Origin of the sequence: Nocardia violaceofusca NBRC 14427, from assembly GCF_963869435.1 — a bacterium.
GTDB lineage: Bacteria > Actinomycetota > Actinomycetes > Mycobacteriales > Mycobacteriaceae > Nocardia > Nocardia aobensis.
Genome location: NZ_CAWMPM010000049.1, coordinates 1 through 54,231 on the forward strand (window position 1 = coordinate 1; position 54,231 = coordinate 54,231).

Annotated in this window: 56 protein-coding genes, 1 tRNA gene and 1 pseudogene; 30 read left to right on the forward strand and 28 right to left on the reverse strand. The window is 69.1% G+C overall.

Annotated elements, in window-relative coordinates:
• The 4 genes and pseudogenes from AC5592_RS32520 to AC5592_RS32535 all read left to right on the forward strand — a co-directional run.
• A pseudogene (locus AC5592_RS32520) lies at positions 1–1,103 on the forward strand (hypothetical protein); the annotation flags it as partial.
• Between the two features lie 40 nt (positions 1,104–1,143).
• Entirely contained in the window at positions 1,144–2,013 is an 870-nt protein-coding gene (locus AC5592_RS32525; RefSeq protein ID WP_232329656.1) for a serine hydrolase, read from the forward strand.
• A 163-nt stretch (positions 2,014–2,176) separates the two neighbouring features.
• Positions 2,177–3,052, forward strand: coding sequence for a serine hydrolase (locus AC5592_RS32530; RefSeq protein ID WP_063066387.1), 876 nt, complete (start codon positions 2,177–2,179; stop codon positions 3,050–3,052).
• A gap of 132 nt (positions 3,053–3,184) precedes the next feature.
• Complete coding sequence (locus tag AC5592_RS32535; RefSeq protein ID WP_063066388.1) at positions 3,185–4,216, forward strand: ATP-dependent 6-phosphofructokinase; 1,032 nt, start codon at positions 3,185–3,187, stop codon at positions 4,214–4,216.
• Between the two features lie 36 nt (positions 4,217–4,252).
• On the opposite strand, the gene AC5592_RS32540 is transcribed toward AC5592_RS32535, so the two are convergent.
• The 4 genes from AC5592_RS32540 to AC5592_RS32555 are packed head-to-tail and all read right to left on the reverse strand — an operon-like array spanning position 4,253 to position 9,021.
• A complete protein-coding gene (locus tag AC5592_RS32540; RefSeq protein ID WP_063066389.1) occupies positions 4,253–6,076 on the reverse strand; it encodes a serine/threonine-protein kinase in 1,824 nt (607 codons plus the stop codon).
• 51 nt (positions 6,077–6,127) lie between these two features.
• A complete protein-coding gene (locus tag AC5592_RS32545) occupies positions 6,128–6,787 on the reverse strand; it encodes a response regulator (RefSeq protein WP_063066390.1) in 660 nt (219 codons plus the stop codon).
• A 7-nt stretch (positions 6,788–6,794) separates the two neighbouring features.
• Entirely contained in the window at positions 6,795–7,745 is a 951-nt protein-coding gene (locus AC5592_RS32550; protein WP_063066391.1) for an undecaprenyl-diphosphate phosphatase, read from the reverse strand.
• 28 nt (positions 7,746–7,773) lie between these two features.
• The gene (locus AC5592_RS32555) at positions 7,774–9,021 is read right to left on the reverse strand and encodes a sensor histidine kinase (RefSeq protein ID WP_084507546.1); all 1,248 of its coding nucleotides are present in this window, start codon (positions 9,019–9,021) and stop codon (positions 7,774–7,776) included.
• Between the two features lie 167 nt (positions 9,022–9,188).
• On the opposite strand from AC5592_RS32555, the gene AC5592_RS32560 reads away from it, so the two are divergent.
• Together AC5592_RS32560 and AC5592_RS32565 are read left to right on the forward strand one after the other, a co-directional pair.
• Positions 9,189–11,795: an alpha/beta-hydrolase family protein gene (locus AC5592_RS32560; protein WP_232329657.1), complete on the forward strand. Its 2,607-nt coding sequence runs from the start codon at positions 9,189–9,191 to the stop codon at positions 11,793–11,795.
• Positions 11,796–11,924: 129 nt separating this feature from the next.
• A complete protein-coding gene (locus tag AC5592_RS32565) occupies positions 11,925–12,374 on the forward strand; it encodes a MarR family winged helix-turn-helix transcriptional regulator (RefSeq protein WP_036503940.1) in 450 nt (149 codons plus the stop codon).
• A 79-nt stretch (positions 12,375–12,453) separates the two neighbouring features.
• Here the strand turns inward: AC5592_RS32565 and gatA are convergent, their stop codons facing one another.
• Positions 12,454–13,926, reverse strand: a complete 1,473-nt coding sequence (gene gatA, locus AC5592_RS32570) for an Asp-tRNA(Asn)/Glu-tRNA(Gln) amidotransferase subunit GatA (protein WP_063066392.1) — start codon at positions 13,924–13,926, stop codon at positions 12,454–12,456.
• The gene (gene gatC / locus AC5592_RS32575) at positions 13,926–14,222 is read right to left on the reverse strand and encodes an Asp-tRNA(Asn)/Glu-tRNA(Gln) amidotransferase subunit GatC (protein ID WP_036503944.1); all 297 of its coding nucleotides are present in this window, start codon (positions 14,220–14,222) and stop codon (positions 13,926–13,928) included. The genes gatA and gatC overlap by 1 nt, the downstream gene beginning before the upstream one ends.
• Before the next feature lie 396 nt (positions 14,223–14,618).
• Here gatC and AC5592_RS32580 point away from each other — a divergent pair, with 396 nt between their 5' ends.
• Positions 14,619–15,272 carry an ACT domain-containing protein gene (locus AC5592_RS32580; RefSeq protein WP_036503946.1) on the forward strand — a complete coding sequence of 218 codons (654 nt, stop codon included), beginning with the start codon at positions 14,619–14,621 and terminating at the stop codon, positions 15,270–15,272.
• A 75-nt stretch (positions 15,273–15,347) separates the two neighbouring features.
• Here the strand turns inward: AC5592_RS32580 and AC5592_RS32585 are convergent, their stop codons facing one another.
• From AC5592_RS32585 to AC5592_RS32600, 4 genes are all read right to left on the reverse strand, one after another.
• Complete coding sequence (locus tag AC5592_RS32585) at positions 15,348–15,863, reverse strand: GNAT family N-acetyltransferase (protein WP_063066393.1); 516 nt, start codon at positions 15,861–15,863, stop codon at positions 15,348–15,350.
• 2 nt (positions 15,864–15,865) lie between these two features.
• Positions 15,866–18,004, reverse strand: coding sequence for an NAD-dependent DNA ligase LigA (ligA, locus tag AC5592_RS32590; RefSeq protein WP_232329658.1), 2,139 nt, complete (start codon positions 18,002–18,004; stop codon positions 15,866–15,868).
• 58 nt (positions 18,005–18,062) lie between these two features.
• Positions 18,063–18,740, reverse strand: coding sequence for a hypothetical protein (locus AC5592_RS32595; RefSeq protein ID WP_063920438.1), 678 nt, complete (start codon positions 18,738–18,740; stop codon positions 18,063–18,065).
• A gap of 226 nt (positions 18,741–18,966) precedes the next feature.
• Entirely contained in the window at positions 18,967–19,503 is a 537-nt protein-coding gene (locus AC5592_RS32600; protein WP_063066394.1) for a hypothetical protein, read from the reverse strand.
• A 221-nt stretch (positions 19,504–19,724) separates the two neighbouring features.
• Here AC5592_RS32600 and AC5592_RS32605 point away from each other — a divergent pair, with 221 nt between their 5' ends.
• The 8 genes from AC5592_RS32605 to AC5592_RS32640 all read left to right on the forward strand — a co-directional run bounded on the left by AC5592_RS32605 (position 19,725) and on the right by AC5592_RS32640 (position 25,164).
• Positions 19,725–20,249, forward strand: a complete 525-nt coding sequence (locus AC5592_RS32605) for an RNA polymerase sigma factor (protein WP_063066395.1) — start codon at positions 19,725–19,727, stop codon at positions 20,247–20,249.
• Complete coding sequence (locus AC5592_RS32610) at positions 20,246–20,938, forward strand: Rieske (2Fe-2S) protein (RefSeq protein ID WP_063066396.1); 693 nt, start codon at positions 20,246–20,248, stop codon at positions 20,936–20,938. Before AC5592_RS32605 ends, AC5592_RS32610 begins: the two co-directional genes overlap by 4 nt.
• 88 nt (positions 20,939–21,026) lie before the next feature.
• On the forward strand, positions 21,027–21,599 hold the full coding sequence (locus AC5592_RS32615) for an RNA polymerase sigma factor (RefSeq protein ID WP_051024819.1): 573 nt from the start codon (positions 21,027–21,029) through the stop codon (positions 21,597–21,599).
• A 206-nt stretch (positions 21,600–21,805) separates the two neighbouring features.
• Positions 21,806–22,135 (forward strand): cupredoxin domain-containing protein, encoded by a 330-nt coding sequence (locus tag AC5592_RS32620; RefSeq protein WP_371507561.1) that lies wholly within the window; start codon positions 21,806–21,808, stop codon positions 22,133–22,135.
• A 44-nt stretch (positions 22,136–22,179) separates the two neighbouring features.
• Entirely contained in the window at positions 22,180–23,082 is a 903-nt protein-coding gene (locus AC5592_RS32625) for a metallophosphoesterase family protein (protein WP_063008079.1), read from the forward strand.
• Positions 23,079–23,468: a hypothetical protein gene (locus AC5592_RS32630; protein ID WP_063066397.1), complete on the forward strand. Its 390-nt coding sequence runs from the start codon at positions 23,079–23,081 to the stop codon at positions 23,466–23,468. Before AC5592_RS32625 ends, AC5592_RS32630 begins: the two co-directional genes overlap by 4 nt.
• Positions 23,469–23,506: 38 nt before the next feature.
• Entirely contained in the window at positions 23,507–24,754 is a 1,248-nt protein-coding gene (locus tag AC5592_RS32635; protein ID WP_036503972.1) for an AAA family ATPase, read from the forward strand.
• A 56-nt stretch (positions 24,755–24,810) separates the two neighbouring features.
• The gene (locus tag AC5592_RS32640; RefSeq protein ID WP_063066398.1) at positions 24,811–25,164 is read left to right on the forward strand and encodes a hypothetical protein; all 354 of its coding nucleotides are present in this window, start codon (positions 24,811–24,813) and stop codon (positions 25,162–25,164) included.
• Positions 25,165–25,279: 115 nt separating this feature from the next.
• Here the strand turns inward: AC5592_RS32640 and AC5592_RS32645 are convergent, their stop codons facing one another.
• The 3 genes from AC5592_RS32645 to AC5592_RS32655 form a co-directional block, all read right to left on the reverse strand.
• Positions 25,280–26,329 (reverse strand): methionine synthase, encoded by a 1,050-nt coding sequence (locus AC5592_RS32645; protein WP_232329660.1) that lies wholly within the window; start codon positions 26,327–26,329, stop codon positions 25,280–25,282.
• A 181-nt stretch (positions 26,330–26,510) separates the two neighbouring features.
• The gene (mnmA, locus tag AC5592_RS32650) at positions 26,511–27,632 is read right to left on the reverse strand and encodes a tRNA 2-thiouridine(34) synthase MnmA (protein WP_063066399.1); all 1,122 of its coding nucleotides are present in this window, start codon (positions 27,630–27,632) and stop codon (positions 26,511–26,513) included.
• The gene (locus AC5592_RS32655; protein WP_036508787.1) at positions 27,629–28,858 is read right to left on the reverse strand and encodes a cysteine desulfurase family protein; all 1,230 of its coding nucleotides are present in this window, start codon (positions 28,856–28,858) and stop codon (positions 27,629–27,631) included. Before AC5592_RS32655 ends, mnmA begins: the two co-directional genes overlap by 4 nt.
• 498 nt (positions 28,859–29,356) lie before the next feature.
• On the opposite strand from AC5592_RS32655, the gene AC5592_RS32660 reads away from it, so the two are divergent.
• Positions 29,357–29,758, forward strand: coding sequence for a hypothetical protein (locus AC5592_RS32660; RefSeq protein ID WP_036508790.1), 402 nt, complete (start codon positions 29,357–29,359; stop codon positions 29,756–29,758).
• 6 nt (positions 29,759–29,764) lie between these two features.
• Here AC5592_RS32660 and AC5592_RS32665 read toward each other — a convergent pair whose 3' ends face one another.
• On the reverse strand, positions 29,765–30,685 hold the full coding sequence (locus tag AC5592_RS32665; RefSeq protein ID WP_084507555.1) for a TIGR03564 family F420-dependent LLM class oxidoreductase: 921 nt from the start codon (positions 30,683–30,685) through the stop codon (positions 29,765–29,767).
• A 221-nt stretch (positions 30,686–30,906) separates the two neighbouring features.
• Between AC5592_RS32665 and AC5592_RS32670 the strand changes: the two genes are divergently transcribed.
• The 5 genes from AC5592_RS32670 (at position 30,907) to AC5592_RS32690 (ending at position 34,723) form a co-directional block, all read left to right on the forward strand.
• Complete coding sequence (locus tag AC5592_RS32670) at positions 30,907–31,722, forward strand: acyl-CoA thioesterase domain-containing protein (RefSeq protein WP_036508793.1); 816 nt, start codon at positions 30,907–30,909, stop codon at positions 31,720–31,722.
• Between the two features lie 197 nt (positions 31,723–31,919).
• A complete protein-coding gene (locus AC5592_RS32675; RefSeq protein ID WP_036508795.1) occupies positions 31,920–32,129 on the forward strand; it encodes a TOBE domain-containing protein in 210 nt (69 codons plus the stop codon).
• A gap of 98 nt (positions 32,130–32,227) precedes the next feature.
• Positions 32,228–33,604: a mycofactocin biosynthesis glycosyltransferase MftF gene (mftF, locus tag AC5592_RS32680; protein WP_063066400.1), complete on the forward strand. Its 1,377-nt coding sequence runs from the start codon at positions 32,228–32,230 to the stop codon at positions 33,602–33,604.
• On the forward strand, positions 33,591–34,274 hold the full coding sequence (mftE, locus tag AC5592_RS32685; protein ID WP_036508798.1) for a mycofactocin biosynthesis peptidyl-dipeptidase MftE: 684 nt from the start codon (positions 33,591–33,593) through the stop codon (positions 34,272–34,274). Before mftF ends, mftE begins: the two co-directional genes overlap by 14 nt.
• 74 nt (positions 34,275–34,348) lie before the next feature.
• Positions 34,349–34,723: a DUF2255 family protein gene (locus AC5592_RS32690; protein ID WP_063066401.1), complete on the forward strand. Its 375-nt coding sequence runs from the start codon at positions 34,349–34,351 to the stop codon at positions 34,721–34,723.
• A 105-nt stretch (positions 34,724–34,828) separates the two neighbouring features.
• On the opposite strand, the gene AC5592_RS32695 is transcribed toward AC5592_RS32690, so the two are convergent.
• The 3 genes from AC5592_RS32695 to AC5592_RS32705 form a co-directional block, all read right to left on the reverse strand.
• The gene (locus AC5592_RS32695) at positions 34,829–35,731 is read right to left on the reverse strand and encodes an SDR family oxidoreductase (protein WP_036508802.1); all 903 of its coding nucleotides are present in this window, start codon (positions 35,729–35,731) and stop codon (positions 34,829–34,831) included.
• 84 nt (positions 35,732–35,815) lie between these two features.
• Positions 35,816–36,040: a GNAT family protein gene (locus AC5592_RS32700; RefSeq protein ID WP_063066402.1), complete on the reverse strand. Its 225-nt coding sequence runs from the start codon at positions 36,038–36,040 to the stop codon at positions 35,816–35,818.
• A 6-nt stretch (positions 36,041–36,046) separates the two neighbouring features.
• Entirely contained in the window at positions 36,047–36,682 is a 636-nt protein-coding gene (locus AC5592_RS32705) for a TetR/AcrR family transcriptional regulator (RefSeq protein ID WP_036508805.1), read from the reverse strand.
• Between the two features lie 175 nt (positions 36,683–36,857).
• Here AC5592_RS32705 and AC5592_RS32710 point away from each other — a divergent pair, with 175 nt between their 5' ends.
• Positions 36,858–37,409, forward strand: coding sequence for a nucleotidyltransferase family protein (locus AC5592_RS32710; protein ID WP_036508807.1), 552 nt, complete (start codon positions 36,858–36,860; stop codon positions 37,407–37,409).
• Between the two features lie 10 nt (positions 37,410–37,419).
• On the opposite strand, the gene AC5592_RS32715 is transcribed toward AC5592_RS32710, so the two are convergent.
• From AC5592_RS32715 to AC5592_RS32730, 4 genes are read right to left on the reverse strand one after another with little or no spacing between them, the layout of a single operon-like run.
• Positions 37,420–38,091: an SRPBCC family protein gene (locus AC5592_RS32715; protein WP_063066403.1), complete on the reverse strand. Its 672-nt coding sequence runs from the start codon at positions 38,089–38,091 to the stop codon at positions 37,420–37,422.
• 16 nt (positions 38,092–38,107) lie between these two features.
• A complete protein-coding gene (locus AC5592_RS32720) occupies positions 38,108–38,644 on the reverse strand; it encodes a (2Fe-2S)-binding protein (RefSeq protein WP_063066404.1) in 537 nt (178 codons plus the stop codon).
• The gene (locus tag AC5592_RS32725; protein ID WP_063066405.1) at positions 38,637–39,512 is read right to left on the reverse strand and encodes an FAD binding domain-containing protein; all 876 of its coding nucleotides are present in this window, start codon (positions 39,510–39,512) and stop codon (positions 38,637–38,639) included. The genes AC5592_RS32720 and AC5592_RS32725 overlap by 8 nt, the downstream gene beginning before the upstream one ends.
• On the reverse strand, positions 39,509–41,860 hold the full coding sequence (locus tag AC5592_RS32730; RefSeq protein WP_063066406.1) for a xanthine dehydrogenase family protein molybdopterin-binding subunit: 2,352 nt from the start codon (positions 41,858–41,860) through the stop codon (positions 39,509–39,511). Before AC5592_RS32730 ends, AC5592_RS32725 begins: the two co-directional genes overlap by 4 nt.
• A 124-nt stretch (positions 41,861–41,984) precedes the next feature.
• Here AC5592_RS32730 and AC5592_RS32735 point away from each other — a divergent pair, with 124 nt between their 5' ends.
• A complete protein-coding gene (locus tag AC5592_RS32735) occupies positions 41,985–43,076 on the forward strand; it encodes an XdhC family protein (protein WP_157122382.1) in 1,092 nt (363 codons plus the stop codon).
• 42 nt (positions 43,077–43,118) lie between these two features.
• Entirely contained in the window at positions 43,119–43,550 is a 432-nt protein-coding gene (locus tag AC5592_RS32740; protein ID WP_036508815.1) for a type II toxin-antitoxin system Rv0910 family toxin, read from the forward strand.
• A gap of 9 nt (positions 43,551–43,559) precedes the next feature.
• On the opposite strand, the gene AC5592_RS32745 is transcribed toward AC5592_RS32740, so the two are convergent.
• Positions 43,560–43,772: a nitroreductase/quinone reductase family protein gene (locus tag AC5592_RS32745; RefSeq protein ID WP_063066407.1), complete on the reverse strand. Its 213-nt coding sequence runs from the start codon at positions 43,770–43,772 to the stop codon at positions 43,560–43,562.
• Between the two features lie 92 nt (positions 43,773–43,864).
• Between AC5592_RS32745 and AC5592_RS32750 the strand changes: the two genes are divergently transcribed.
• The 5 genes from AC5592_RS32750 (at position 43,865) to AC5592_RS32770 (ending at position 48,010) form a co-directional block, all read left to right on the forward strand.
• The gene (locus tag AC5592_RS32750) at positions 43,865–44,266 is read left to right on the forward strand and encodes a TOBE domain-containing protein (protein WP_036508843.1); all 402 of its coding nucleotides are present in this window, start codon (positions 43,865–43,867) and stop codon (positions 44,264–44,266) included.
• A 5-nt stretch (positions 44,267–44,271) separates the two neighbouring features.
• Positions 44,272–45,057, forward strand: coding sequence for a molybdate ABC transporter substrate-binding protein (modA, locus tag AC5592_RS32755; RefSeq protein WP_063066419.1), 786 nt, complete (start codon positions 44,272–44,274; stop codon positions 45,055–45,057).
• Positions 45,054–45,869, forward strand: coding sequence for a molybdate ABC transporter permease subunit (gene modB, locus AC5592_RS32760; RefSeq protein WP_036508820.1), 816 nt, complete (start codon positions 45,054–45,056; stop codon positions 45,867–45,869). Before modA ends, modB begins: the two co-directional genes overlap by 4 nt.
• On the forward strand, positions 45,866–46,915 hold the full coding sequence (locus AC5592_RS32765) for an ABC transporter ATP-binding protein (RefSeq protein ID WP_063066408.1): 1,050 nt from the start codon (positions 45,866–45,868) through the stop codon (positions 46,913–46,915). The genes modB and AC5592_RS32765 overlap by 4 nt, the downstream gene beginning before the upstream one ends.
• Positions 46,916–47,038: 123 nt before the next feature.
• Complete coding sequence (locus tag AC5592_RS32770) at positions 47,039–48,010, forward strand: MspA family porin (RefSeq protein WP_063066409.1); 972 nt, start codon at positions 47,039–47,041, stop codon at positions 48,008–48,010.
• Positions 48,011–48,087: 77 nt separating this feature from the next.
• Here AC5592_RS32770 and AC5592_RS32775 read toward each other — a convergent pair whose 3' ends face one another.
• From AC5592_RS32775 to AC5592_RS32795, 5 genes are all read right to left on the reverse strand, one after another.
• Entirely contained in the window at positions 48,088–48,276 is a 189-nt protein-coding gene (locus AC5592_RS32775) for a DUF2795 domain-containing protein (protein ID WP_030512889.1), read from the reverse strand.
• A 280-nt stretch (positions 48,277–48,556) separates the two neighbouring features.
• The gene (locus tag AC5592_RS32780; protein ID WP_036508846.1) at positions 48,557–49,768 is read right to left on the reverse strand and encodes a glycosyltransferase; all 1,212 of its coding nucleotides are present in this window, start codon (positions 49,766–49,768) and stop codon (positions 48,557–48,559) included.
• A gap of 188 nt (positions 49,769–49,956) precedes the next feature.
• Positions 49,957–50,373, reverse strand: a complete 417-nt coding sequence (locus tag AC5592_RS32785; RefSeq protein WP_063066410.1) for a ChaB family protein — start codon at positions 50,371–50,373, stop codon at positions 49,957–49,959.
• A 93-nt stretch (positions 50,374–50,466) separates the two neighbouring features.
• Positions 50,467–52,536 (reverse strand): catalase, encoded by a 2,070-nt coding sequence (locus AC5592_RS32790; protein WP_063066411.1) that lies wholly within the window; start codon positions 52,534–52,536, stop codon positions 50,467–50,469.
• Between the two features lie 228 nt (positions 52,537–52,764).
• Positions 52,765–53,010: a hypothetical protein gene (locus AC5592_RS32795; protein WP_036508828.1), complete on the reverse strand. Its 246-nt coding sequence runs from the start codon at positions 53,008–53,010 to the stop codon at positions 52,765–52,767.
• Between the two features lie 168 nt (positions 53,011–53,178).
• Here AC5592_RS32795 and AC5592_RS32800 point away from each other — a divergent pair, with 168 nt between their 5' ends.
• The gene (locus tag AC5592_RS32800) at positions 53,179–53,847 is read left to right on the forward strand and encodes a trypsin-like serine protease (protein ID WP_051025420.1); all 669 of its coding nucleotides are present in this window, start codon (positions 53,179–53,181) and stop codon (positions 53,845–53,847) included.
• Between the two features lie 71 nt (positions 53,848–53,918).
• Here the strand turns inward: AC5592_RS32800 and AC5592_RS32805 are convergent.
• A tRNA-Asn gene (locus tag AC5592_RS32805) sits at positions 53,919–53,991 on the reverse strand.
• Positions 53,992–54,231: the final 240 nt, after the last annotated feature.

The window sequence follows — 54,231 nt, forward strand, 5'->3', positions numbered from 1 at the left end:
CCGCCGAACCGCCCCGCCGGCCCGCGGCCGAACCGACCCGCGCGTACGGCGCGATCGGCAGTGCGGAGACTCACACCGAACAGCCTGTGGCCGAGCAGGATTCGACACCGGGTTCCGACTACCGCACCCAACTGCTCGACCCGGCGCAGTTCGGCGACGGTCCCGACGTGACGGCGCGATCCGGTGCCGACACCGCCCTCGGATCGGACACGGATCTGCAGCCCGGTGAGAAGACCGAACTGATCGACGTCTCCCAGTTCCGAACCGGCGGCGCCGATCGCACGCCCGGCGCCGAGGACAACACCCGTTTCCTCGACGTTTCGCAGTTCGGCACCGTCGCGCAGGCAGCGGGCGATACCCAGTTCCTCGACGTCGGCCGGCCGGACGACGAGGACTACGGCGACGACACCCGCTACGCCGACGATCTGCGCTACCGCGACGACGCTCGCTACGACGAGGACGACCGATACGACGACGACCGATACGACGAAGCCCGGTACGAGGACGACGACCGCTACGCCGACGACTACTCCGATGACGAATATGCCTTCGCGGCAACGGGTTCGGAAGACGCGCGACCCGCGAAGCGCTCGCGATCGGTCGCGGTTCCGGTCGTTCTCGGCGTCCTGAGTGCGGCGGTCCTGGCCGGCCTCGGCGTCGTCGGCTGGCAGGTCTTCGGCTCGTCGGGCGGCAACGATCACCCGGCCACCGCGGCGGGGCCGGCCGCCCCGGCGGTGACCGCCCAGCAACCGGCGACCAGCTCCGCGCCGACCACGACCGCGGCGCCGACCACGACCGGCACATCGGCCAACCTTCCGGTCGGCGCGACGCCGTGCTCGCAGACATCGACGTCGCAGGGCTCGTTCGGCAAGACCGCGACCGGATCCGAGGTGACCTCCTGCGGTTTCGCGGAAGCGGTGCGCAAGGCGTACGCCCAGGCGGCCGAATCACGCGGCGCGACCAGCGCGGCCACCGCCGAGGCCAGCACCTCGATCATCGCGGTGAGTCCGGTGACGGGCCGGTCCTATCCGATGACCTGCACCAGCTCGGGAAAGGTCGTCACCTGTACGGGCGGTGACAACGCGGTGGTCTATGTCTACTGACCCGACGCCCACCGGGCGCCAGGGTCGGCGGCGGTTGTTCTTGGCAGTTGTCACACTTCTCGTTTCGGCGTGCGCGGCACACGGTGCCGCGGTCAGCACCGGCCCGGGCCTGGCCCGGCCGGCCACCGACATGGTGCGCCCGGCGCCCGCTCCCCACTCGTCGCTCACCCTGCCCAGCGGTCTGGTGGCCGGTTTCGCCAACCTGCGCGCGCAACTACCGGGTCGTATGGGCCTGGCGGTGATGGCCGTGGGCGGCGACCACGTGATCACCCTCGGCGACTGGACCACCGGCGTCGCCTGGTCGACGATCAAGGTGCCTCTCGCCCTCGCGGCGCTGCGCCGGGATCCGGTCGGGCTGGCCGATGTCGCCCAGGCCGCCATCACCGCCTCGGACAACGATGCGGCGCAAGCACTCTGGATCGCGCTGGGCGGCGGCGAACCCGCGGCCGAAGCGGTCGAGGCGGTGCTGCGCGAGGCCGGCGACACCACCACCGATGTCGCCGACCGGCACAATCCGGATGCGCGCCAATCCATCGACGACCCGATGGTTTTCGGCGCCACCCAGTGGAGTCTGGTCGATCAGTTACGCTTCGCCGCCCGGCTGCCGTGCCTGCACAACGCCTCACGGGTGGTGGATCTGATGCAGCAGATCACCGACAGCCAGAGCTGGGGCCTGGGTTCGTTCGTCGGCGCCGAGTACAAGGGCGGCTGGGGGCCCGACGACGACACCGGAGCCTATCTGGTCCGCCAGTTCGGCCTGGTGCCCACCTGGTCCGGCCAGCTCGCGGTAGCCCTTGCGGCACAACCGGATTCGGGATCCTATGATGACGCGGTCGAAATGATGGACCGGATGTCGGCGCTGCTGTCCGAACACGTGCACGAACTGCACGGCGGCGAATGCGAGCGGTGATTGCGCAGTCGTCTCATATGCGCCGCCGACGGTCCGCGCATTTGACCCGCGGGCCGCGACCGCACACAATTCCTCGTCTGACGGATGGTGCCGTGCGGGGCCGTCCGCACGATGTGGAGGTGAACGGGTGCACGCACCACTCCGGCCGAGCACGAAGCGGGCCATGGCTTTTCGAGTGTGCCGCTGCGCGGCAGCGCTGCTCGGGGCGAGCCTGTTACTGAGCCCCGCGGCCTGCTCGAACGCCACCGACACCCCCGCCGCGACCACGACGACCCGGGCGAGCACCTCGTCCGCTCCCGTCACGATGTTCGCGCTGCCGGGTTCACTGGCAGCCGATTTCACCGCGCTGCGACCGAGTCTGGACGGACGCGCCGGTATGGCGATCATGCCGGTCGGCGGCCAGCGCACCGCACAGATGGGCGATTGGACCACCGGGCCGTCCTGGTCGACGATGAAAGTTCCGCTGACCCTTGCCGTTCTGCGCACCAACGGCAACACCAGCACGTATCAGATGTCGGCGGCCATCACCGAATCCGACAACTCCGCGGCCGACGGGCTGTGGCAGGCGCTGGGCGCACCCGAGGCCGCGGCCAAGGCGGTGCAGTCGGTGCTGCGCGAAGGGGGCGACACCACCACGACCGTCCCCGCGACCCGCTCGCGTGCCGAGTACTCCGCGTTCGGGCAGGCCGACTGGTCACTGGCCGACCAGGTGCGCTGGGCGTCGCGGCTACCCTGCCTGCCCGATGCCGACACCGTGACCGCGCTGATGGGCAAGGTGGTCTGGGGCCAGCAGTGGGGCCTCGGGCATCTGGACAACACCCGTTTCAAAGGTGGCTGGGGACCGGATCCGAGCGGCAACTACCTGGTCCGCCAGTTCGGCCTGCTGACCACACCCAACGGCGACGTCGCCATTTCCCTTGCCGCCCAGGCGACCTCGGGCACCTTCGACGACGGCACCCAGATTCTCAACAAGATGGCGGGCCTGATCACCAAACATCTCGACGACCTTCCGGCCGGACACTGCGCACCCGCGCAATAGCACCACTGCGCACCCGCGCAGTAGCATCAGCGCACCCGCGCAATGACTCCTTGCTGTGGTAGCCGGTTGCTGTAACCGCCGGTTAACGGGGGCGGGGCTGCGCCGCGCGCCCGGGCGCGGCAAGATAGCGGCATGCGCATCGGAGTCTTGACCGGAGGCGGGGACTGCCCAGGCTTGAACGCGGTCATCCGAGCTGTCGTTCGCACTGCGAACGGCCGCTACGGTGACGCGATCGTCGGCTTCCAGGACGGTTGGCGCGGGTTACTGGAGGATCGCAAGATCCACATCCACAACGACGACCGCACCGACCGGCTGCTCACCAAGGGCGGCACCATGCTCGGCACCGCCCGCACCAATCCCGACGTGCTGCTCGAGGGACTGGGCCGCATCAAACGCACCCTCGACGACAACGGCATCGACGCCCTCATCCCGATCGGCGGCGAGGGCACCCTCACCGCCGCGCACTGGCTCTCCGACGAAGGTGTGCCGGTGGTCGGCGTGCCGAAGACCATCGACAACGACATCGACTGCACCGACACCACTTTCGGCCACGACACCGCCGTCAGCATCGCCACCGACGCCATCGACCGGCTGCACACCACCGCGGAATCACATCAGCGCGTCATGCTGGTGGAGGTGATGGGCCGCCACGCCGGCTGGATCGCGATGAATTCCGGCATCGCCTCCGGCGCCCACCTCACCCTCGTCCCCGAGGTGCCCTTCGACGTCGACGAGGTGTGCACGATGATCAAACGCCGCTTCCAGCGCGGTGATTCGCATTTCATCTGCGTGGTCGCCGAGGGCGCCAAACCCGCCGAGGGCTCGTTCCACCTGCGCGAGGGCGGGGTCGACGAATACGGCCACGAGCGGTTCACCGGTGTCGCCCACCAATTGGGCGTGGAGATCGAGCGCCGCATCGGCAAGGAGGTCCGCACCACGGTGCTGGGCCACGTACAACGCGGCGGCAAACCCACCGCCTACGACCGGGTTCTCGCCACCCGTTTCGGCCTGCACGCCGCCGAAGCGGTCCACGCCGGTCAGTTCGGCCAGATGGTGGCGTTGCACGGCACCGAGATCGGCCTGGTATCGCTGGCGGAGGCGACGAAGCAGCTCAAGCTGGTGCCCAACGATCGGCACGGGGAAGCCGCCGCCTTCTTCGGGTGAGCGAGGTCCGCCGGCCGCCCCGGCGGCCCAGCTTGCCTAGGCCATGGGCATCTCGTTGCACCAGGTGTCGAACTCCTGGTACGTCTTGCCCTCCTCCAAGCTGGGCCAGTACTGGTTGTGCGCGACGATCAGATACCGCGACCGCGTCGAATCCCGGAAGGCGATGACCTTCCAGAATTCGTTCGGGATCGCGGAGTCGGCCGTCTTCCACATGTAGCTGTCGTATTCGACGTCGCCACCCGTGACGCCCGCTCCCTTCCGGTTCGCGGGCAACCCCGCGATCACGCGTTGCGCATCCGATGACGAGTCGTAGGACAGGACGGCGTATTCGGGCTTGTCCACCGCTCCCCAGCAGTCCCAGGCCGCGGTCCACGAACCCAGACGGAGATCGGCGGCGTCGCCCGGCGTGCGCAGAGTCTTGCCGTCGGTCTCACGGAAACAGGACTGGCCGTCGTATCCGTCGCCGCTGCTCCCCGTCCCCGAGGGCTTCACCAACTGCGGGAAAGTCGACTTCATGGCGGCGAAATCGTTGCCCTTCGAATTCTTCTGCAGCACCACCACGACGATCGTGACGACGATGGCCACCACAACGAGCACGGCGACGATGATCGCCGCCACCATCGCGCCCGAGCGCTTCGGCGGCTGCGGCCGGTAGCCCGAGCCCGGGGCGGGCGGGTAACCGGGTGGCGGCGCCGAATACCCTGCGGGAGAGTGGGTCGCGGGCGGCATCGGCACCCGAGCGGACGCGGCATTCGCCGGGCCGGCGGTGTTCGCGGCCGGCGAATACTGCTGTCCCCCACTGGGAACCACGGTAGGCACGCGAGCACCGTTCGCAGGCGGGTACCCCTGCGTGTGGGTGCCGGAATGCGGTCCGGCGGGCACGCCTGCACCGTTCCCAGGGGGGAATCCCTGCGTGTGGTTACCGAGCTGCGGTCCGGCGGGCACTCGCGCCGAGTTCCGAACGGGCGACGCTCCGCCCGGCCGGACGAGTGTCGGGGCCGCACCACTCATCGTCGGCATCCCCGCCGGCGCGTTCAGCGCCGCGCGCGCCGCGGCGGCGAATTCCATACAGCTGCCGAATCTTTCGGACGCCCGCTTGGCCATGGCGCGGGCGATCACCCCGTCCATCGCCGGAGACAACCCGGCACGCCGCGCGCTGGCGGGCGGGACCGGCAGTTGCAGGTGGCCGCGGATCACCTCGGTGGGATGTTCGGAGTCGAACGGCCCGGTTCCGGTGAGCAGCCAGTACAGGGCGCACGCCAGCGAGTACTGATCGGAGCGGTGGTCGAGTTCGACACCGGTCATCTGTTCCGGTGAGGCGTAGGCCAGGGTGGCGGTGAACATGCCGGCCTGGGTGAGGTGCGTGGAATCCTCACGCAGACGGGCGATTCCGAAATCGGTGAGGAAGACCCGCTCCCCCTTACCGCTCACCGCCCGGGCCAGCAGGATGTTGGCGGGCTTCACATCTCGGTGCAGCACACCGTTGCCGTGCGCGTAATCCAGTGCGTCGGCGACACCTTCGACGATCTGCACCGCACGCTCCGGCGGCAGCGTCAGCGGATCGACCGTGGCGGCATCGACACCGTCCACGTATTGCATGCAGATCCACAGCTGATCGTCCTCGACGCCACGGTCGTAGACGGCGACGATGCCGGGATGGTCGAGTTGCGCGCACAGATCGGCCTCGCGTTCGAAGCGGGCGCGGATCTCGGCATCGGTGTAGAGCTCACGATTCAGCAGTTTCAGCGCGGTCAACCGGGGCAGACGCGGATGCCGCGCCAGATAGACCGATCCCATCCCTCCCTGACCGAGCAGTCGCTCCACGGTGAAGCCGGCGAACACGTCACCGTTGTTCAACACCTACGTTCCCCCTTCCGGCGACGTACCAGGTGGGGATCCTACCCGGATCGCTCAGCCCGGCGTGACCAGGCCGGATTCGTAGGCGATCACCACGGCTTGCGCGCGGTCACGCAGATCGAGTTTGGAAAACACCTTGGACACATGGGTTTTCACGGTCTGCTCGGCGACGAACAGCGCCTCGGCGATCTCGGTGTTGGACATGCCCTTGGCGATCAGCTCGAGGACTTCGCGTTCGCGCGGGGTCAATGCGTTCAGGGCCGGGGCGGGTCTGGGGCGGGCGCGGCGGCGAGTGACATCGGCGATCAACCGGCGGGTGACCGTCGGCGCGAGCAGCGCCTGCCCCTCGGCCACGACGCGCACCGCGCGCACCAGTTCGTCGGCGGGTGCGTCCTTGAGCAGAAAACCGCTGGCGCCCAGGCCCAATGCCTCGTACACGTAGTCGTCGATATCGAAGGTGGTCAGCATCAGTACCCGCACCGGCGGATCGAATCCGGCGGCCAGGATGGCGCGCGCCGCCTCGAGCCCGTTCATCTCGGGCATGCGCACATCCATCAGCACCACATCGGGTCGCAGCCGTTTGGCCTCGGCCACCGCGATCGCGCCGTTGGCGGCGTCGCCGATGACGCTGATATCGGGCTGGGCGGCCAGCAGCGCACCGAACCCCTGCCGGACCATCGCCTGATCGTCGGCGATCAATACGGTGATGGGCATACCCGCCTCAGAGGAATCTGATGATCGACAGCAGCCCCGCCACCAAGCAGTAGACCGCGAACGGCAGCAGCGTGCGGGACTTGAAGAACCGCTCCAGGAATCGCACCGCGAACCACGCCGCGAGGCCGGCGACGATCGCGCCGACCAGCGCCTGACCGTGGATTCCGGCGGCCTCCGGACCGGCCAGTTCCGGCAGTTTCAGCACACCGGCGGCCAGGATCACCGGGGTGGCGAGCAGGAAGGCGAATTTCGCGGTGTCCTCGTGGTCGAGTCCGCGCAGCAGACCACCGACCATCGTCAGGCCGGAGCGGCTGAATCCGGCCAGCAGCGCACCGGATTGGGCCAGGCCGATGCCGAGGGCATCCTTGACCGACAGCGCCGCGAGCCGCTCGTCGGAGGGGACCTCGAGATCCTCCTGGAGGGCCACGCCCCGCGCCTGCGCGTCGGCGCGGGCCTCGTCCGCGGCGAAGCGGCGACCGTATTCGGCCAGCGAGGGTGCGTTGCGCCGCCGCAGGCCCTCGCCGACGATCAGCACCACACCGTTGAGGGTGAGGAAGATGCTCGCGTAGATCGGCGTCGCGAACATCGTGCGCAGCGGATGTTCCAGCAGCAGCCCCAGCACACCCACGGGGATGGTCGCCAGCACGATCAGCCAGGCCAGCCGCTGCGACGAGGTCTCGATGCGCCGGGTGCGCAGCGTGGTCACGAAGCCGACGATGATGTCGCGCCAATCCCGCCAGTAATAGCCCAGCAGCGCGATGGCGGTCGCCACGTGCAAGGCGACCACGAAGGCCAGGTACGGGGTGCCGTTCTCGGAGTCGCCCTCGGTGACCAGTTTCTCCCAGCTGCCGCCCAGCCAGGCCGGCACCAGCACGGAATGGCCCAGGCTGGAGATGGGGAACAATTCGGTGACGCCCTGCAGCGCGCCGATCACGATGGCTTGGAAATAGGTGAGCATCGCCGCTAAGTCTTACACGACGGCCGGCTCAGTTCCGCGCGCCCGGCAGGGCGGTCGCGGCGGCCGCCTCGACGGTTCCTTCCTCGACGTGGATCGGTAACCGCGCATACACCTGGAAGCCACCTTCGGAGCGCGGGCCGGCGGCCAGCATGCCGCCGATGGATTCCGCCCGGGCCCGCATACCGGAGATGCCGCTGCCGTCCGAACTTCCCACCGGCGCCCCGCCCGTCCCCGCGTCGTTCGCCACCAGAACCTCCACCGCCTGCCCGGCCACCGTCACGGTCACGGTGACCGCCGCCCCCGGCGCATGCCGGGAGACATTCGACAGCGACTCCTGCACGATCCGGTACAGCGCGAGACCGACGGTATCGGGGACCGTGGCCAGCGGACCGTCGATGGTCCAGTCGATGTGCACACCCGCGCGGCGCACGCCGTCCAACATCGACACCACGTCGGCGGCGACCGGCTGCGGGGCGTGTTCGGGCAGCTGACCGTCGCTGCGCAGGACGCCGAGCATGCTGCGGATCTCGTTGAGCGCCTCCCGGGCGGACGCCCCGATGGAGTCGAATTCCGCACGGGCCGCCTCGGACACGTCCGGCACCCGGTAGGGCGCGGTCTGTGCCTGCACCACGACCATCGACATGTGGTGGGCGACCACGTCGTGCAGATCGCGCGCGATGCGGGCCTTCTCCTCGAGGATCGCGCGGCGGGCCCGTTCCAGTTCGTTCTGCTCCTCCTGCCGCACCAGCGCCTGCCGCGACAGCACCAGCCAGCGCACCAGCAGACCGAATCCGACCAGCCCGGTCATCGCCAGCGGCCAGCCGAACCCAGCCTCCGCGAACGAGCCGGTTCCGGCCATGGTGGTCGCGAACAGCAGTGACGACGCGATCCAGGCGATCAGCACGATCTGCATCGGCGCCCGCACCGCCACCGCGAACAGCAACGCGAACAACACCAGGATGTGGACGACCTGGAACGGCAGATCGTTGCCCGGCTGATGCGGGATGGCCAGCGCGATCAGCAAGGCCGCACCGGCGGAGATGGCCCAGCCCAGAGCCGGATTGACGCGGATCAGCACCAGCGGGAATACGGCCAGCGCGGCGATGAACGGCTGTGCGCCGGCCGGCACCTGATGGGTGAGGTGCAGGGTGGGCCAGCCGACCGCGAACAGCGTTCCCACGACCACCACCGTCGCCATGTCGAACCACAGCCGCGCCCGGCCCGGAGTTCGCGCCGCCGCCCGCGCCTGCCGCGCCACTCGTATCGCCCGTGTCATGGTGACGAGCCTAGGAAGTCGCCGGCGATCCGTCCTCACCCCCGGGTTCGACATCCCACCCCCTACCCCGGTATGACACCGCTGCCCGCGCGCACCCCGGTAGCGGTACCGAAATCGATCCGCAGCGGGAGGTGTGCGCCGGTTCCCGATTCCTACCTTCGACCGCTATGAGCAATATTGCGGATGCGGGCGGGTCGCCGCGCGGGGACCGCGGGATCGCGGTGGTCGTCGCTGGGCCGCGCGAGGGCGATCGGGCGGGGCACGGGCACGACGGTAAGCCGTCGCCCGCCATGACGGATCCGACCCGGACGCGCGAGTTCGGCGAAAAGCATTGGCGGAGTGGGAATTTGCGCGCGCTCTTCGCATTCGGCGCCGTTGTCGCGGCGCTGATCGCGATACTGGTGTCGTTGTCGCCGGGGGCCGGAGCGGCCGAGGCCGGGCCCGCGCCGGAGAGCACGGCCGCCGCGGATGCGGTGCGGGCGCTGACCGGTGACCGGCCGGAGCTGGCGGTGATACCCGCGGATTTCGCTGCGACACAGGGGTATCGGCCGATGCTGCTGTCCGGTATGCCGGTCGACCCGTCCGGCGAGTGCTCCTCACCGATTCCGCTGCCCGCCGAATTCGACACCGCCTGCAAGGCCCACGACCTCGGCTACGACCTGCTCCGCTACGCCGAAGTCGGGGGCCATCCCCTCGGTCCGTGGGCGCGCCGGGCCATCGACAACGCCCTCGAAACCCGCATGTTCGCCGCCTGCGATTCGCGCGGCGATCTGCTCGCCCGCACCCGCTGCACCACGATGGCGACGATCGCCACCGCGGCGGTGGATCTGAACTCCCGCCGCCAGAACTACGCCGCGCCGATGCCCGAATACCTGTTCGGCCGGCAGCTGTCCGGAACGGAACTCGGACCGCAGGTGGTCCACGTCCTCGCCCGGCTCGCCATGGTGCTGCTGATGGTGGCGGCGTTGTTCGCCATCGTCCGCCGCACCATCCGGCCGCGCCGGGCAGGACAACGTACAGCGTCACCGGTGACTCGGTGGTCGCCGTGGTCGGATTCTCGTGGCGCATCGGCCGGGCGCATGTGGAGCCGGCGCTCGGGTGGGAGTACCGGCTATCGCGACGGGCGCGTTCTCCCCGCACGCATCGGTGCCGCGGCATCGCGGACCGCACGAGGGGCGCGCGAATGGTTGTCGCGCAACGCTGTTCAGCTACGCGGCGTTACCGTGCGAGGTGTCGACGGGATAGGCCTGTGGCCCGGCACTCCGGCGACAGTGGCGGCGGGAGGCGGCGCATGGGCGCCGGGGCAGGCGCGGCCGGCCGTTACGGCGCTGGAACTCTCACCGTTGCGGCGTCCGGGTGCCGGCGGGACGACAGGCACAACACCGTCTTCCCACTCTTTCGAGCGGGCGCGGAATGCACTCGGCGCGGTTATCCGCCGCCTCGTCACCATCGGCAAGCCCCGGACCGGAACCCTGGTGGCCTCGGCGGCGGGGATTTCCGCCTCGCTGGCGCCGGGGCTACTTCCGCGCACCTCGGTCGCGCAGGCGTTGCTCACCGCCCTGCTGGTACTCATCGCGCTCGGTGTGGCGGGACTGGGCCGGAAAGTGTTGGGACACTGGGTGATCGATACCGAGGCACGGACGAGGCGGTTCCGGAAATCGATCGTGATCGCATGCTGTGCCGTGGCCGGTACCGCGCTCACCCATGCCTGGTACTGGCAGAACCGGCTGCGGGCGGCCATGGATTTTCCGCCGGTCGGTGTGCGGTACTGGCTGCATTGGGCGATCGGCGTCGTCGCGGTGGTCGTTCCGATCGTACTCATCCTGCGCGGATTGCGCTGGGCGGCACGGTATGTGGGACGCCTGCGGGCGGCGGCACTGGTCACCGCCACCGTCCTGGCCTGCCAGTTCGCCCTGCTACCGGCCGTCGTGAATTGGCAGCGGTCGGCATTCGCCTCGGCCGACGCGGCCATGGACCCGACGGTGGTGCGGCCGGTCTCCTACACCCGCTCGGGCAGTCCGGAATCGGCCGTGAGCTGGTCCTCGCTCGGAGCGGAGGGGCGCAAATTCGTCGCCGAACGCGGCCGATCGGTCCGCGTCTACATCGGCATGGATTCCGCGCCGGATCTCGATTCCCGTGTCGCCCTGGCTATTCGGGAGATCGAAAGGTCCGGCGGATTCGATCGTCGGCACCTCGTGGTGATGGTGCCTACCGGATCGGGGTGGCTCGACGCCGGCGCCGCCCGCGGCCTGGACGAGCGGTTCGACGGCGACGCGACGCTGGTCGGCATGCAGTATTCGCAGGCTCCCAGCTGGGCGACCTTCCTGTTCGCCCGAGCCGACGCCGAGCGCTCGGCGCGAGCCCTGTTCACCGGAATCGAACGACACCTGGCCGGCCTGGCCCATCCACCGAAGCTCTACGTCTACGGCCAGAGCCTGGGCGCGACCGCGGGCAGCGCGATCTTCGCCGACGATCGCGACGAAAGCGCCCGAGTGTGCGCCGCACTGTGGGCGGGCCCACCGGCCTCGGCGGTGCACCGTGGCGGCGCGACCGTCCTCGCCAACTCCTCCGATCCGGTGGTGCAGTGGTCGCCGCGATTGCTCTGGCGCGCACCCGATCTCACCGGGACCCGCCACGACGCACCACACCCGATGTGGCTGCCGGGGCTGAGCTGGGTGCAGACCACCGCCGATTTGCTCTCCGCGCTCGCCCCGGGCCCCGGCCACGGCCACCGCTACGGATCGGATCAGGGCACCGCGCTCGGGAGCTGCTGACGTCGATGCCGCAGCCGGGGGCGGTCACGGCATCGGCTCCCACCCAACCGACCACCGTGCCCGCCCGGCCCCCGCCGTGTGCTATACCGGTTCTCGCAGGTCAGAACTGTAAATCGGCGGAAGGACGGCATGGACAAGCCCACGAATCTGGTGGAATTCGAGACCATGCTGCTCGGCCGCTACACCATTCACCCGCGCTATCGCCGCGACGGCACCCGCCTCGATCGCAGCGCCTACCTGCTGCTCAGCCGGCTCGCCATCGAGGGCCCGATGTCGATCGGTCAGCTCAGCGAGGCGTTCGGCCTCGACGCCTCCACGCTGAACCGGCAGACCGCGGCACTGCTGCGCGCCGGACATGTCGAGCGGATCCCCGATCCCGAGGGCGGAATGGCCCGCAAGTTCCGCATCACACCGGCCGGCGAGGAGAATCTCGACGCCGAACGCAACGCCAACATCGAAGGCCTGGGCCGCGTTCTGGAGGGCTGGTCCCCCGACGACGTCGCGCGCTTCGCCGACTATCTGCAGCGCTTCAACACCGATATCGAGCGGCTCGACGGCCGCCCGTGGCCGCGGCCGTAACCGGCCGATCGGCGCGGCGGCGTGACCTCCTCGGTACGCCGCCGCATCCGGGCGGAACGGGCCCGCCGATCGGCCGCGCTCAGGCGATCGGACCGCGCGCGGCCTCGTAGGCGGCGCCCACGCGGTAGAGCCGGTCGTCGGCCAGCGCCGGCGCCATGATCTGCAGGCCCACCGGCAGGCCGTCGTCGGCGGACAGTCCCGACGGCACCGACATCGCGCAGTGCCCGGCCAGGTTCGTCGGGAGCGTGCACAGGTCCGACAGGTACATCGCCAGCGGATCGTTCACCTTCTCCCCCAGCTTCCACGGCGTGAACGGGCTGGTCGGCGAGACCAGCACATCCACGCTCTCGTAGGCCTTGTCGAAGTCCTGGGCGATCAGGGTGCGCACCTTCAGCGCCTGACCGTAGTAGGCGTCGTAGTATCCGGCCGAGAGCGCGTAGGTGCCGATCATGATGCGGCGCTTGACTTCCGGGCCGAATCCCGCCTCGCGGGTCAGCGACATGACCTGCTCCGCGGAGTGACTGCCGTCGTCGCCGACACGCAGGCCGTACCGCATCGCGTCGAACCGAGCCAGGTTGGACGACACCTCGCTCGGCAGGATCAGGTAGTAGGACGCCAGCGCGTATTCGAAGTGCGGGCACGACACCTCGACCACCTCGGCGCCCAGATCCTTCAGCTGCGCCACCGCCGCGTCGAAGGAGGCGAGCACACCCGGCTGGTAGCTGTCGGAATGCAGTTCCTTGACCACGCCGACCCGCACCCCGGCCAGATCGCCGCGCGCACCCGCGCGAGCGGCCTCCACGAGCGCCGGAACCGGCACATCGCGCGAAGTCGAGTCCTTCGGGTCGTAACCGGCGATCACCTCGTGCAGCAATGCGGTGTCGAGCACGGTGCGACCGCACGGGCCGCCCTGGTCCAGCGACGACGCGCAGGCGACCAGGCCGTAGCGGGACACGGTGCCGTAGGTGGGCTTGGTACCGACGGTCGCGGTGACCGCGGCGGGCTGACGGATGGATCCGCCGGTGTCGGTGCCGATCGCCAGCGGCGCCTGATACGAGGCCAGGGCCGCCGCCGAACCGCCGCCGGAACCGCCGGGGATCCGGCTGGTGTCCCACGGGTTGCGGGTCGGGCCGTAGGCGGAGTTCTCGGTGGACGACCCCATCGCGAACTCGTCCATGTTCGTCTTGCCCAGGATCGGGATGCCGGCGACGCGCAGCTTGGCCGTCACGGTCGCGTCGTAGGGCGATACCCAGCCCTCGAGAATTTTCGACGCGCAGGTGGTCGGCATATCCGTGGTGGTGAAAACGTCCTTGAGCGCCAACGGAACTCCCGCCAGCGGCGAGGCCACGGTGCCCGCGGCGATCGCGGCGTCGACCTCGGCGGCGGTCACCAGCGCCTGCTCACCGGCCACGTGCAGGAAGGCGTTCAGTTCACCGTCGACCTCGGCGATGCGCTGCAGATGCGCCTCGGTGACCTGCACCGAGGACACCTCGCGGCCGTGGATCTTCTCCGCCAGCTCGGCCGCGGACAGTTTCGTCAGATCGCCGCTCATCACTCGCCTTCTCCCAGGATCTGCGGAACCATGAACCGCTGCTCGTCGACCGCGGGGGCGCCGGACAGCGCCTCGTCCGGGCTGAGCCCGGGGACGACCACATCCGGGCGGGTGACGTTGGCGGTCGGGTTCGGCGACGCGGTGGCCGGTACGTCGGCGGCGACCTCGGTGATGACCTGCACGTGACTCAGGATCGAATCCAGCTGACCGGCATACAGATCGAGCTCTTCGTCGGTGAGGGCGAGCCGGGACAACCGGGCGAGGTGTGCGACCTCGTCGCGGGAGATGGCGGACACCGCGAATCCCCTTTCGGCAGGTTGGTGCGTGTCGATGGCGCAGGGCGCTGCGCATGGGACAGCCTAATGGGGTCAAGGCCCGGAGGCGGCAGCGGATGCGTAACCACGCAGGGCCTCCCCATTAGGCTCGGACAACACAGCCTAATGGGTGCGCGTTGTAGCCATCCGGTCACGGTCGGGCTGCGCTGTTCGTTCCGGTGCTCGCCGGAAACAAGGTTGACATCACAACGTCATCGGAACGGCACTGGCACGGCACCGGGTGTTCGGCCGACAATGTATGTGGCGTACCTCACTGCCCCGGCTTCGAATCGTTTGCTGGAAGCAGTGGGTGTAAGTATTGCGAGACTCGGGTATACGTCCGAAAGTCTCGGTCGCACAGGAAAGGAAGGCAAGCACGTGTCATATCTGCTTCGCGTGCAGCTTCCGGATCGCCCAGGAAGTCTCGGTTCACTCGCAGTAGCGCTGGGCTCCGTCGGCGCCGACATCCTCTCGCTGGATGTCGTCGAACGCGGCGCAGGATATGCGATCGACGATCTGGTGGTGGAAGTTCCGTCGGGTGCACTGCCCGACACGTTGATCACCGCGGCCGAATCGCTCGCCGATGTGCGGGTCGATTCGCTGCGTCCCTATTCCGGCATTCTCGACACCCATCGCGAACTGGAGCTGATCGACCAGGTCGCCACCGCGCGCGACGACCGGCTGCAGGTGCTGGTCGACGGCGTCCCGCGCGTGCTGCAGGTCGGATGGAGCACCGTGATGGATCTGGGGCCGCACGGCGGCGGCCAGCGTCTGGTCGGCAGCGCCAGCGCACCCGAGACGCAGGCCGGCAGTGTGCCGTGGATGCCGCTCGAGAAGCCGACGGCCCTCGATCCCGAGGCCGACTGGGTCCCGCAGATCTGGCGGGACATGGACACCAAACTGGCGGCCGCCCCGCTCGGCAACACCGGTAAGGCGCTGCTGCTCGGCCGCCCCGGCGGGCCGGAATTCCGTCCGTCCGAGGTCGCACGGCTGGGTTATCTGGCGGGCATCGTCGCCACCGTACTGAGCTGAAACGGTTGCGGCGCAGCGCCTTCGGCGATCAGGAGCTGCAAGTGGCGGCTCCTGCTCGCCTCGCGCCGTCTACGCCTACGCGCCGGGCGTGAGTTCCAGCCGCATCACGGTGAGCGGCAGCCCGGCGTCGGTGTGCCAATCCCGTTCCGGCACATGGGCGAAACCCATCCGCTGGTAGATGCGCCGGGCGTCGGCCATCCCGGGCATCGTGGTCAATACGACGGCGGCGAAGCTCTCCGCCCGTGCCGTCTCGACGACGGTGCGGACCAGGGCGGTGCCGACGCCGGCGCCGCGGGCGCGCTTGGCGACCGCGAGCATGCGGAACTCCAGCTCACCGGTCCGCGCGATATCCGCGTACGGGGTGCCGGGCCGCGCGATGGTCAACGAACCGAGCAGGTCTCCGTCGCGCTCGGCGACGAGGACCTCGGCTTCGCGCGCTCTGGTCTCGGTATCGGAAAGTTCGGCCACATAGGGGCTTTCGGAATGCACATGCCCCTCGCCGACATAGGTGTCGACCGTCAGCTGTGCGATCGCCGCGAAATCGTCCGGGCGGGCGCGGCGAATCCGCACCCGCGTATCCCACTGATCCATGCTCAGTCCGATTCGTCCTCGGTATCCGACTCCGGCCGCACCGCATCGGGCCCCTCCGCCAGCAGCGTGCGGAACCCGTCCTCGTCGAGAATGGGCACGCCCAGTTCCTCCGCCTTGGCCGCCTTGGACCCCGGGGCGTCACCGATCACCACGAAAGCCGTTTTCTTCGAGACGGATCCGGCCGCCTTGCCGCCGCGCACCAGGATCGCCTCCTTGGCCTCGTCGCGGGAGAACCCTTGCAGCGAGCCGGTGACCACGATCGACAACCCCTCCAGGTTGCGTTCGATGGATGCGTCGCGCTCGTCCTCCATCCGCACTCCGGCCGCACGCCACTTCTCGACGATGGCGCGGTGCCAGTCGACGGTGAACCATTCCTTCACCGCGGCCGCGATGGTAGGGCCGACGCCGTCGACCGCCGCCAGCGCCTCGGCCGACGCCTCTTCGATCGCCGCCATACTGCCCAGCTCGGCAGCCAGGGCGCGCGCCGCGGTCGGCCCGACGTGGCGGATGGACAAGGCCACCAGCACCCGCCACAACGGACGGTCCTTGGCGGTGTCCAGATTCTGCAGCAGGCGTTTGCCGTTGGCCGAGAGCGTGCCGCTCTTGTTGACGAAAAGCGTTGTGCCGAGCAGCTTTTCCTCGCTCAGGTCGAACAGATCGCCCTCGTCCGAGATCGCGCCCGACTTCAGCAGGTCGATCGCCGCCTCGTAGCCCAGCGCCTCGATATCGAAGGCGCCGCGCCCGGCCATGTGGAACACCCGCTCCCGCAGCTGCGCGGGGCAGTGCCGCTGGTTCGGGCAGCGGATATCGGCATCGCCCTCCTTCTCGGGAGCGAGTTCGGTGCCGCATTCCGGGCAGTGGGTGGGCATGACGAAGCGCCGTTCACTGCCGTCGCGCACGTCGACCACCGGGCCGAGCACCTCGGGAATCACATCGCCGGCCTTGCGGATGGTGACGGTATCGCCGATCAGCACACCCTTGCGCTCGACCTCCGAGGCGTTGTGCAGCGTGGCCATCGCGACCGTGGAACCGGCGACGGTCACCGGTTCCATCACCGCGAACGGCGTGACCCGGCCGGTGCGGCCGACGTTGACCTGGATGTCGAGCAGGCGGGTGGTGGCCTCCTCGGGCGGGTACTTGTAGGCGATGGCCCAGCGCGGGGCACGCGAGGTGCTGCCGAGGCGGCGTTGCAGGGTGAACTCGTCGACCTTGATCACCTGGCCGTCGATTTCGTGCTCGATGTCGTGGCGGTGCTCGCCCCAGTAGCGAATGCGCTCGACCACCGCGTCGGCACCCTGCACGCGCACGGTGTGCGCCGAGACGGGCAGCCCCCAGACCGCGAGCGCCTGATACGCCTCGTACTGGGAGGACGGGCTGAATCCGACCATCCGGCCGAAGCCGTGGCAGATCATGCGCAGCCGGCGCCGGGAGGTGACCGCCGGATCCTTCTGCCGCAGCGATCCGGCGGCGGTGTTGCGCGGATTCGCGTACGGCGGCTTGCCCTCGGCGACGATCGCCGCGTTCAGATTCTCGAAGTCCTCGAGCCGGAAGTACACCTCACCACGCACCTCGAGCAGTTCCGGAATCGGGAATTCCGTTGTGGGCGTGAGCTGTTCGGGGATGTCTTCGATCGTGCGCGCGTTGAGGGTGACGTCCTCACCGGTGCGGCCGTCGCCACGGGTGGCGCCGCGCACCAGCCGGCCGTTCTCGTAGACGAGGTTCAGCGCCACACCGTCGATCTTCACCTCGCACACGAAGTGCGTATCGGCGCCGGTTTCGGCGACCACCCGGCCGATCCAGGTGTGCATCTCGTCCTCGTCGAACACGTTGTCCAGCGAGAGCATGCGCTCGAGATGGTCGACCGCGGTGAATTCGGTGGCGAAGCCGCCGCCGACCAGCTGCGTGGGCGAATCGGGCGTGCGCAGGTCCGGATGCGCCTCCTCCAGCGCCAGCAGCCGCTGGAACAGCGCGTCGAACTCGCCGTCGGAGATGATCGGCGCATCGCGCACGTAGTACCGGAACTGGTGTTCGCGCACCTGCTCGGCCAGCTGCTGCCATTCGGTGCGCTCGTCGGCCGTGGCCGCCTCGGCGGCGTCGGCCGCCTCGGCGGCACGTGCGTCCTCGATCCCGGTTTCGCTCACCTCTGGCACATTAGCCCAGCCCACCGACATGCTCGTGGACCGTTCGGGCACGTCGGAATCAGGCGTTCACGGCGGCCCGGACCTCGTCCGGCCAGGACGGGGGCGCCGATTCGAAGGTGCGATCCGCGTTCGCGAGCACCGCCCGGCCCATCGCGTAGTTACCGGTGCCGCCGATGATCGCACCGAGCCCGGCGGGCAGCGCCCGGCCGAACAGCAACGCCCCGCGCTTGGCGATGAAGCCGACGATGAATTTGCGCGCCATCGGGTTGTCGATCGAGCGGACCACCGGGAGTTTGTCCGCCACAGCCGAGGCCCAGTCCTTGGCCGACTGCCCGGCGCCCTTCCCGAGCAGCTGCGCCCCTCCCTCGCCCAGGACCACCGCGGCCACGAGCGCCCGGCGCTGCTGCTGCGACATCGCGCGCATCCCGTGCAACTCCCCCACCGAGACCGCGTAGAACGCCGAGGCCTCCATGAAGAAGACCGATTCCACGCCGCTGGCCGCCAGTCCGATGACGGTGCCCACGCCGGGCACCGCGGCCGACAGACCCGCGAGTGTGCCGCTGACGGTCACCGCCCCCAGATAGCGCCACCGCAGGCCGGCCTCGATGTCCTCCGGCGTGCGCTCCGGATGCTTGCGCCGCAACCGGTCGACGTACTTGGCCGCAAGCGGCTCCTGCACCCCCGTCCCCGCTCGCACGAAGGTCTCCACCGACTTCTGCACTACCCGCTCGAACATCCCGGAGGGCCCCTTTCGTCGACACCGGCGACCTTACGGAGATCGCACCGTTCGTGTCCTATCGACACGAACAGGGCGAACGTCACCGCGGCCGCCGCACTTTTCGCACCGAAGCCGTCGCGACCGCCGGGCCCGGGGGCACGGCCTCGCGACAACTCCGCTCGGCAGTGCGATTACCCGCACGCCGGTCGTTCACGCGCCGATGTGCCGATGCCCATGCTCGGGATCAGAGGAGTTGACTGTCTCGGCACAGGCTCGAACCGCGCGCGGAGGGCGGCGCCCGGTGGGTGCCGGGGTCGAAGGACCACGAATCCGCGTCCGCGGCCGGCCGCCAGAACAGCAGACCGTCCCCGGCCGCGGCGACTTCGTAGACGTTGTCGCGGCCTTCGATCAGCTGGTCGCCCACGCAGTAGTCGGTGTATTCGGTTCCGGGTTGCCGGGCTCCCGGGCTGAAATGCCCGGCGGGCGCGCTCGCCGCACCCGGATTGGGCACCGTGCTCGGGCCGGGGGCCGCGGCCCCGCGGATCCATCGCGCCGCGCCGGCGGCGTCGATCCCGCAGCTGTAACTCCACCCGCCCGCGGTGACGATGTCTCCGCGCGGATGGGCGGTGTCGGCCCAGAGGCATTGCGCGGCAGCCGGTTCGACGGCCTCGCGGGCGAGCGACCCAGCAGCGCCACCAGGGGCCGCCGCCGCGATCGCACCGGCGAGGGCGATGCCTGCCGCCGCTACTCGTGCGCACTGCACACCGAATGCCACGTTCATGTTCTTCACTCCTCGCAGTCGTGGTGCCTGGAAATAGGAGTGGTGGTTACGCGCCGCCGCACTCGATCCGACTCGTGGCGCGTAACCGGTGGTGTGTGTAACCGCCCTGCTATCTAATTGATGGCGGCACAGTTCTCGGCAGGCACAGTCTCCGCAGACCCGATCGGCCCTGGATCAGGCCGCACCGAACGCGGTGACATCGGAGAGGAGGGCGGCGGCAGATGAGCGGGCATCCCGAGCCGGCGCCGCCGTCCCGCGACGACCACGCCGACTGGGAGGAGATCTTCCACGGCAATGTCGACTGGGTGTACGCGCTGATGCTCGCGAAGGTGGGCGCCGCGCCCGACGCCGAGGAGCTGACGACGGAGGTGTTCATGACAGCGCTGGAACCATCGCCCATCGGCGCATCACCCCTCGATGCGGAACCGTCGCAGGTTCCGGTGCTGCTGCGCGATACCGCACGCTCGGTGCTGGCCCGCTACTGGCTCTCGCGGGTGGGCCGGGAAATCACCGTGATCGACGCCGACCCGCCCGCCACCGCCTCGGCCACGCCGGCCGCGGCGGTCGGTGATCTGCTCGCCGAACTGCCGGAGCCCTATCGGCGCGTCCTGGAATTGCGCTTCCTGCAAGGACTTTCGATACAGGACACCGCGGCGCGGCTCGGTGTCGGCGTTCCCGAGGCCGAGGCACGCCAGCGTCTGGCGTTGCGATCGGCCGCCCGTTCCGGATCAGGAGGCTCGCTGTGAGCAGCAAAGACGTGGAGCGCTACGTCGACGACATCCTGGCCGGCCGCAGCCCGCGCGGTTTCCGGCCCGACGATGACGACGCCGCCCAGATCCGCGCCGCGATCGCGCTGCGGTCGGCCCGGACCGGTGCGGGCAGTCCCGACGAGGAGTTCATCACCCGGCTACACCATCGCCTGGCCGAGGACCTCGACGAGCCCACCGCCGATCCGGGCGCGCGCACGCGGCGTCCCACCCGGCGCACCATGCTGATCGGCACCTCGGTGGCCGCCGCGGCCGCAGCGGGCGGGGTGATCGACCACACGCTGCTGAGCGGATCCGGCGAGCCGAAAGTTCCCGCCGCACAGCAGACGCTCGTACCGTCGCACGGAACCTGGCAACCGGTCCTCGCCAGTACCGAACTTCCGGACGGCGCGACCGCACCGTTCGAGCTCGGCGCGGTCAACGGCTTCCTCCGCCGCCGCGGCGGGATGGTCTACGCGCTGTCGGGAATCTGCACGCACCAGGGTTGCAAGTTGTGGCTGGACGCCGCCGCGGCGCGCCTGCGCTGCCCGTGCCATTCGACCTCCTTCGGTTTCGAGGGTGAGGTCGTGACTCACGAACTGCCCCGCACGCCGGCTCCGCTGCCGCGGCTGCAGGTTCGTGAATCGAACGGCTCGATCGAGGTGTTCGCACCGGAGAAGCCGGCGTGACGGCGTGCGCACCGAACCGCGTGTAACCACACCACGTATCTATCCCTGACAGGCGCGTGCGTCACCGGGCTGCAGGAGGGTGGTTGGGATGGCAGGGCGATCCACGGCCGGGTCGCGGTCGCCGGAGGAGCCCGGACGACGCGAGCTGCGACTGGTACCGCAGGATCGCTATCCCAGCTGGGAAGAGGTGTACCGGGACAATGTCGGCTGGGTCTACGCGCTGATCTTCTCGAAGGTCGGCAACAAACCGGATGCGGAGGATCTCACCGCGGAGGTGTTCGTGGCCGCGCTGAAACCGCTGCGGATCACCGCGAGCGTCGCCGAGGTTCGCGCCTATCTGCGGACCACCGCCCGCACCGTGCTCGCCGGTCACTGGCGAGCGCGGATGGGCCGGGAGATCACGGTCATCGACGACGATATTCCGGACGAGACCGGTTCGGCGCCAACCGATTCCGCCGAGTCCCGGGCGCCGGAGCACGTGCGCGCGGTATTGAGCGAACTGCCCGAACGCTACCGCCGGATTCTCGAACTTCGTTTCCTGCAGGGGTTGTCGGTGCGCGAATCGGCTGCCGCACTCGCGATCAGCGTGGCCAATGCGAAGGTGCTGCAGCATCGGGCCCTGCGGGCGGCGTCGGAATCGAATATCGACCTCGGTCTGTAACCCGGTCACCTATCTGTCGGTGAAGCCCCGCACTCGGCGGGGTCCGGATGGAGGCCGATCCGATGCACCGACATCTCGTTCCGAATGTCACCGCCGCTGCGATGGCCGCCCTCGGCGTCATGACGCTGACGGCCTGCGCGACAACTACCGACAAGGGCACGAGCCCACCCGCTCCCACCGTCCGCTCCGACGACCCCGGCCTGGGGATGACACCGGGCGCACCCGCACCGATGCCGGAGATGCCGGGAATGTCGAGTGCGCCCCGGACCCCGGCCGTCGCGGCCGGGCCGAACGCCGTCACCATCGACACTTTCGCCTTCGGCCCGCAGACCGTGAGCGTGAAGGCGGGCACCACCGTGACGTGGACCAATCGCGACGAGGAACCGCATACGGTGGTGGCCCGCGACGGCTCGTTCCACTCCCCCGGAATGGGCACGGGGGCCACCTTCAGCTTCACCTTCGCCCAGCCGGGCACCTTCCCCTACTTCTGCTCGATCCATCCCTTCATGCACGCGACCGTGGTGGTGACCCCGTGACCGAACAACATCCGCAGCACACCGATCCGCGTGACCCGCACGCCATGACCCGGCGGCAACTGCTCCGCCACAGCGCCTGGTTCGGCGCGGCCGTCGGACTGACCGTGGTCGGCGGCGAGGTCATCTCCCATGTGGCGGGCGCGGCCCCGGCCACATCCGAACGTCCCACCCTGCGATTCGCGCAGATCAGCGACAGCCATATCGGATTCCAGGGCACCGCCAACGCGAATGTCACCGACACCTTCACCGAGGCGATCGCTCAGGTCGACGCGCTCGGGTACACACCGGATTTCGTCATCCACACCGGGGACCTGACACATCTGGCCACGCCCGCGCAATTCGATCAGGTCCGCCAGATGATGTCCGGATTGTCCACGCCGCACATCTTCACCGTGCCCGGCGAACACGATTCCACCGACGACGGCGGACAGCGATACCGCGACGTGTTCGGACAGGGCACTCGCGGTGACGGCTGGTACAGCTTCGATATCGCGGGCGTGCACGTCATCGGCCTGGTCAATACGCTCCACGCGCAGAATCTGGGGCATCTCGGGCAGGACCAGATCGACTTCGTCCGCAACGATGTGGCGGGATTGTCCGCGGACACACCGATCATCGTCTTCAGCCACATTCCGCTGTTCGCCATGTACCCCCAATGGGGTTGGGGCACAGACGATGCCGCGCAGGTCCTGAACCTGCTGCGGCGGTTCTCCTCGGTCACCTGCCTCAACGGCCATGTGCATCAACTCTTCACCAAGACCGAGGGAAACATCACCTTCTTCAGCGGGACGACCACCGCCTATCCCCTGCCACATCCCGGCGACGGGCCCGCGCCCAAACCGGTGACGTTGCCGGCCGGAAAGCTGCACGATGCCCTGGGAATCCGGGAAGTGAGCTACCAGCAGGGCAGGCAGCTGCTCGCGATCAAGGAGCAGACACTGCGATGACCACGATCCCTTCCGCCTGGTCGCGGTTCCCATCGCGGGTGGCGATCAGCGCCGGCCTCGTCACCACCGGTGTCGTGCACACTCAGCTCTACGGACGGGGCTATCGCTACATCGAATACGTGGGCCCGTCGTTCGCCATCCAGGCCGCCGCCGCCTTCGCGCTGGCTGCGCTGGTTCTCGTCGGTCCGTGGACCATGCGCGCGGCGGCGGCGGTGCTCAGCATCGCCGCCCTGGGCGGTTTCGTGCTGTCACGGACGATCGGCCTGTTCGGATTCACCGAAAGCGGCTGGCAGCCGGCACCGCAGGCGATGATCGCCGTCGTCGCCGAGATCTGCACCCTCGTGGTCTGTCTGGCCTCGCTGAACCGGAGGCAACTTCGCACCTGATGTCGCGGCGCCGCACGGCGGACGGCAGGATGGCTCGGGTGCTGCGTAGTTTTCAGGTGACCAATCACCGATCCCTGGCCGAACCACAGGAGCTCCGCCTGGTCTCGAGCCGGGCCGGAGCGCTGCCCGCGCCCGTCACCGCCGTGCACGGCGCGGCCGCCAGCGGCAAATCCGGTCTCGTCGACGCACTGGCCCACATGCGCGACGCGGTCCTGCATTCGGTGACCGGCTGGGATCCCTACGCCGGACCGGTGCGCACACCGCATCTCGGATTCGCCGATCGGCCTTCGGAATTCGTCGCCACCTTCGTCGCGGAGGGCACGCCCTACACCTACGGGTTCCGCCTCGACAATGCCGATGTCACCGCCGAATGGCTGCATACGCATCCGCACAACCGCAAACGCATCATCTTCGAGCGCGAGGGCGAACAGATCCGGATCGGGCCGATGTTCGAACCGGTTCGCTTCGGCATCAGCGCCTTGGTGCCGCTGGTGCGGCCGAATGCGCTGCTGCTCAGCCTGACCGGGCAGATGTACGCCGAGGCGCTGGTACCCGCCTATCGCTGGTTCTCCGCCCAGCTCGACGTCCAGCGCGGGCCCGCCGACCCGCACGGCGTCGCCGAGCGCCTCGGCGGCCACATCTCCCGCTCCGCGGACAACGCCGCGCGGTTGCTGATGCTGCTGCGCTCGGCCGAACTGGGCATCGAGGATCTGCTGCTGGCCGAGAACGATCCGATGTACGCGGACTACCTGCGCGACATCGACGGTGAAATCGCCGGTATGGCAAAGGAATTGGATGCCTGCGCCGCATCGCCGGCACACGCGCTGCGGGTGCGCGAAACCCTCGGCGTGGAACCGGTCGCCCTCGAGCGGGAACTGAGCAATCTGCGCGCGGCCCGCGACACCCTCTACGCGCGTATGGTCGCCCGCCGCGGGGTCGGGCTCGGGGTGGTCCACGAGGGCATCGACGCCGCCTTCGACATCGCCGACGAATCCACCGCCACCCTGGCCCTGCTGCGCCTGCTGCCGACCGTCCTGGACGCGCTCGACACCGGCCGGGTCCTGGCGGTGGACGATATCGACACCCATCTCACCGGTGACACCGCCGACCGTGTGATCCAGCTGTTCCAGAATCCGGAGACCAACTCCCGGGGCGCGCAGTTGATCTTCACCACCCGCAACCGCACCCTGATCGACCGCGGCAACGGGCGGTCGCAGTCCCGGCGCACCAAGGTGTGGCAGGTGCGCCGCACCCCGACCGGCACCAGCGAGATCACCTCGAACTGAGTCGTGCGACCGGCGGCGCATCGAGGCTGTCCCGTTTGTCCGCCTAGCATGGAGGCATGCTGCTGCAGATCGTGTTCATCGTGTTGATCGCCGGCGCGCTGGTCGCGTTGTTGATGAACTTCCGCGGCCGGGGCCGTTTCGGTGGATTCCAGCGCGCCCAACTGGAGGCCGGGACGCTGCGCATCACCGGCGTGAGCCCGCGCCCGGCCGGTCAGGGCGAGCAGTTCGTGACCATCACCGGCACGCTGTCCGGCCCGAGCGTGCCCGCCGAAACCGTGTACGGGCGCTTCGCGTGGGATGTCAATCAGTGGCCGTTCCCCGGCGAAGACCTGCCGGTCGCCTATCCGCCGGGTAAGCCGCAGCACTGGCAGATCGGCCATCCGGGCCAGGGGCCCGCATTCGGGTCCTGAACCGTGCCAGGCCGTGGCCTCCGGTCCGGCACTGGCCGCTATCCGCTGTCGGCGCGGCCCGGCATGTCGTCCGCACATCGCCGATCTCGTGCCCCGGGGAGATATCCGGGCCGTTTTATTCGAAGGTGAGGGACTCCGGGTCGTCGGCGTAGGCGCGGGCCACCTCGCGGGACAGGTCGAGGGCACGGCGGGCCCAGGTCAGTGGCGAGGCGCCCAGGCCACAGGTGGGTGTGACTAGAATGCGGTCGGTGAGCGTGCGGCGCGGGAAGCCGAGGCGGTCGACCAGACGCACGCCAGGCTCGGCGAGCCCTCGCCAGCTCGGCCGGGTCGGCGGAGCACTCGTGGGCACCAGGCCCACGGCGAGGTATTTGCCGGCGTCGAGGAGTTCACCGATGGCGTCGAGATTGCCGGTGGCGATGGTGGCCACATCGAATCCGATTGCGGCAGCGGCACTTCCGCGCAGGAACGGCAGCGGCGGCGGTGCGGCGCAGCAGTGGATCAGCACCGGACCGGATTGGGCGGTCACGACCGTGTCGAGGATGTACAGCGCCTCGGGTTCGGGAACCGCGCGCACGGTATTCAGGACGCTGGCCCCGCGCAGACCACCCTCCAAAACGGCCCCCAACGACGGTTCGTCCAATTGCACGACGATATCCGCGCCGAGCCGCTTGCCGACCTCGGCGGCATGATTGCGCAGTCCTTCGGCCAGGGATTCCGACAGATCGCGTACCGCACCGGAATCGGTGAGGACGCGATGACCGTTCGCCAGTTCGAGGTGCGCCGCAAGCGTCAGCGGGCCGACCGACTGCACCTTGACGGTACGGCCGGTTCCCGTCAGACCCGCTGTCTCCCAGATCTCTTCGAGAGCGTCCAGATCGGTACGGAGCAGATCGTGTGCGCGGCGCGCGGTCGACCCCGGGCGGGCGGACAGGCGATATCCGCGAGTGGTGGTGTCGAATTGCATATCGACCAGCAGCGCCGAGGCGCGCCCGACCATATCCGAACCCACACCGCGAGCGGGCAATTCGGGAAGGTGGGCAAGCGCGGGCAACTCACCGACAATGGTGGCGGCGGCCTCGCGCGGATCAGTCCCCGGCCAGGAGCCGACACCGGTAGCCACACCTGTGGGTATGCCCCGCTGGTCGCCGGATTCGTTGTCACTCACGTGTGTCACCCGTTCTCGATGGTTGCGCCGGTGACGACGGATCGACCGACCCGGCTGACGCATCTTCCCAGACCGGCTCAACGCCCGTTGTCGCAGGCCGATCGGTGTGCTGCGCCTCCGCGGACCACATCGGCCCAGCCGGTCGACCGTCGCGGCTACCGCGATCGGCGCACGACCGACGTCACAGCACCGAGTCCGCGACCAGCTTCCCGGCTTCGTCGGCTCGCTCACGTCCGGTGCCGCTGATGGTTCCGCTGCCGATCACCCGGTCTCCCTGCGGATCCGGCAGATAGGCGACCACGGCCTGCCCCCGCGCGACACCGGTCAGCGGCTCGCGCAGCCGGGCGATCAGCCCGCCGTCGACCGCCTCCACGACGGCCGGGGCGATGCCGCCGTGCGCACGCACCTGGACGATGCAGTCGAAAGGTCCCGACGGCACCTCACCGGAGGTCCACACGGCCCGATCCGCCTCCACCGTCCAGACATTCAGATCTTCCGCGGGACCGACGTGAACGGTGCCGGAGTCCGGGTCGATCTCGGTGACGTAGCGGGGCCGGCCGTCCGCGGCGGGGCCGGGCAGCCCGAGCCCCTTGCGCTGGCCGATCGTGAATCCGTGCACGCCTTCGTGATCGGCCAGTTTGCGGCCGTCGCTGTCGACGATGGCGCCGGGGCGCACGCCGATCGAGGCGCCGAGGAATGCGCGGGTGTCGCCGGAGGGGATGAAGCAGATGTCGTGGGAGTCGGGCTTGTTCGCGACGGCGAGACCACGCTCGGCTGCCTCTTCGCGGATGCGCGGCTTCGGGGTGTCACCGACCGGGAACATCGCCCGGGACAGCTGGTCGGCGGTGAGCACGGCCAGCACATAGGACTGATCCTTGTCGGCGTCGACGGCGCGGCGCAGCACACCGTCGGACAGCTGCGCGTAGTGGCCGGTCACCACGGCGTCGAAGCCCAGCGCGGCGGCGCGGTCGGCCAGGGCCGAGAACTTGATCTTCTCGTTGCAGCGCAGGCACGGATTCGGCGTCTCACCGGCCGCGTACGCGGCGACGAAGTCGTCGATCACATCCTCTTTGAAACGGTCGGCGAAGTCCCAGACGTAGAACGGGATTCCGAGTACGTCGGCGGCGCGGCGCGCATCGCCGGCGTCTTCTTTGGAACAGCAGCCGCGCGATCCGGTCCGCAACGTTCCGGGGGTGGCCGACAGGGCCAGGTGCACCCCGACCACCTCGTGGCCGGCGTCGACCGCACGCGCGGCGGCCACGGCGGAATCGACGCCGCCACTCATCGCTGCCAGCACTCTCATCGCGAACCTCCTTTCGCACCGGCCAGTCCGGCCGCTTCGGCCCGTTCCACCACGGACGGCAGAACTTCCAGCACTCTGTCGATCTCGGCCACGGTCGTGGTGTGGCCGAGTGAGAACCGCAGGGAGCCGCGCGCCTGCCTCGGCTCCACACCCATCGCGAGCAGTACATGGCTCGGCGCGGCCACCCCGGCGTTGCACGCCGACCCGGTCGAACACTCGATTCCGGCGGCGTCGAGCAGCATCAGCAGGGAATCGCCCTCGCAGCCGGGGAAGGTGAAGTGAACGTTCCCGGGAAGGCGCCTATCCCCGGTGGCACCGTTGAGGACAGCATCGGGAAGCGCGTCGCGCACACCGGCGATCAGGCGGTCGCGCAAGTCGACCAATTCCACTGTGCGCGCGGGCATGTCCCGTACGGTCTCCCGCAGCGCCGCGGCGATTCCGGCCGCGGCCGGCACATCCGAGGTGCCCGATCGCAGATCGCGCTCGTGGCCGCCGCCGTGCAGCAGCGGGACGCAGCCCACCTGCCGGCCCAGCAGCAGGACACCGCATCCGTGCGGACCGCCGACCTTGTGTCCGGCGAAACTGGCCGCCGCCAGACCGCTCGACGCGAAATCGATGGGCAACTGGGCAGCCGCCTGCACCGCGTCGCTGTGCATCGGAATGTCGAATTCCTGTGCGACGGAAGCCAATTCGAGAATCGGCTCGATCGTGCCGACCTCGTTGTTGGCCCACATCACGCTGACCAGGGCGGTATCGTCGGCGTGCGCGGACAGCGCCGCGCGCAGCGCCCCCGGCGAGACGACGCCCTCGGCGTCGACGTCGAGCAGGGTGACCTGTGCGCCCTCGTGCTGCTGCAACCAGTCCACCGCGTCGAGCACCGCATGGTGTTCGACCGAACTCACCAGGATGCGGGTGCGGCGCGGATCGGCGTCGCGACGGGCCCAGTAGATGCCCTTGACCGCGAGATTGTCGCTTTCCGTGCCGCCGGAGGTGAAGATCACCTCCGAGGGACGCGCTCCGAGATCGGCCGCGACCGATTCGCGCGCCTCCTCCAGCAGTCGCCGCGCGGTGCGGCCGGAACCGTGCAGGGACGAGGCGTTACCGACCGTGCCGAGCACAGCCGTCATCGCCTCGACGGCGGCCGGGAACATGGGTGTCGTGGCCGCGTGATCGAGGTAGACCGTCTTGGGCGCCGCTGCGACCGGACCCGGGAAAGCCGACATCATGACCGATCCAGCCTATCCCACCGTTGACCTGCACACCTTGGGGGTATCCTTCCGCTTTCCGCGCACCACCTACGTTTCACCCCCATCGGCAACCCGGCGGCCCTCCCCCGATATTCCCGATGACCACCGACGATTTCCGCCGGCCCCGATTCCCCGCAGGGGCACCCGGACAGTCGACGACCAAGCATGTGCTCGATATTTGCTGAGGCTTGCTCACGACCTATCCCCGATGCGCGAACACATCAACACTACCATTCGAAAACGACTGGACTCCAGGTATTTTCGGGCCACCGGCCAGCGCGCGGGAAGTTTGCGGATGTCGGCGTTTCTGACTAGGCTCCGGTGCAGAACGATCACCACGGTGGGGTCCGGTCAGCTCGAGCGAGAGCAATTCCGATATCCCGGCTCGCCGTGGATGTGTTGGGGGTTATTCGCAGACATTGACGGTTCGGCCCGGTATGCGGCAGATCGTGTCCGGGCTGTGAGGTGAGGAGAACGGTGAGCGGCAAACTGATCACGGCAACTCCGTCGGCGGCCCTGCTGGTCGAGGAGATCGTCGATCGCTACGGCTCGGTCGAGCAGTTCTGCAATCAACTCCGCCGGGATCTGGACGATCCGACCGTGCAATTGCCGCGCCTCACCCATCTGATGCCACCGGACGGCGGCCATCCCCATACTCATCTCGCCTGGTCACGGGCGTGTCCGGAACGCGTGCCGGTCGGCGAACCCGATACGTCGCCGCCCGATCCGGACGGACCCGGGACAGTCGTGGCGGGCCTCTATCCAGGCCCGGCGCCGACTGCCGAACCTGGGCCGATCACACCCACGCGAGCCCAGCCCCTGACCGGCGAAGCGCACGTGCGCCGACGCCTGTGGCGCCGGTTGCTCCACTGGTTGTGATTCGCCTCACCGAGCGCTGGGAGCGGCGCGGCGCACGGCGGAAACCAACTCTCGAGTCCGCTGCTGCGCCGCGGCATCCCCACGCACACTGACGATCAGATCGGTGACACCGGCGCGGGCGTATGCGCTGATACCTTCTGCCACAACATCTTCGGACCCGAGCAGCGCGGTCTCGTGCACACCGGTCAGATGCTGGCGATCCAGCAGAGCACGGTAGCTCGGTAGCCGGGAGGCCGGGGCCAACGCCTGCGCCAACTCCTGCCTGAGCTCGTCCGGATCGTGAGTCACGGCCGCCGACACCACGACGACTGTTCGCGGTGTCGGCCGCCCCGCCGCGGCAGCCGCTGCCGCCAGCCGCGGGCCGATGTGCTCGGCGATGATGTCGGGTGTGGTCCATGTGGTGACCGAACCGTCGGCCAGTTCACCGGCGACCTTCAGCATCGCCGGCCCCAACGCCGAGACCACGACCGAGGGCGGCGTCGCCCCGGCGACCTCGATCGTGCCGGCCGCTCGCAGCGTCTCGCCACGATAGTCGGTGGTCTCGCCGCGCAGCAGCGGAGTGAGCGCCGACAGATATTCGCGAATGTGCCGGGCGGGTCGCTCGTAGGACAGCCCGTACGCGTCCTCCACGATGTGCGGATGGCTCGGCCCGATCCCGAGGGTGAACCGATTCGGCGCCAGCGCGGTGGCCGTCAGCGCCTGTTGGGCGAGTGCGATGGGATGCCGGGCGAAGGTGTGGGTGATCGCCGTTCCCACCTCGATATCGGCGGTCTCCCGCAATGCGAGCGTGGCGACGGTCAGGGCATCCCAGCCGAGCACCTGATTGAGAAACACACTGTCCAGTCCGGCCCGCTCCGCCCAGCGGATCCGCTCCACAACCTCGGTGACCGGCGCAGTTCCGCCGATGTAGAGACCGATGCGCACCATGAACCCCTATCCCACAACGGGACTCTCACACTATCGGGCGTGCGCTGTCGGGACAGAGTTCGAATCACATCGATTCGATCGCCGCGACGGCGCGTCCGGTCGCCCGGATCTCCTCGGTCCCGGTCACGCTTCGCCGACCCCGGACGTGGTCGCCGGCGCCCGGCGGTCGATGATCGGGGTTGCCCGGCCGTCGTCGGCCGGTGAGGAAGGAGTTCGGCCACATGAACAGTGCGTTCTTCCGCGTCAAGCACGAGGACACCGAGGAACTGCATCCCGAACCTCGCGCGGGCAGCGGCTGGGGCGCGGATCAGATGCGCGGGCCGGCCGTCAGCGCCGCGCTGGCACGGGAGGTCGAGCGCACGGTCGAGACCCTGGGCCGTCCGGATCTGCAGCCGGTCCGGTGGACGCTCGATCTGTTCCGCGCGGTGCGGATGCGCCCCTCGGTGACCTCCGCGACGATCGTCCGCGAAGGCCCCCGGCTCTGTCTGGTCGATGCGGTGCTGACCCAGGACGGCGAACCGGCGGCTCGCGCGAGCGCACTGTTCCTGCGACCGAGCGAGGCCCCGCCCGGGCAGGTGTGGTCCGGCGGCACCACACCCACCGCTCCCGCCGCGGGCCGGCGGCCCACACGAGACCCGGAACGGCTGTACCACACCGAATCCGAGGGCTGGGGCGAGTGGACCGACGCCTTCCGCGACAGCCCCCGAAAACGTATCTGGCACTTCGCCATTCCGGTGGTCGAAGGCGAGGAGCCGACCCCGTTCCAGTTCGCGGCCTCGGTCGCCGACGTCACCAATATGGTGTCCAATCTCGGCAGCGCCGGCCTGGAATACATCAATCCCGATGTGACGATGGCGATTACCCGCCTGCCGGTCGAGGGGGAAGTCGGCCTCGCACTGACCGAACGCGTCGAACACCACGGCCTCGCCGTCGGCACCGCGGTGATGTTCGACCGCCACGGCGTCCTCGGCACCACCACCGTCTCCGCCATCGCCAACGCCCGCCGCGCCGTCCGCATCGACCGCGGACGCGACTGAGAGCGAACGTTTCCGACGCGGTTCGTCCCTCACGTGATCAGCTCGCTGGGGCGGGGCCGGTGAGTATGGCCTGTGCGGAGGGCCGTGGCGGGGCGGGTGCTGTCGTCGGCACGGGTTACCCGGACTACGTGGGCCGCATCCGGATCGCGCAGGCGAGGCAACCCCGCCGGAGCGAATCCCGGGCGTATGGTCGCCGCATGCGCCTGAGCACCCGGAATCAGCTCGACGGCACCGTTGTCTCGGTCACGCGCGGTGAGGCCATGGCGGTCGTTCGGGTCCGCCTCACCGGCGGGGACGAGATCACGTCGTCCATCACCCGCGATGCCGTGGACGATCTCGGCCTCGGCGAGGGATCGGCGGTCAAGGTACTGATCAAATCGACCGAGGTCACCCTCGGTATCGAATAGATCCACCGGCGACGCCATCCGGCCGCACACGTAGCCTGGTCTCGTTCGTTCCGGACGCGGCCTAGCGGCCGGGTCGTGCCGATGGAGGATGTGCCGTTGTGACCGTCACGCTGCGTCCGGACGTACGACTGCGGTCCTCACCCGACGGACGAGTGCTGCTCGGCGGGAGTCCGCTGCGGATGCTGCGCCTGTCCCCCGCCGGTGCCCGCCGGGTGCGGGCGTGGTTCGCGGGCGAACCGGTGGGCAGCGACCCGGGCGCGCAGGCGCTGGTGCAGCGGATGCTGGCGGCGGGCGTCGCGCATCCGATGATCGACCGGGGCTGTCACAGCATCGCCGATGTCACTGTCGTCGTCCCGGTCAAGGACAACCTCGGCGGGCTCACCCGGCTGCTCGCCGCGACCGGCGACGTGGGCTCCCGCATCGTGGTCGATGACGGTTCCGCCCTGCCGATCACCGGTCGTATCACCGAGGACGGGGAAATACCGCCGACCGTGACGATCGTCCGGCACGCGTCCGCGCGCGGTCCGGCGGCGGCACGCAACAGCGGATACCGGGCGGTGCGGACCGAGCTGATCGCTTTTCTCGATTCCGATATCGTGCCCGATCCGGGCTGGCTGGAACCACTCCTGCCGCTGTTCGACGATCCGGCGGTGGCGGCCGTGGCCCCGCGGGTGCGGACCTTGGAGCACGGCGTGCTCGGCAGCTACGAGGCCCACCGGTCGAGCCTGGATATGGGCGCCCAACCGGCGGTGGTGCGGCCGGGCGGGCGCATCTCCTACGTCCCGACCGCGGCGCTGGTCGTGCGCCGCTCGGCCGTGGACCGGGCCGGCGGATTCGACGAAAGCCTGCGCTACGGCGAGGACGTCGATTTGATCTGGCGGCTCGTGGGCGACGGGAAACTTGTTCGCTATCAACCCGATTCGGTGGTCCGGCACGAGCCGCGCGCCACGCTGCGGGCGTGGTTGCGGCAGCGCTACGACTACGGCACCTCCGCTGCCGTGCTGGCGCGGCGGCATCCGGGGCATCTGCATTGTGCGCGCCTGCCCCGCAGCACCGCGTTGCGCTGGGCAACGGTCGCGCTGGGCCGCCCTTGGCTCGGCATGGCGACGGCCGCCGAACCGGTGCGGCAACTGCGGCGGCTGCGCGCCGCCGGGCTACCGGCGTCGATGGCCGCGACGGTGGTCGGCGAGGCCGAACTGTCCGCGGTACGTCAGCTCGCCGACGCGCTGCGCCGAATCTGGTGGCCCGCAGCACTGTTCGGTCGACGGGGACGCCGGTTGCTGCTCGCGGCCTACCTACCGGTGGTGGTCCGCGCGGTGACGGCCGGGCGGGATCCGCGGGCCGGACTGCTGCGCATCGCCGACGATCTCGCCTACGGGCTGGGAGTGTGGGCGGGATGTCTGCGCACACGGACCGCGGAGCCGGTGGTGCCGCTGCTGTATCGAAGCGACGGAGACAGTGATGCGGCTCGCTGATCTGACCTCGGCCGAACTCGCCGAAGCCGATCGCGCGCCGCTGCTGGCGATTCCGCTCGGCGCGACCGAACAACACGGACCGCATCTACCGCTGGGCACCGATACCGCCGTGGCGGTGGAACTGTGTCGCCGCTTGGCCGCCACCCGTGCGGATATCGTTGCGGCGCCCGCGATTCCGTACGGATCCAGTGGTGAACACGCCGGATTCCCGGGAACACTGTCGATCGGGCACCGCGCCCTGGAACTGCTCATTGTCGAATTGGTGCGCTCGGCAGACGAATTCGCGGGCGTGATCCTGGTGAACGGGCACGGCGGAAATCTCGGGCCGCTGCGGGCCGCCCAACGCCTCCTGACCACGGAAGGCCGATCGACCCTGGTGTGGTCGCCGACCGGCCCCGCCGACGACACCCACGCCGGACACGCGGAAACCTCGGTCATGCTCCATCTGGCCCCGGAGCGGGTCGCGATGCACCGCGCCGAACCCGGCACGACCCGGCCGCTGCGCGAGCTGATGCCACGCCTGCGCTCGGGCGGTGTGAAGGCGGTGAGCGCCAACGGAATACTCGGCGATCCGACCACCGCCGATGCCGCCGAGGGCGCGCGGATACTCGAACGCTGGACGAGCGCCTTGATCGCCGCGGTCGCCGAAAGTTTTCCCGAACCGCGCTGAGGCAGCCGCATCACGACGGGAGATCGGCCTAGCCTGGGCGAACCCACTGCATCGCGATCGATGGAGGTAACGACATGGCCTGGACCGCCACTCAGCTCGATCGGATCGGATCTTCCGAGGAGCTGGAGATCACCAGCTACTACGAGAACGGCGCACTGCGGGACTGGACCACCATCTGGGTCGTGCGCGTCGACAACGATCTCTACATCCGCTCCGCGTACGGACAATCCGGCGGGTGGTACCGCCACGCCATGCACACCCGCGGCGCGCGAGTCCGCACCCACGGCGTGGAAACCGACGTGACCCTGCATCCGGTCACGGAGTCCTACATCAACGACCGCGTCCGCAAGGCCTACGAGTCGAAGTACCGCGACCAGCCCGGCGCCCTCGAACCGATGCTGGCCCCCGCCGCCGAGAACACCACCCTGCGCGTGGACCCGGTCGGATAGTCCGGGGAGCGGTTATGTTCGCACCGGCACCGCGTTCGAGGAGTGTGAGCAGCGGATACGGTGAACGCCGGCGGCACGTGAGCCGCCGGTCCGCCGCTGTTCCGGTCACCGTCCGGTGAAGTAGTGCCCCTCCTCCAAGTCCTCGATGAGGTTGGGGTGCAAGGGTTTCCACCCGAGCAGAGCGGTTGTCGCCGCAGCCGTGGTGGGGTTGTCGAGCTGGACCATCGGGGCGAGGAAGCCGAAGTGGTCGGGAGCCTCCTCGGCGGCGATGCTCACGACCGGCACGTCCAGGTGACGGCCGATCACCTCGGCGATGCGGCGCAGCGGTATGCCTTCGTCGCCGACCGCGTGCAGGCGGGTGCCGGCGGGGGCGGATTCCAGAGCCAGGCGGTACAGAGTCGCCGCGTCGAGGGTATGGCCCGCCGGCCAGCGGTTGCCGCCCTCGCCGACGTAGGCGGAGACGCCTTTCTCACGCGCGATGGCGATCAGGGTGGGCACGAAACCGTGGCGGTCGAGGGTGCTGTGCACGGTCGGTGGCAGCCGGACCACACTGGATCGGATTCCACGCTCGGCGAATCCGATCACCTCGTTCTCGGAGTCGATGCGCGGACCGCCCGGTAGCGAGTCGGCTTCCGTGCCGGTTCGCCCCAGGGCCGCGAGCAGACCCGTTCCGGATGTGCTGACCAGCGGCTTACCCGATCCGGCCAGGGCATCGCCGAACGCCCGGACCACCCGCAGATCGGTGTCGGCCGCACCGAGGAAGTCTCCGGCGATCATGTTCTCGTGCTTGAACGCCAGGTGGATGACGCCGTCGGCCGTGCCCGCCGCCTCGGCCAGCGCCTCCGGATCGTCGAGATTTCCGCGACGCACCTGCGCTCCCGCGGCCTCCAACGCCGCGGCCGAGGCATCCGATCGGGCCAGCCCGACCACCTCGTGCCCCGCCGACAGCAGTTCCGGAACGACCGCGGACCCCACATGCCCCGACGCCCCGGTGATGAATACGCGCATGGAAAGACCTTCCCGCGAGGAATACGCCGCGATGTGCGCGACGGCCGCCGATGTCAGCGACTGCCATCACGCTACACCTCTACGTCAGCCGCTGTCATAACCTGACTCCAGACGCACCCGAAACCGCTCGACGCCCGGGTACTTCTCCCCCAGCGACGTCACGCCGAATCCCAGGGCCACGTAGAAGCCGAGCGCCGAGCGGTCCGTTTCGGCCACGATCGGCATCGCGGGATCGTCCGCGCGGATTCGCGCCACCAACCGCCGCCCGACCCCTCGCCCGCGCATCGATGTCGCAATGTGCAGCAGCACGAGCTCTCAGGCCGAATTCGCTGCGCGGCGTTCGATTTCCGCGGTGCTCCAGGCGCCGATCATGCGGGCGGTCATGACGATGGCTTCGCGGCGTTCCTCGGGGTCGACCTCGAGCGCGGAGGCCCGCAGGACCGCGGAGAATCCGGTGTTCACCAGGACGAAGGCCATGACGTCGAGTTCGTGGTCGTCGCTGGGGCCGAGGATCTGGATCAGCAGTACCTTCACCAGCAGGCGCAGGCGGGGTTCGAATTCGGGGATGCCGCTGTTGTAGAACTGCACCCCGGCGGCCAGGGCGCGGACGAGTTTCGCGTTGTCGACCAGTTCTTCGCAGATAGCGGCGAGGATGTCGGCGGTCATATCCTCCACCGACCGGTCCGCGCGATCGAGCCGTTCGGTGAAGCGGCGTTCGATGCTCTGCAGCAGTCGCTCGAGCAATTCCTCGACGATGACCGTGCGGTCGGAGAAGTAGCGGTAGACGGTGCCGATGCTGAGGCCGGCCTCGGCGGCGATCCGGTTGGTCGAGGTGTTCTCGATCCCGCGCTCACCGAACAACCGCGCCGCGGTGTCCAGGATGTGCTGGCGGGTTTCCTTCGCACGCTCCTGCGTCGGGCGTCGACGCTGACCGACCGCCTTGGACGGCATCACGCACTCCTACCTGATCTCGCGCCTGTTGGTCGGTTGCTCATCCTAGGATGGCCGCGAACGATATCCACCCTGTTCGGCGGCTCGCCACGACGAATTGGCCGAGTCCACAAAGGACCGGCATTTCCGCTATTACATTGGCGCGACAGCGCATTTCCCCATCGAAAGGCCGACCATGCCGGACCGAGTAGTCGGAGTCGTACTCGCCGCCGGGGCGGGGCGGCGATTCGGCCGCCCCAAGGCCACGGTCGGAAACTGGCTGACCATCGCGGTGGACGCTCTGCGCGACGGCGGATGCGCGGAGGTCGTGGTGGTGCTCGGCGCCGCCCGGGTTCCGCCGATTCCCGCGACCACCACGGTGGTGGCGCAGGAGTGGGCCCAGGGAATGAGTGCGTCGGTGCGCACGGGAATCGGTGCGGCGCAGCGACTCGATGCCGCGTACGTCGCACTGCACGTGGTGGATACGCCCGATGTCGGCGCGGATGTGGTCGCCCGGGTGATCGAGGGCGCGACGGCCGACCCGGCCGGTATCGCGCGCGCGAGTTTCGCCGGACGTCCCGGCCATCCCGTGGTGATCGCACGCCGGCACTGGGCCGATCTGCTGCCGACCCTGTCCGGTGATCGTGGCGCCGCCGCTTACCTGCGTAGCGTTTCCGCGCACGCCGTGGAATGCGGCGATCTGGCCACCGGCCGCGACATCGACGAACCCGGCGACCTCGAACGCTGACGCGACCCGCTCAGCCCCGCCGCGCTCGCCGCCGGATGACGGCCACCAGCACCACGAGCATCAGCGCCGCCGCGAATCCGCTGTAGCGCACCACCGGTGCCGATCCGGCGGCAGCGAGCAGATCCAGTGGCTCGGCCGGGGTGCGCGAGGCGGTAGTCCGCTGTCGTTGCGCGGTGACGGTCGGCGCGCCCGCGGCCGGCTCCTCCGTCACGGCGCGCAGCGGTTCGGCCGGCTGTGCCGAGGCGGTGATCTCGTCGGCGAGGTTGGTGGCGAACTGCCCGATCAGGGTCCCCGCGACATCGGCCAGCGCGCCCCGGCCGAACTGTGCGGGCTTGCCGGTGATCGCCAGATCGGTATCGACGAAAACGTCTGTGCTGCCGTTGTTCTCGACCAATCGGCAGGTGATGGTCGCCGTCGCCGTGCCGTTGCCGCGCGCCTCACGGCCACGTCCCTCGAGGACCGCGACCCCGGCCTGCTCGTCCTGCGAGATGACCTTGATGATCCCGTTGTAGCTCAACCCCACCGGACCGAGTTTGACCTTGATCTTGCCGTGGAAATCGTCGCCCTCGCGCGAGGTGATGGTCGCGCCGGGGACACACGGCGCGATGCGTTCGAGGTCGAGCAGCACCGGCCAGGCCTGCGCCGCCGGAACGGGAATGGTGAACGTGTTGTCGAGTTTCATGAAAGTCCTCGGTCGGTCAGGTCCGCCGCGCGGCGGGTGCGGCGATATCGGCCTCGTCGCCGGTGGACGATTCGGCACCGGGCTCGCGCGCATCGGCGGCGGCGCGGACCGCGCGCACGATGCCCTGATATCCGGTGCAGCGGCACAGATTTCCCGAGATCGCCTCGCGGATCTCGGTGTCGGTGGGGTCGGGATTCTCGCGCAGGAAAGCCGTCGCGGAGACGATGAAGCCGGGCGTACAGAAGCCGCACTGCAATCCGTGTTCGGCGCGGAAGGCCTCCTGCACCGCCGACAGTGTCCCGTCGGGTTCCGCGATGCCCTCGACGGTCGTGATCTCGGCGCCGTCGGCCTGCACCGCGAAGAGCAGGCAGGAGCGCACCGCGGCACCGTCGAGCAGGACCGTGCAGGCGCCGCACACCCCGTGTTCACATCCGAGGTGCGTGCCGGTGAGCCCGCAGCGGTCGCGCAGATAATCGGCCAGCGTCAGGCGGGCCGGAACGGCGTCGCGGCGGCGAAAGCCGTTGACCCGCACCTCGATATCGATCTCAGTCATTGCTCGCCTCCGCTATCGCGCGGCGCCATGCCCGCGCCACCATCGCCGCACCGAGCCGGCGGCGGTATTCGGCCGAACCGTGCACATCCGACGAGATCGCCGTCAGATTCGCGGTCGCCGCGACGCCGACCTCCTCGGCCGCCACCGCATCGGCGGGCCGGCCCGGCAACTCGGCCTCGGCCTCGTGCGCCCGCACCGGGGTCGGCGCGAGGCCGAACAGGCCGATCGCGCAGCGCTCGATGCGGGAGTCCCCGTCCAGCCGGACCGCGATCGCCGCCCCGGCCATCGCGAAATCGCCGCTGCGCCTTGTGAATTCCTCGATCGCGTAACCGCTGCGCCCGGACCGGACCGGGACGGTGATCGCGGTGACCAGTTCGTCGGGTGCAAGCGCGGTCGTCCACATACCGGTGAAGAAGTCCGCGGCCGCGACGGTGCGCCGCCCACGCGGGGACAACGCCTCGATCTCGGCGTCCAGAGTCAACGCCACCACCGGATATTCGGCCGCGGCGTCGGCATGGGCGATCGAACCGCCGATGGTGCCGCGGTTGCGGATCTGGAAGTGCCCGATCAGCGGTGTCGCCCGGTGCAGCAGCGGAACCGCCCGGCGGATCTCCGCCGAGGCGCCGATCGCCGCGTGGGTGGTCCCCGCGCCGATCCGCACACTCGACGCACCGGCCTCGATTCCGCGCAGGTCGTCGACTCGCCGCAGATCGACGAGGTGATCGAAGACCGCCAAGCGCAAAGCCAGCATCGGCACCAGACTCTGGCCGCCGGCGATGATCTTGGCCTCGTCACCGAGTTCGGCGAGCAGTCTCACCGCCTCCTCGGCCGAGGCGGGGGCGTGATAGTCGAAGGCGGCCGGTTTCACGCCGGCTCCTTCCCGGCGGCGCGTGCCCGCTCCACCATGTCCACGATCCGGGCGGGTGAGAGCGGCAGCTCCCGGAGCTCGATTCCGAACGGCGACAACGCATCCGCGACGGCGTTGAGCACGGCAGGCGCCGCTCCGATCGCCCCGCCCTCGCCGACGCCCTTGTAACTGCCCGGCCCCGGACTGGGCGTCTCGACGTGACCGACCTCGATGACCGGCACCTCCATGGCGGTCGGCAGCAGATAGTCCAGGAAGGTCGTCGCGACCGGATTGCCGCTCTCGTCGTAGGCGAGATGTTCGTAGAGCGCGCCGCCGATGCCCTGCACGGTGCCGCCGTAGATCTGGCCCTCCACCACATTCGGGTTGATCATCGGGCCGACGTCCTCGCTGACGATATAGCGCAGCAGCGTCACCGCCCCGGTCTCGATGTCGACCTCACAGGTGCAGATGTGGGTGGCGTTGGCCCAGATCGCCATCTGCGAGGTCTTGTGCCGGCCGTTGGCCTCGAGTCCGGGTGGGACTCCGGGCGGCAGACTGTCCGCCTGGAAGTAGGCGATATCGGCGATCTCGGCCAGCGTGAGCCCCTTGTCGGGGGCGCCGCGCACGCTCGCGCGGCTGTCTGCGATATCGATCTCCTCCGGCGCGACGCCCAATCGGTGGGCGGCGATCGCGACGATCCGCTCGCGCAGCACGGCCGCGGTCTGCCCGATCGCCCCCGCGGTCATCGATCCGGAACGGCTGCCCCCGGTGCCGCCGCCGAACGGCGTCACCGCGGTATCGCCCTGAATGGTCCGCACGTCCGACAGCGTGACCCCCAGCGCGGCGGCCGCGAGCTGAACGACGGTGGTTTCCAAGCTGTTTCCGGCCGAACCGCCCGCCACGTAGACGTTGACCTTGCCGCTGGGTTCGATGCGGATGGTGGCGCCTTCGGTGCTGAGGAACGGGCTCGCGCCGGTCGTCGGTTCCACATAGGTGCAGGTGCCGACGCCGAAGTAGCGGCCCTGCGCGCGAGCGGCGCGCTGTTCGGCGCGGAAGGCGTCGTAGTCCAGTTTCTCGACCGCCTGCTCGAGCGTCTCCAGCGGCGAGATGTTGTCGTAGGACATGCCGTTGGGATTGGCCCACGGCAATTCGTCGCGGCGCAACATGTTCCGGCGGCGCAGCTCGATCGCGTCGATACCGATCTGCCGGGCCGCGTGGTCGAGCAGCACCTCGCGTGCCACCGATTCGAACTGCCACGGCCCCCGATAGGCGACGCGCCCGACGGTGTTGGAGTAGAGGAACTTCGCACTGAACGAGGCGTCGGTGATGCGATAGGGGCCGGGGAACAGGATGCCGACGACCACACCACCGGTGATCGGCGAGGGCGTGGGATAGGCGCCGACGTTCTGCACGTGATCGATGGAGGCCGCGACGATTCTGCCGTCGGCATCGAATGCCATTGCCACATCAGCGTTCTCGTGCCGGGCCAGGCCCGAGGCCATCAAATTCTCCTGGCGGTCCTCGATCCATTTCACCGGGGTGCCGAGCGCACGGGAGGCGAGCATGACACAGGTCTCCTCGCGCAGCGGCAGCTGTTTGAGCCCGAAACCGCCGCCGGTGTCGCGCGCGATCACCCGGACCTGGTGTTCATCGATGCCGAGCAGGCGGGCGCAGAACGCCCGGACCTCGTGCGGCGACTGGGTGGCGATCCAGATCGTCATCTCCGCCGTCGAGGCCGTCCATTCGGCGAGGATGCCGCGGGTTTCCATCGGCACCGGCAGATAGGCCTGCTGAAAGATCCGCTGCCGCACCACATGTGCGGCCGACTCGAACAGCGGTGCCAGGTCGGACGCCGGGCGCCCGCCCATCGCCCCGGCCGAATTGCCGGCGAATCCGGCGTGCACCAGGTTCGGCGACTGTTCGGCGGTGGTGTAGTCGACCACGGGATCCAGCGGTTCGTAGTCGATGACGACCAGTTCGGCGGCGTCTTCGGCGATATAGCGGTCGGCGGCGATCACCAGCGCGACCGGATCGCCGACGAATCGGACCTCCTCCTCGGCCAGCGGCGGACGCGGCACCGGCGGCATGCCGACCATGTCCAGGTCGTAGGAGATCTCGTGCGCACCGGGGTTGAGGTCCGCGGCGGTGTAGACGGCGAGCACCCCGTCGAGTTCCAGTGCCGCCGAGACGTCGATCGTGCCGATGGTCGCGCGGGGCAGCGGGCTGCGCACGAAGCAGGCGTGCACCGCGCCCGGGCGGGTCACGTCGTCGACGAAGGTTCCGGCGCCGGTGACCAGCCGCGCGTCCTCGATGCGCGGTACGCGGGCGCCGACGACGGAGGCGCTCGCGGTGGTTGTCGTCGAGGTCATCGGGCGGCTCGCATCGCGGTCATCGGACTGATCCCCTCTTGTTCGCCGTCGGACAAGGACCGGCACCTCGCGGTCGGTTAATAATATATGCCCAAAGTGAGTACGTCGCTACAGTATATGGAGAATGCAATTCTCATCGGAGGTCGGCGTGCGCGAACTCGGCGAGCACCTGCGGCACTGGCATGCCGCCGCAACGACTTACGCCTTGGCCACCGTGATCGGGGTGCGCGGCAGTGCGCCACGGGCGGTGGGCACCACCATGGCGGTCTCGGCGTCGGGGCAGGTGCGGGGCAGCCTTTCCGGCGGCTGTGTGGAGGGCGCGGTCTACGAGGAATGCCTGCGAGTCCTCGAATCCGGGGAGCCGGTCCGGCACACCTTCGGCTACAGCGCCGACGACGCCTTCGCCGTCGGGCTCACCTGCGGTGGTGAACTCGACGTGTTCATCCACCGGATCACCGCGGCCGAATACGACACCATCGATGCGGCGCTGGATCCGGATCGGCCGGTCGCGCTGGTGCGGGATCTGGAATCCGGTGCGATGGTCGCGGTGCGAGTGGATCGCACGGTCGGTGGGCCCGCGGATCCGGCCGTGATCGCGCACGCTCGTGCCATGCTCGAAGCCGCTACCAGCGCGGTCCGCATCATCGGTTGCGCGGATCGCGAACGCACGGTGTTCGTGGCGTCCTTCGCGCCGCCGCCGCGCATGATCGTCTTCGGCGCCACCGATTTCACCGCCGCGCTGTGCCGGGTCGGGCGGCTGCTCGGCTATCGGGTCACCGTCTGCGAACCGCGTCCGGTCTTCGCCGACCGGGCACGCCTGCCCGAGGCCGACGAGGTGGTGCGTGAGCGGCCCGACCGCTATCTGGCCGGGACACAGGTGGATTCACGCACGGTGATCTGCGTGCTGACCCACGATCCGAAATTCGATGTGCCCGTTCTCGCGGCGGCGTTGCGGCTACCGGTGGCGTATGTGGGGGCGATGGGTTCGCGGCGCTCGGATCGAGAGCGCCGCGAACACCTGCGCGACAACGGCATCACCTATCGACAGCTGCGGCGGTTGCATTCACCGATCGGCCTGGAACTCGGCGGCCGTACGCCGGAGGAGACGGCGGTGTCGATCGGCGCCGAAATCGTGGCGGTGCGCCGCGGCGGCTCCGCACAACCGCTCTCGGCGACCGACCGGCCGATCCACGCCGACCCCGGACTCGCCTCGTAGCCACCGGCAGGTGTGCGAATCACCGGCGGTTAACATCCACGCGTGGCGAAACTGACAGTATCGGTGGATGTTCCGATCTCTCCCGATCGGGCCTGGTCGCATGCGGCGAATCTGGGCGAACTCGATCAGTGGCTGATCATGCACGAGGCGTGGCGCGGCCGGGTGCCCGATGAGCTCACCCCCGGTACCGAACTGGTGGGCATCGCCTCGGTGAAAGGTTTGCGCAATCGCGTGCGCTGGACCGTGCGCACCGCCGAACCGCCGCGCCGGCTCGTGCTGAGCGGCGCCGGCAAAGGCGGCACCAAATTGGGATTGGAACTGCTGGTCGCGCCGAACGCCTCGGGCTCGGCGGTCACGGTCGACATCGACCTGGGCGGGCGGCCGTTGTTCGGCCCGATCGGGGCGACGGTGGCACGAGCGCTGCGGGGCGATATCGAACGCTCACTCGACCGGTTCGTCGACCTGTACTGCTGAGCACGCCCGTCATCGCGGCTCGAGAACGACCAGCGGGATCGTGCGACCGCCCGCCCGACGCCGATAGAACTCGTAATCCGGTGTCATCGTGACGAATTCGCACCAGAGGTCCGGATATCCGGCCGCGGTCGCGACCCGCGCCCGCACCGGACGCACCTCGGTTCCGATCCGGATCGTGGTGTCGGGGTGGGCGAGGATGCGCGCGTGCCGACGGCCCGGCATGTGCCCGCCGATCCACCCACCCGACCATCGATACAGCGGCCCGCAACCGCTGAGGGCTTGCGAACCGCATTCACGGCAATATGCTTGTGATTGTGACGAATCTGCGGATCAGTGAGGCGGCGGCGCTGCTGGGGGTCAGCGACGACACCGTGCGGCGCTGGATCGATCAGGGGCGGTTGCCGGAGATCCGGCTCGACAGCGGCCGCAAGGGAGTACGCGGCGCGGACCTGGCCGAGGTATTGCGTGGTCAGCACGCCGAGGCGCACGAGCCCGGAGTCACCGTCGCCGCCTCGGCACGCAACCGGATGCGCGGCATCGTCACCCGCATCGTCAAGGACACGGTGATGGCGCAGGTCGAGATGCAGGCCGGACCGTTCCGGCTGGTCTCGCTGATCAGCCGGGAATCGGTGGACGAACTCGGTCTCGAGGTCGGCAGTATCGCCGTCGCCTCGGTCAAATCGACCCACGTCGTGGTCGAGATCCCAGAAAGTTGACCAGCATGCACATCCTCCGAACCGCCGGCGCCGCGGCGGCCGTCGTCGCCGTCACCGCCGCCCTGGCCGGATGCGGGTCCGACGACGCGACAACCACGTCCGCGACGGGCGACCTCTCGGGCACGGTCACGGTGTTCGCGGCGGCCTCGCTCACCGAGACGTTCACGAAACTCGGACACGACTTCGAGGCCGCCCACCCCGGCGTGAAGGTCGTCTACAGCTTCGGCGGCAGTTCGGCACTGGCCGAGCAGATCAAGCAGGGGGCGCCGGCCGATGTCTTCGCCTCCGCCGCCCCAGCCAATATGCAGCAGGTGGTCGACGCCGGTGAGGTCACCGCGAAACCGGACACCTTCGCGAGCAATCGGCTGGAAATCGCTGTGCCCAAGGGCAATCCGGGCAAGATCACCGGACTGGCCGATTTCGGCAGGACCGAACCGCGGATCGCGTTGTGCGCGGTGCAGGTGCCGTGCGGTGCGGCCGCGGAGAAGGTCTTCCAGATCTCCGGCATCACCCCGCAGCCCGATACCCGCGAGCAGGATGTCAAGGCCGTGCTCACCAAGGTGACCCTCGACGAGGTCGACGCCGCCCTGGTCTACCGCACCGATGTGCAGGCGGCCGGCGACAAGGTGCGGGGCATCGACTTCCCGGAATCGGGGAAGGTGATCAACACCTATCCGATCGCGCCGCTCGCGAAGGCGCCCAACGCCGCCGCGGCCGCCGCCTTCGTCGACTACATCCACTCCGATCCGGCGAAGAAGGTGTTCACCGCCGCGGGATTCGACACCCCGTGAGCAGACCGGGAACGCGGCGTCGGGCGGCATCGGGACGGCGGCCGGTCGTACTGGTGCTGCCCGCGCTCTGCGCGCTGGCGTTCCTGGTGATCCCGCTGATCGGCCTGCTGGTGCGCACCCCGTGGGCGAGTCTGTCCGATCGGCTGTTCAGCGCGGAAGTCGGTACCGCCCTGCGGCTTTCGCTGATCTGCGCCACCTGCGCGACCGCGATCTGCCTGGTGCTGGGCATCCCGCTGGCCTGGCTGCTGGCGCGGGCGCAGCTGCCGGGTCGGGGACTGATCCGCGCGCTGGTGACGGTGCCGCTGGTACTGCCGCCGGTGGTCGGCGGGGTGGCGCTGCTGCTGGTCTTCGGCCGGCGCGGGCTGCTCGGGCAATATCTGTACGACTGGTTCGGCATCTCGCTGCCGTTCACGACACCGGGGGTGGTGGTGGCCGAGGCGTTCGTCGCCATGCCGTTTCTGGTCATCTCGGTCGAGGGCGCGCTGCGCAGCACAGACACCCGCTACGAGGAAGCCGCCGCCACCCTCGGCGCGAGCCCCTGGTACACCTTCCGCCGCGTCACCCTGCCCGCGATCGCGCCGGGTGTGCTCGCCGGCGGCGTGCTGTGCTGGGCGCGGGCGCTGGGCGAATTCGGCGCGACCATCACCTTCGCCGGGAATTTCCCCGGCCGCACCACCACCATGCCGCTCGCGGTGTATCTCGCGCTGGAAACCGATCCCGATGCCGCGATCGTGCTCAGCCTGGTGCTGCTGCTGGTCTCGGTCGCGGTGCTGGTGGCATTGCGCGAGCGCTGGATTCGAGGAGCGGTATGACGCTGCGGGCCGAACTCGAGGTACGGCGCGAGCGCTTCCGCCTCGACCTCTCACTGTCCGTCGCACCCGGTGAGGTGGTGGCGCTGCTGGGCCCCAACGGCGCCGGGAAGACCACGGCACTGCGCGCGCTGGCCGGACTGGTCCCGCTCACCGGCGGGCGCCTCACCGTCGCCGACGCGGTCTGGGACGAGCCGCCGGGCGTCTTCGTCCCGCCGGAACGTCGACAGGTCGGCGTCGTATTCCAGGATTACCTTCTGTTCCAGCATCTTTCGGCGCTGGAGAACGTCGCGTTCGGCCTGCGGGCGCGCGGTATGCGACGCGCCCGAGCCCGGGCCTGCGCCGCCGACCGGCTCGAGCGGGTCGGCCTCGCCGAACACGCGCACGCCACGCCCCGCACCCTTTCCGGCGGGCAGGCGCAGCGGGTGGCACTCGCGCGCGCCCTGGCCACGGACCCGCAGCTGCTGCTGCTCGACGAACCACTGGCCGCCCTCGACGCCGGGACCCGGATGCAGGTGCGCGCCGACCTCGCCCGGCATCTGCGTGACTATCGTGGACATACCGTGGTGGTCACCCACGATCCACTCGATGCGATGGTGCTGGCGGACCGGCTCGTCATCCTCGAACAGGGCACGGTCGTCCAGCAGGGCGCACCCGCCGAGATCGCGCGGCGGCCACGCTCGGATTATGTCGCGGATCTGATGGGGCTCAACCTGTTTCGCGGCACGGCCGACGGCACCGGTGTCGAGATCGACAACGGCGGGCACCTCACCGTCGCCACTCCGGCGACCGGCCGGGTCTTCCTCGCCTTCCCGCCCACCGCGGTGAGCCTGCATCCACAGCAACCCACTGGCAGCCCGCGCAACTCTTGGCCGGTGACTGTCGGCGGCCTGGAACACCACGCCCACCTCACCCGCGTCCGACTCGACGGAGCTCCGCCGGTGCTCGCGGACATCACCTCGGCAGCGGTGGCCGACCTGCGCATTCAACCGGATATGCGGGTATGGGCCGCGGTCAAGGCCACCGAGATCCACGTCTACCCCGCTTGATATCTCGAGGTCGACGGCGTGGCGCGTACCGATTTCCCGGTCCGCGCACATCCGCGCACTATGCTTGCCGGTCGATAGCTGTTCGCGATCTGCTGCCATGACATCGAGGAACAGGATCCAGCTATGCGACGTCCCCTCATCGCCGCCGCGACAGGCATCGCCGCGGTGACCGCCGTCGCGTCGATCTTATGGACCGGCGGGAGCGAAACGAGTCACGCCCAGCCACCCGGCACGGACGTGACCGGTTCGGGAGTCCATCTCACCGCGTCGGTGGACAACATCGGGGTGAACCCACCCGGTGACCGGACACCGAACTACCTCATGACGTTCTCCCATGCCTCGCAGCTGTCCGGGAATTTCTCGGTCAACGTCGAAGGTGACCCGATCACCTCGGGTCAGGCGGTCGCGGGATTCCTGCTCGGCTGCGGGATCAGCGTGGCCGGCGGTTTCGACGTGGGCATCTCGCCCAACCAGGGACTGCAACTCAGTATCTCCCCGACCTTCACGCCGCCGTCTCTCACGACTGCCGCCGCGCCCATCGCCACCACCGGTAGCGCCACTCCGACCACCAGCGGTACCAGCACCTCCCCCACGACCGCCCGTACCACTACCACTCCCACCAGGGCTGTCCGTACGAGTGTCGCTCAAACCACGAGTTCCACTCCCACGACGACTGTCGTATCCCCGACGACCGTCACATCCCCGACCACTGTCACGCCCCCGACGACAGTCCTCCCCACCACGGACACTCCCACGATCACCACTCCGAGCCTGCCCACCACATCCGGTAGCGCGGGGCTGCCCGGGGTATCGCCGCCCGGTTTCGACCTCGGGCCGAGCGTCGGCGGCTCCCTCGGCCTGTCCGAGAACCTGGACGCGAACATCGGTCCCGGTCAGGTCACCACCGCCACCACCGCGACGGCCACCCTGGACAACACGACCGCTTTCCCGTACCACATCGCATTCAACAACGCCGCGTTGAACGTCTCCCAATGCGCGTCCCCGGTTGCGGCGGTCCCGTTCGTCTCCGCCACGGTGTCGACGCCCACGGGCCTGGTTCAGACCACCGCGTACGGCGATCAGTTCACGTTCTGACGCGCACTCCCCCATCACGCGGCCTGGGCCGCCCGCATCGCGGGCGGCCCAGGTGCATTCAGGTCGAGGCGTCCAGGTCAGGACATCGCCTCGCTCACCGCATTCGGCCCGTCGAACATCCGATCGGGCATGCTCTCGAGCGCGTCGACGATCTCCGCGCCGGCGCCGTTGTTCCGCGCCGCGCGCACGATATCGCGGCGGTCACACGGATAGTCCACGCCGGAGAGATACTTCTGCACCTGAATGGGATTCACCTTCTGGCTCATCGTTTCTCCTCTCTCGGTACTGTCCGTTCGGGATTGGAACGACGGCGCGATACCACCAGAATCGGAGCCGAAACATCGCAGTTGCCGAATCGCTGCCACGACGACGCGGCCGGTGCCGATTCGCAACGATCCCGGGTCCGGGTGCAGGCGTGCGGCTCGCCGATATGCCCCGCCCACAGGACGATATGGCAGGTCGGGGCGCCGGCCCCCACGGGCCACCGCCGCGTCGCGCCGCGGTCGTCGAACGCCGCGGCTCCTCCCCGCGCCGTTCCTCCTCATGTCAGCGAGCGGACGACGCGACGTCGCCCGCCGCGGCCGCTGCGGCGGTCCGTCGATAGGCCGCCGAGGTGTCTCTGGAGATCCGATCCCACGAATAGCGTCCGCGGGCACGTTGCAGGCCCGCCTCCCCCATGGCTCGGCGCGCCTGCCGGGTATCGAGCAGCCCGGACAGGACCTCGGCCAGAACCGCGGGGTCACCCGGGGGGACCAGGCGCCCGGTCACCCCGTCGAGGACGGTGTCGAGCATTCCGCCGACAGCCGTGGCGACCACCGGCTTCGCGCACGACATCGCCTCGAGCGCGACGATGCCGAACGGCTCGTACCACGGCGTGCAGACCACGGCGTCGGCCGAGCGCAACAGCATCGGCAACTCCGCCCGCGAGACCGGCCCGCGCAACCGGACCCGTTGCGACACACCGTATTCCGCGGCCACGGCACGCAATCGCGCCTGCTCGGCCTCGTCCTCGGCGCTCTCCGAACCGCCCGCGATCACCAGTTCGGTATCGGGCACCCCCGACAGTGCCACGATCGCGCAGTCGAACCCCTTGCGCCGCACCATGCGGCCGACCGAGACGATCCGTCGCGGCAGATCCGGTTCCTCGGCGGGACCGTCGGGAGTGAACAGCGACAGGTCGACACCGCACGGCACCACCGACGTGCGCTCACGCGGCACACCCATCCTGCCCAACTCCCGGACCTCGTCGGAACAGGTCGCCACGATATGCGTCGCGCCGGCCGCCACCGTGCGCTCGGACTGGATGCGCGAACGCGGGCTGGTGTCGGCCAGCCCCTGATAGCGCCGCTTCACGGTGCCCAGGGCGTGGAAGGTCAGCACGACCGGGACGGCGAGATCGCGTGCGGCGCATTCGGCGGCGATACCCGACATCCAGAAATGGGCGTGCACGACATCGGGGGTATCAGCACTCCACTGCCGGCGCAGGAAGGCGGCGAACTCGGTGAGGAACGGAGGGATGTCGTCCTTCGGAACGTGCCGCGGCGGGCCGGCCGGAACGTGGATCACGCGATATCCCGCCCCCACCAGCACCTCGGTGGGGATGGCGGGGTCGTCTCGGCGGGTGTAGACCCGCACGTCGTGCCCCAACCGGGCCAGTCCCGCGGCAAGCTCGGCCACATGCACGTTCTGCCCACCCGCGTCCACACCGCCCAAGGGGGCCAAGGGGCTCGCGTGCTCGGACACCATCGCGATCTTCACGCTTCCTCCGATCCGCGTCACCGAGCCGCTCCGTCTCGTCGAGATAGAGCGATGTGCCCGGCGTGCAAGACGTCGAAACAACTGTTGGTGAGCACGATCCGTGTGCCGTCCTACCCCCGCGGGCCGACGGGTGTTCCGATGGGACACTGCGGCGGCAGCGATTTCTCCAGCGAGATTGCTCCGGCGCATCAGTTCTTCCGGCGGGCGCGTTCGTTCGACCGTTTGATCGATTCGATCAATTCCTTCTTCGTCATGCGGGAACGGCCGCTGATGTCGAGGCGTTTCGCGATATCCAGCAGATGCTGTTTCGACGCGTTGGCATCCACACCGCCGGCGGTCTCGCCCGCCGGTTCGGGGCCGCCGTGCCGGGCGCGCTCGTCGGAGGGCCCCTTGCGCTTCTTGGGCTCCCAGTGGTCGCCGACCTTCTCGTAACCGTGTTTGAGGGCAGCGTAGGCGACGCGGTGCGCGCGTTGTTCGCTCTGGTACTCCTCCAGCGCGGAATCGTGCACCTCGGCGAATATTCGCTGCGCGTGCTCATCGGATTTTCGTATGGTGCTGGGCAATTCGGAGAGTTTCGCATCACCGCGCCGAGTGGTTCTGGGCATCGTCTGCTCCCTTCGTCGACGGACAACTACTCGGGACGCCGAACCGCCGGCGACTCCACGCCCTGATAGAGCCGCACGACGCGCTCGTCATCGTCAGCCCTCGAACCGGGCCCAGTATCGGACTTCCCGGCACCGGCCGAGGAAGTCGGCCACCGACGCGCCCGCCGCGAGATCCGTGACACCGGCATCGAGTTCGCCGGTCAGTCCCGCGGCCGCGAACAGCGAACCCGCATTGCGGTGAGCGATGAACTTGCCGTACGCGTAAGCGTCGCTGACGAAGTCGCGCGCCGGCGGCAACGTGGCGAGTTCGGCGGCGCCCGCCTCGGTCGCGAGGATCACGACCGCGTCGTAGAGCACCGACGGTCCGCCGTCGATCTTCTGGTCCGCTTCGATACGTCCGCCGTCGTCGGTGGTGACACCGCCGACCTTCGGCGCGACGACCTCGAGAATCGCCTGCTCCGCCTGTACCGCGTCGCGCACCTCGGCGAATGCCTTCGCGTCGACCCCGTCGGTGACCAGCACGCCGATCTTGCGTCCCGCGACGCTGTCCGGGCCGTTGCGCACGATACTCAGGGCCGGCGAGGGCGGCAGATCGGTGATCGGCTCGCGCGCACGGCGCGCCGGTTCGGGCAGCTCCGCGAGGCCGAGGCCGTCGGCGACCGCCGTGGCCAGATCCTCGTGGACGTTGCGCAGCGCGCCGACGACCCGGGCGCGGATCTCGACCCGATCGCATTTACTCAGCTCGAAGACGAACGCCTCGATGATGTGCTGCTGCTCGATACTCGTCTGGCTCACGAAGAACTGCCGGGCCTGGCTGTAATGGTCGGCGAAACTCTCCGCCCGCAGCCGGCGTTTGGGACCTGAAACGGTCTCCGGATAGGTCGTGAAGCCGCGTTCGGGATCCTCGCGCGGGCCTTTGATGTCGTCGGGCCAGGAATTGGGCTCGTAATTGACGCGGCCCTTCGGATTGACCATGGCCATATGGCCGTCCTGCTGGAACGTCGCGAACGGGCATTTGGGCGCGTTCACGGGCAGGTGCGTGAAGTTGGGGCCGCCGAGCCGCTTGAGTTGGGTGTCGAGATACGAGAAGTTCCGGCCCTGCAGCAGTGGATCGTTCGTGAAATCGATGCCCGGGACGATGTTCTGCGTGCAGAAGGCCACCTGCTCGGTTTCGGCGAAGAAATTGTCGACGACCCGGTTCAGCACCAGCTTGCCGACCGGGCGCACCGGCACTTCCTCTTCCGGAATGATCTTCGTCGGATCCAGGATGTCGAAGGCGAAGCGATCGGCGAAGTCGTCGTCGAACAGCTGCATGCCCAGTTCCCACTCCGGATAGTCACCGGACTGGATGGCATCCCACAGGTCGCGGCGATGGAAATCGGGATCGGCACCGTTGATCTTCAGCGCCTCGTTCCACACCACCGATTGCAGTCCCTGCTTCGGCTTCCAATGGAATTTCACGAAGGTCGAGCGGCCCTCGGCATTCACCAGCCGGAAGGTGTGGACACCGAATCCCTCCATGAACCGGAACGAGCGCGGGATGGCTCGGTCGGACATGATCCACAGCAGCATGTGGGTCGATTCGGGGGTGAGCGAGACGAAATCCCAGAAATTGTCGTGCGCCGTCTGGGCCTGCGGAAAACCGCGGTCGGGCTCCTGTTTGGCGGCGTGCACCATATCCGGGAACTTGATGGGGTCCTGGATGAAGAAGACCGGAATATTGTTTCCGACCAGATCCCAGTTGCCTTCTCGCGTATACAGTTTCACCGCGAAACCGCGGACGTCGCGGGCGAGATCGAACGATCCCTTGTTTCCGGCCACCGTGGAGAACCGGACGAATGCCTCGGTCCGGCGACCGGCCTCCTGGAAGGGGTCGGCCCGGGTCAGATCGGACAGCGAATCGTAGTTCTCGAAGTAGCCGTGCACGCCGAAACCGCGGGCATGGACCACGCGCTCCGGAATCCGCTCGTGGTCGAAGTGGAAGATCTTCTCGCGGAAATGAAAGTCCTCCAGCAGCGCGGGCCCGCGCTCCCCCGCCCGCAAGGTGTTCTGATCGTCTCCGACCACCACACCCTGCTGGGTGGTCAGCCGCACGTCGTCTCCGGATGCTTCCTGGTGGGTTTCGCCGCCGTTGCCCGGCCGACCTGCCACGTTGTCCGTCATCTTCCGACCTCCTGCCGCTGTACGCCGAACCGTTCGGTCACCGAGCCGATACCCGCCCGCCACCGCGGCAAACGTTCGTACCACTGCAGAAGGGGGCGCGAGCCGAACATCGGCGATCGAGCGGTCCGACTCGCGAAATCGAGCGATACCTGTTGCGCCCCTTGCTTTTCCGAAACGTTCCGTCGGCCGGTCTCCCCGCCCCGCTACCGGCACGACGCCGTCGGCACCTCAGTGCGCACCCGCTCCGGCAAGCCGCTGCGCCAGGAGTTCCTTGCCCATATCCGCACCCTTGCGGCTGTCGGCCTGCGCCCGCCGGAAGAAGTCGGCGAGTTCGGCGTCGCCGGCACGCTCGGCATCGCGGCTGTATACCTCCATCCGCAGCGCGTTGCTCATACACTGTTCGGTGAACCAGACCAGGTTGTAGTCTTTGTCCAAGGTGCCCGTGAACTGCCCGGTTTCCTGTTCCTTACCCATCGTGAACCTCCTCGTCGGACGCATTTCCCTCCCGTCACGCGCACTACCCGAGTCGATCGCGACTATTCCTCGGCAGGTGACCGAAGTCCCTCCCGACGGCGGACACCCGGCCCGTAGACAAGGCTGCAGCGACATCGCAGGCTGCACGGAGGAGTGAGGCCGAGCCCCATGACCGAGCAGACGAAGAGATCGATCATCGCCACCGCACTGCTGACCGGGGTCGCCGTCCTGGTGGCGCCGGCGGTGGCTCCCGCCGATTCCCCCGCCCGGGTGGTGCGGCCCGGCACCTCGCTCGGCCTCTGCACGATCACCGCGGCCGGACACGATGCGGCGGGCAACGCGGTAGCCCTCACCGCCGGCCACTGCATGTTCAGCCCCGGACAGAGCGTCGTCGCCCCCGCCATCGGCAGAATCGGGCACTACGCCAGCTGGACATCGAAATGGGCGCTGCTGCAATCGGATTCGACCAGCGACTGGGCCGTCATCGCGCTGAGCCCCGGCATCGGCATCTCGAAGGTCGCCCCGAACGGCGCCGTGATCGACCACTTCGGTGCGGCCCCGGCCCCCGGCAGCCGCCTCGACAAATACGGCAGCACCACCCGCTCCACCAACGGCAGGGTCGATTCGGTGACCGACAATGTGATCCACACCTCCGTCCCGAGCCTCAACGGCGACAGCGGCGGCCCCGCGTACCAGGGCACGGGTCTGGTGGGTATCGACTCGCAGATCAACCCCACGACACCGGACGGCCCGTTCTGGTTCTCCGGCATCGAGGGCGTACTGGCCGAGATCAACTCCCGGCCCGGGATCGTCGGCTACGGCTTCCGACTCGGCTGATCGAATGTGCCACCCAGGCAGATCAGCCCCTGGCTTGTGATACGTTCTCACAGGCCAGGGGCTGTTTTCTGCTCCCCCATCTGGACTCGAACCAGAAACCTGCCGATTAACAGTCGGCTGCTCTGCCAATTGAGCTATAGGGGATTACTCCGGCCGACCCGTGCGGGCTGGCCGAGCACAAACTTTAGCTTATGTCCGGTCCGCTCCCCAAATCGGCCCGGGAGCTGGGGAAATGCGGAACGTGGTGGTGCGTCGGGGGCGCGCGGCGCGGCCACCAACCGGGCTGTGCGGGTGGGGAATTCGAGGGCCCGGCGCCGGGGATCGGAAATTGATGCTCCTATGCTTGTCAAGCTGCGGTGAGCCAGGCTCGGTAGCGGTCGGCGC

Coding starts and splice junctions, on each gene's coding strand:
- AC5592_RS32745 (WP_063066407.1), bottom strand. CDS start 43,772: ATGCCGGGCCGTCGGCACGCGCGCATCCTCGCCCACCCCGACACCACG.
- AC5592_RS32565 (WP_036503940.1), top strand. CDS start 11,925: ATGGACAAGCCCACGAATCTGGTGGAATTCGAGACCATGCTGCTCGGC.
- AC5592_RS32555 (WP_084507546.1), bottom strand. CDS start 9,021: ATGACACGGGCGATACGAGTGGCGCGGCAGGCGCGGGCGGCGGCGCGA.
- AC5592_RS32605 (WP_063066395.1), top strand. CDS start 19,725: ATGAGCGGGCATCCCGAGCCGGCGCCGCCGTCCCGCGACGACCACGCC.
- AC5592_RS32795 (WP_036508828.1), bottom strand. CDS start 53,010: ATGGGTAAGGAACAGGAAACCGGGCAGTTCACGGGCACCTTGGACAAA.
- AC5592_RS32585 (WP_063066393.1), bottom strand. CDS start 15,863: ATGGATCAGTGGGATACGCGGGTGCGGATTCGCCGCGCCCGCCCGGAC.
- AC5592_RS32695 (WP_036508802.1), bottom strand. CDS start 35,731: ATGCGCGTATTCATCACCGGGGCGTCGGGGCATGTGGGGTCCGCGGTC.
- modA (WP_063066419.1), top strand. CDS start 44,272: ATGCACATCCTCCGAACCGCCGGCGCCGCGGCGGCCGTCGTCGCCGTC.
- AC5592_RS32615 (WP_051024819.1), top strand. CDS start 21,027: ATGGCAGGGCGATCCACGGCCGGGTCGCGGTCGCCGGAGGAGCCCGGA.
- gatA (WP_063066392.1), bottom strand. CDS start 13,926: ATGAGCGGCGATCTGACGAAACTGTCCGCGGCCGAGCTGGCGGAGAAG.
- AC5592_RS32630 (WP_063066397.1), top strand. CDS start 23,079: ATGACCACGATCCCTTCCGCCTGGTCGCGGTTCCCATCGCGGGTGGCG.
- AC5592_RS32710 (WP_036508807.1), top strand. CDS start 36,858: ATGCCGGACCGAGTAGTCGGAGTCGTACTCGCCGCCGGGGCGGGGCGG.
- AC5592_RS32550 (WP_063066391.1), bottom strand. CDS start 7,745: ATGCTCACCTATTTCCAAGCCATCGTGATCGGCGCGCTGCAGGGCGTC.
- AC5592_RS32770 (WP_063066409.1), top strand. CDS start 47,039: ATGCGACGTCCCCTCATCGCCGCCGCGACAGGCATCGCCGCGGTGACC.
- AC5592_RS32715 (WP_063066403.1), bottom strand. CDS start 38,091: ATGAAACTCGACAACACGTTCACCATTCCCGTTCCGGCGGCGCAGGCC.
- AC5592_RS32675 (WP_036508795.1), top strand. CDS start 31,920: ATGCGCCTGAGCACCCGGAATCAGCTCGACGGCACCGTTGTCTCGGTC.
- AC5592_RS32640 (WP_063066398.1), top strand. CDS start 24,811: ATGCTGCTGCAGATCGTGTTCATCGTGTTGATCGCCGGCGCGCTGGTC.
- AC5592_RS32625 (WP_063008079.1), top strand. CDS start 22,180: ATGACCCGGCGGCAACTGCTCCGCCACAGCGCCTGGTTCGGCGCGGCC.
- AC5592_RS32670 (WP_036508793.1), top strand. CDS start 30,907: ATGAACAGTGCGTTCTTCCGCGTCAAGCACGAGGACACCGAGGAACTG.
- AC5592_RS32600 (WP_063066394.1), bottom strand. CDS start 19,503: ATGAACGTGGCATTCGGTGTGCAGTGCGCACGAGTAGCGGCGGCAGGC.
- mnmA (WP_063066399.1), bottom strand. CDS start 27,632: ATGAGAGTGCTGGCAGCGATGAGTGGCGGCGTCGATTCCGCCGTGGCC.
- AC5592_RS32730 (WP_063066406.1), bottom strand. CDS start 41,860: ATGACCTCGACGACAACCACCGCGAGCGCCTCCGTCGTCGGCGCCCGC.
- AC5592_RS32775 (WP_030512889.1), bottom strand. CDS start 48,276: ATGAGCCAGAAGGTGAATCCCATTCAGGTGCAGAAGTATCTCTCCGGC.
- AC5592_RS32595 (WP_063920438.1), bottom strand. CDS start 18,740: ATGTTCGAGCGGGTAGTGCAGAAGTCGGTGGAGACCTTCGTGCGAGCG.
- AC5592_RS32790 (WP_063066411.1), bottom strand. CDS start 52,536: ATGACGGACAACGTGGCAGGTCGGCCGGGCAACGGCGGCGAAACCCAC.
- AC5592_RS32665 (WP_084507555.1), bottom strand. CDS start 30,685: ATGGTGCGCATCGGTCTCTACATCGGCGGAACTGCGCCGGTCACCGAG.
- AC5592_RS32785 (WP_063066410.1), bottom strand. CDS start 50,373: ATGCCCAGAACCACTCGGCGCGGTGATGCGAAACTCTCCGAATTGCCC.
- AC5592_RS32560 (WP_232329657.1), top strand. CDS start 9,189: ATGAGCAATATTGCGGATGCGGGCGGGTCGCCGCGCGGGGACCGCGGG.
- AC5592_RS32545 (WP_063066390.1), bottom strand. CDS start 6,787: ATGCCCATCACCGTATTGATCGCCGACGATCAGGCGATGGTCCGGCAG.
- AC5592_RS32535 (WP_063066388.1), top strand. CDS start 3,185: ATGCGCATCGGAGTCTTGACCGGAGGCGGGGACTGCCCAGGCTTGAAC.
- AC5592_RS32620 (WP_371507561.1), top strand. CDS start 21,806: ATGACACCGGGCGCACCCGCACCGATGCCGGAGATGCCGGGAATGTCG.
- AC5592_RS32735 (WP_157122382.1), top strand. CDS start 41,985: ATGCAATTCTCATCGGAGGTCGGCGTGCGCGAACTCGGCGAGCACCTG.
- AC5592_RS32705 (WP_036508805.1), bottom strand. CDS start 36,682: ATGCCGTCCAAGGCGGTCGGTCAGCGTCGACGCCCGACGCAGGAGCGT.
- AC5592_RS32690 (WP_063066401.1), top strand. CDS start 34,349: ATGGCCTGGACCGCCACTCAGCTCGATCGGATCGGATCTTCCGAGGAG.
- AC5592_RS32655 (WP_036508787.1), bottom strand. CDS start 28,858: ATGATGTCGGCTTTCCCGGGTCCGGTCGCAGCGGCGCCCAAGACGGTC.
- AC5592_RS32530 (WP_063066387.1), top strand. CDS start 2,177: ATGGCTTTTCGAGTGTGCCGCTGCGCGGCAGCGCTGCTCGGGGCGAGC.
- AC5592_RS32765 (WP_063066408.1), top strand. CDS start 45,866: ATGACGCTGCGGGCCGAACTCGAGGTACGGCGCGAGCGCTTCCGCCTC.
- AC5592_RS32720 (WP_063066404.1), bottom strand. CDS start 38,644: ATGACTGAGATCGATATCGAGGTGCGGGTCAACGGCTTTCGCCGCCGC.
- mftE (WP_036508798.1), top strand. CDS start 33,591: ATGCGGCTCGCTGATCTGACCTCGGCCGAACTCGCCGAAGCCGATCGC.
- AC5592_RS32800 (WP_051025420.1), top strand. CDS start 53,179: ATGACCGAGCAGACGAAGAGATCGATCATCGCCACCGCACTGCTGACC.